This is a genomic window from Cupriavidus sp. 05N39 (assembly GCF_056397325.1).
This window is the reverse complement of the sequence record NZ_JBFTNE010000002.1, coordinates 1-57,671: the sequence shown is the minus strand read 5'-3', so window position 1 is coordinate 57,671 and position 57,671 is coordinate 1. Positions and strand designations below refer to the sequence as shown.

The window sequence follows — 57,671 nt, the reverse complement described above, 5'->3', positions numbered from 1 at the left end:
GTTGACACGAACCAGGACATGGCTACGGCTCCCGTTTGCTGCCAAACACGCGTTTTCAGGCATCGCGCTCGTCTTGGTTAAGCTAGCCCATACCGGCACTTGAACATTGATCCATGACAAGGAGCGGAGCGCGACCTCATCTATTGTGGAGTTGATCCGTCGCCTGTGCGCGTGAGAGACAGTCATACATGCGTGTTCTCGGGCGAAAACAATCTCCCACCGGACAAATCGGCCGATGGGTTAATCACTGCGAGAGGTGAATAATGGCCGCCAATCCGGATAAGGTTACTGCTTACGACGAGTTCAATATCAAGATCCCGGAGGATCACTTTCCTAAGTTGGGAATTTCCGCACGCGCCGCTGCGGCGCTCGTGGTCAGCGAGGAATGGACCGATGCGAACCCGATGCTGAACATGTCGTCCTTCGTGACGACCTGGGCCGAGCCAGAAGCCAGGGAGGTTGCCGCTCGAAACATCTTCAAGAACTATATCGATCACGATATGTATCCGCAGGTCTTCGAGATGGAGCAGCGGATGGTGCGCTGGCTGCACCAACTCTGGAACGGGCCCAAGGGCGTGGAGCCATATGGCACTGCAACAGTGGGCTCATCGGAAGCCTGCATGCTGGCTGGCCTGGCACACAAGTGGAACTGGCGGCAAAGGCGTCAGGCGGAGGGCAAAGATGTTTCGCGCCCTAATATGGTGACGGGTGGCAACGTTCAGATCGTCTGGAAGAAATTCCTGCGCTACTTCGATGTGGAACCGCGTATCGTGCCGCTCAAGCCGGGAAACTATCGGCTGACCGCCGAGGATCTCGACAGCTATGTAGACGAGAACACCATTGCCGTCGTCGCCATCGCCGGACAAACCTTTACCGGGGAAGATGACGACATCCAGGCGATTCACGACTGGCTGGATGACTATGAGAAGCGCACCGGAACTTCCGTCCCGATGCATATTGACGGCGCTTCCGGCGGCTTTGTGAACCCCTTCCTTTATCCCGACTACAAGTGGGACTTCAGCCTGCCACGCGTGTTATCCATCAATGCGTCCGGACATAAATACGGCCTGACGCCTCCCGGTCTGGGTTGGGTGATTTTCCGGGAGCGCAAGATTTTCAACGAGGATCTGGTGTTCTACGTGAATTACCTTGGCGGCGAAATGCCAACAGCCACGCTCAATTTCAGCCGCAACGCCTTTCAGGTTGCGGTGCAGTACTACCTGTTCCTGCATCTTGGCTTCGACGGCTACAAGAGAATCATGACGCACACGCTGGACAATGCGATCGCGCTGCGGAAGGTGCTGGTCGATAGTGGGTACTTCGACATCATGAACGAGACGCAACGTATCCCCGTGGTCGCAGTGACGCTGAACAAGAAGATCAAGAATTTCAACGAATTCGATGTCTCAAACAAGGTCCGCGAGCATGGCTGGGTTCTCTCCGCGTATTCCATGCCACCGAATGCCGAGACCGTGACCAGTCTTCGGGTTGTCATCCGGCCACATATCAATCAGACGGTGGCGATGTTGCTGGCAAACGATATTGTCAAAGCCTGTCAATACCTTGAGACGCACGGTGGTAACGCGACTCCTCCCGAACTCCATGCGAAAGAGAAGACCACTCAGGTCAAATGCTAGTTGTCAGCGCAATGTCCGGGCAAGCGTATTTGATTTGGCATGCCCGGGTATCGCCCCGTCTCATAGAGTAGGCCGGAGGCTCCGGCCGATTACTGGTGGGTGGTCCCCGTTGGATCCCGCCCGTATCCCCAGACGCGGCTTCAGGCCGGTGGATAACACCATCGCATGCCAGAACTCTTGCGTTGCGCGGTGCAATATTCTGGGCGATATGCCATGAGTCGACCGGATATGTCGAAGTTCGCAAACCTCTCGCCCTTTGAACTCAAGGACGAGCTGATCAAGCTGGCGGGCAGCGTTTCGAACCGGCTGATGCTCAACGCCGGGCGTGGCAATCCGAACTTCCTTGCAACGGTTCCACGCCACGGCTTTTGGCAGCTTGGGCTGTTTGCCATGATTGAATCGGAACGGTCATTTTCGTATCTCGCGGAAGGCGTCGGCGGCTTTCCCCGGCGCGCTGGCATTGCGGAGCGCTTCGATCTCTTCGCGCGCTATTACCGCGACGCCCCAGGAGTCAAGTTCCTGACCGGCGCCATCTCCTTCGTGCGCGACCAGCTTGGGCTGGATGGCGGAGATTTCCTCTATGAAATGTGCGAGGGCATCCTGGCTTGCAACTATCCGGTACCGGATCGCATGCTCAGGCTCAGCGAGAAAATCGTCTGCCGTGGCAGCAACTGCAAGGTGGAATCTTGGTGCGCCCGGCTGGGATCGAACCAGCAACCCCTGCCTTCGGAGGGCAGTACTCTATCCATTGAGCTACGGGCGCACAGGGTATGACGGGGTACTTCGCAGGCAGCGCGCGAGTGCCGCTGCCGGAAAGTCGCATAGGATACCGTGTTTGTCCGCGGACGTCCATGTCCGGCTCAATCAGGGTGGCGTGGTGACGTCTCTTCCAAGCCGCTTTTGCCTCATGCCATAGGCCTTTGAGGCTATAATCGCGAGTTATTTGTGTAAAAACGGGGCTGCGCAACGTCCACATCAGGTCGGTGGATGGCGGTGGCATACCCCGCTGGCTGGCCCCTTTGGGGACAGTTGACGCCGGATAACAGTCCGATGCACGCAATTGGCCAGGGGGAATTGGCCACCGAGCAAGCGGCCACATAAGCAGCCGATCGCGAGCGGCCACAGGTTTCCTGCAAATTGAGAGTTGAGTATGAGCGACGTCCACAACGCACACGACGAACACGAGTCTCCCATCAAGACCCCCAAGCAGCTGATCGCTGTGGTGATTGCCGCCTTCCTGGTGCCAATCATCGTGATCATCCTGCTGGTCAATTTTGTCGGACACGGCGCCAAGGAAGGCGCGGGCTCCACCGCTACCGTGGAAGCCGTCAATGACCGCATCAAGCCGGTCGCCTCGCTCGAACTGAAGGATCCGAATGCAGCGCGCGTCTATAAGACGGGCGAACAGGTCTACAAGGAAGTCTGCGCCGCCTGCCACGCCACCGGTGCTGCCGGTGCGCCCAAGTACGGCACCGCCGGCGACTGGGCTCCGCGTATCGGCCAGGGCTTCACCGGCCTGCTGAACTCCGTGCTGCACGGCAAGGGCGCCATGCAAGCCCGCGCCGGCACCACCGCCGACGATTACAGCGACTACGAACTGGGCCGTGCCGTGGTCTACATGGCCGACGCCGGCGGTGCCAAGTTCCCGGAGCCCGCAGCGCCCGCTGCTGCCGCTCCGGCTACCGCCGCTGCCTCGGATGCCGCTGCCGCGCCTGCCGCAGCAGCAGCCCCGGCAGCTCCCGCTGCTGCTGCCGCACCGGCTGCTGCTGCAGCGCCGGCTTCCGCCGAAGTGGGCAAGAAGGTCTACGACCAGGTCTGCGCCGCCTGCCACGCCGCCGGTGTTGCCGGCGCGCCGAAGCTGGGCGACAAGGCTGCCTGGGCGCCGCGCCTGAAGGAAGGCATGGACGCCGTTCACGCCTTCGCCCTGAAGGGCAAGGGCGTGATGCCGCCGAAGGGCGGCTACGCCGGCCCGGACGCCGACGTGATCGCAGCGGTCGACTACATGGCCAACGCGTCGAAGTAACCGGCCGGAAATCATCCCGGGGCCACCACGGCGCAAGCGGTGGAACGGACCCGGAGAACAAAAAGCCCGCGGCTCGCCGCGGGCTTTTTGTTTGCCTGCTGCCGGGCGTCAGTGGCTCAGACCACGCGCGAGTAGCGCAGTGGCGCCGGCAGCGGCGTACCTGCATCGGCGCCCGGGGTTCCCGCTGGTGCCACTGCCGGCACCGCGTCCGCAGCCCGCCGCGCGTCTTCACGCAGGAAGCCGTCGAAGACCATCGCCAGCCGGCGCACCAGCAAGCGGCCCAGCGGGGTCACTTCGATGCGGCCGGGCTCGCATCGCACAAGGCCTTCCCCGGCGAGCCGCCCCAGGTCCGCCATCTCGCCAGCGAAGTGCGCGGCAAAGTCGATGCGATGCCGGGCTTCCACCGCTGCAATATCGAGCACGCCGTTGCACATCAACGCACCGATGACTTCACGCCGCAAGTGATCCTCATCGCGCATGGCGAAGCCGCGCATCACCGGCAGCACGCCGCCGTCGAGCACGCGGTAATAATCGTCCAGCGTGCGCGCGTTCTGTACATAGCGGCCCGCCACCGCACCGATCGACGAGACGCCAAATCCAAGCTGGTCATGGCCGGCGTGGGTGGAATAGCCCTGAAAGTTGCGCTGCAGCCGGCCCTCGCGCTGGGCCACGGCCAGCGCGTCGTCCGGCAGCGCGAAATGATCCATGCCGATATAGACATAGCCCGCGGCGGTGAGCTGTTCGATGGTGCCGACCAGGATGTCGAGTTTTTCAGCGGGCGCCGGCAGCGCGCGCTCGTCGATGCGCCGCTGGGGCTTGAACACGTGCGGCAGGTGCGCATAGCTGTACACGGAGAGCCGGTCCGGGCGCATCGCCAGCACTTGCTCCACGGTGGCGGCGAAGCGCGCCGTGGTCTGGTGCGGCAGGCCGTAGATCAGGTCCATGCTGACCGAGCGGAAGCCGAGCCGGCGCGCGGCGTCGACCACTGCCCGGGTTTCGGCCTGCGATTGCACGCGGTGGATCGCTTGCTGCACCTCGGCGTCGAAATCCTGCACGCCCAGGCTGATGCGGTTGAAGCCGAGTTCGGCCAGCAGCGCCATCTGCGCGTCGCCGATCCGGCGCGGGTCGATCTCAATGGAGTGTTCGCCCTCGGGCAGCAGGTTGAAATGCTGGTGCAAGGCATCCATCACGCGGCGCATCTCCGCCGGGTCGAGGAAGGTCGGCGTACCGCCGCCCCAGTGCGATTGCACCACCTCGCGCCGCGCGCCGAGTTGTTGCGCTACCAGCGCCATCTCGCGCGCCAGGTAATCCACATAGCGGGCGCTGCGGCGATGGTCTTTGGTAATGATCTTGTTGCAGCCGCAGTAGTAGCAGATGTTCTCGCAAAACGGCACATGCACATAGAGCGACAAGGGCGGCTGCCGGCCGGCATCCACGCCAGCGCTGGCCGCGCAATCGGCCAGTGCTTGCCGGTAGTCCTGCTCGCCAAAACCGCCATGGAAGCGGTCCGCCGTGGGGTAGGAGGTGTAGCGCGGGCCGTTGATGTCCATGCGGCCGGCCAGCTCGCGGAAGTCCGACAAGGCATGCCGGTCCGGGGCCGAGGCGGCCCGGCCCAGTTGCTTGCTCTTGCAGGCGGCGCCGCAATTGCCGGAGCAGGTGTTCGGCGGACTGGCAATGGAAACGGGGACGGATGCGGTGGCGCGGGCGAGATCAGCCATGGGGCGGCCTTCGTGGTGGATTGGATGGCTCATCGTAGTGGGGGCCGCTCCTGCGCGCGTTGACCGGCGTCAAGTCGTGGCCCATGGCACCAGGGCCCTTGGCCGGCCACCAGCGGCCAGGCCGTCACCAGCGTGCGCCGCGTCATGCTAGCGTCACCTGGACCGGATAGGCTGCCCCGCGCTTGCCGGCTTTCCATCCACCAGCTCAATCCGTCCCTTCGGCCCCCATGCACGCTTCTCCCCTGATTGCGCAGGCGCATTGCGCGCCACAAATGCCGCGCCGCCGCCTGCTGGCCGCCCTCGGCAGCGCTCTGCTGGCGCCCGCCACGTTACTGGCGCAGTCACCCCCGCGACGCCCGCTGGTGATTGGCCACCTGGTGGATCGCGGCGGCGCGCAGGCCGATCTCGCGCGCGACTACCTGGCCGGCGCCAAGGTCATGTTCGACGCGGCCAACGCCGGCGCGCGCGAGCCGCGCGTGGTGCACGTGGTGCGGGAAGTCGAAACCGATCCGCGTGCGGCCACCGCGCAGGCGCTGTCGCTGGTCGACGGCGAGCGCGCCGAACTCCTGTTCGGTCCCAGCGACGCCTTGTTGCCGGTGCTGGCCGCCTCTCCCGAGCTGGCCCGGCGCGGCGTGCAGATCGTCGCGCCCTTATCGGGGCTGTCGCTCGCGGCCGATCATGTCTGGTACACGCGGGCCGACTACCGCGCCGAACTGGATGCGGCGATTCACCAGTTGCGCAGCTACGGGCTCAAGCAGCTGGTGTTGGCCGTGGCGCCGGATTTCGCTGCAGGAAGCCTGGCCGCAGGCACGCCGTGGCGGCGCCGGCTGGAGCAGGAGCCGGGCCTGCAAGCGCTGACGCTGGAAGCCGGCAAGGGCAGCGACAGCGGCGCGGCGGCGTCGCGCATCGCCGCGGCGCGCCCGGCGGCGGTGATCATGGCCGGCGACACGCTGGCCTACGGCAATCTCGGCCGTGCGCTGGCCGCGCGGGGGTGGTACGGCTTCCTAGTGGGCTTGTCCGCGGTCAACCCGCTGGCGGCGCGCGAGATCCTCGGCGCCGGCTATAACGGCGGCATCGTGCTGACGCAGATTGCGCCGGGTCCGCAGGACCTGACCCTGCGCGTGGTCAAGGAGCACGTGGGCCGGATGAAGCAGTTCCTGGACGAGCCCGCTTCACCCGCCACGCTGGCTGGCTACATCGGCGCGGCCTGGCTGGTGCGGGCTGCGTTGTCCGCGCCGCGCGCCGCCACGCCGGCCGACCTGCGGCGTGCCCTGCAGGCCCGCGTCGATGTGGGCGATTTCGTGCTGGATTTCACGCACGGATCGCGCGGCTCTCAATACGTGCAGCTCGCGGCGATGGGCAGCGGAACGGCCCGCTGAATGGTAGCGGCCGCGCACTAGCTGCCGCTCAGGCTCGCGGCAGCACGATCCGCACGCGCAGCCCGCCCTCCGGCCGGTTGGCCAGGCTCAGTTCGCCACCGTGGCGCGAGACGATATCCGCGGCGATCGACAGGCCCATGCCGACCCCGCCGGTGGCGCGGTTGCGCGAGGATTCGAGCCGGTAGAACGGCTCCAGCACGCGCGCCATTTCTTCCGGCGGAATGCCGGGGCCGTCGTCGCAGACGTCGATGACCACGCGCTCGGCGCTGTCGGCCAGCGCGATGCGCGCGCTGCCGCCGTAGCGGTGCGCGTTTTCCACCAGGTTGACCACGGCCCGGCGCAATTCGGCGGGATAGGCCAGCAAAGGCTCGGCGCCGCCGGACAGGCTGACGTCCTGTCCAATCTCCGTGGCGTCGTCCACCACCGCCTGCAACAGGGCATGCACATCCACCCGCTGGCGCGGCGCGGCGGCGCCGTCGCGCTCGCGCAGGTAATACAGCGTGGCATCGATCAGCCCGTTCATCTCGGCGAGGTCCTGGCGCAGGCGATAGCGCACCTGATTGTCGTCGACCCCTTCGATACGCAGGCTCATGCGTGTCAGCGGCGTGCGCAGGTCGTGGGACACCGCGGCCAGGAAACGCGATTGCTGCGCCAGCTGGGTGCGGATGCGCTGCTGCATATGGTTGAAGGCCTTGGCGGCGTCGCGGGCCTCGGCCGGGCCGCTGTCCTCATCCAGCGGCGGCGCGTGCACGTCCTGGGCCAGCCGGCCGGCGCTGCTGGCAAGGCGCTGGACGGGCCTGGCCAGCAGGCGCGCTCCCACCCACGACGCAGCCACGATGGCCGCAAGCTGGAACAGCAGCCCCAGCCGGGGCGGGCCAAAGCCACGGCTGCCGCGCGGCCGGCGTGGCGGCGGCGGACCGCCTTCGCTGCTGCCCGTGCCCGCTTCGGCGCCGGACGGGGGGACTCCCCCGCGGCCCGGTTCGCCCGGCGGTGGGGGCGGAGGCTCGTCGCCGGGGACGAAAGTGAATCCGCTGTGCCCGGGGTGAGGAAAGATGCTCTCGATGACCGTGACGCCGAGCAGGTGCACGGCCAGCATGATCGCCGCCATCACCAGGAACAGGCGGATGAACATGGAGTCATGGCGGGCCACCCAGGCCGGGCGCTCAGCCTTCGGCGGTGCCGGTAAAGACATAGCCTTCGCCTCGGACGGTACGGATCAGCGCCGGGTCGCGCGGGTCGTCGCGCAGCTTCTGGCGCAGGCGCGAGACCAGCAGGTCGATGCTGCGGTCGAAGACATCAAGATCGCGGCCACGCGCCTGGTTGATCAGCAGTTCGCGGTCGAGCACGCGGTTCGGGTGTTCGATAAAGGCCAGCAGCAGGCGGAACTCGGCATTGGACAAGGGCACCACGGTGTCCTCGCCGTCCACCAGTTGCCGCAGCGTGGTATTGAGGCGCCAGTGGCCGAAACGCAGCTCATGGCCGCCCACCGCCGGGGGGCGTTTCACGCCGCCGCCACGGCTGCGGCGCAGTACGGTGTGGATGCGCGCCACCAGTTCGCGCATCTCGAAGGGCTTGGTGACGTAGTCGTCGGCGCCCACTTCCAGCCCGACCACGCGGTCGGCCAGTTCGGTGCGCGCGGTGAGCATGATTACCGGCAAGTCGCCGCGCTCGCGGATTTCGCGGCAAAGCGCCAGGCCGTTTTCGCCGGGCAGGGAGAGGTCGAGCACCACCAGGTCGTAGTCGCGCACGGCCAGCGCGGCGCGCATGGCGGCACCACCCTCCGCGCCATCGGCTTCGATGCCGAAGGTGGCCAGGTACTCGGCCAGCATGGAGCGGATCTGCGGATCGTCGTCGACGATCAGCAAGTGCAAGGGCGTAGCGGGGGAAAGATCCATCGGGTTTCGCAGGAGGCTATTGCGGCGGTTTGCAGCGGAGTTCGCGGCAGGTTTGCGTCGAATCGGGGGGGAACCGGGCTCGGCCGGGCAGCGGCCGCCGCCAGGGATTCACTCTACCAGCCCGGCGTTGCGCCCTGATAGGCGCGTTGTGGCCGCTTTGTATCAGGCACGATACAAAGCCCGCCGCCCGGCGGCCCGCTTTGTACGGCATTGCTTCGGCGCGCTGACCAAGCGCTCAAGCAAACGGGGGCCTGGCTTTTTAAGATGGCATGTCGCCAACCCGCCGCTTTGCACCCGGCAGACCCGCACCGGCGGCCCGGCGCCCCGCTATGCTTGAGCCATCCGCATGGTATCGGCAGCCCGGACCTCTCCCCGCAAGACTTCCACGGAGATTCCCATGACCCAGCCACAAGCCTCGTTACCCCGCTTGTTACCCTCGATCCGTGCCCTGCTATCGCTTGCCGCGCTGTGCGCGGCGTGCGCGCTGGCCTTGCCTGCCCATGCGCTGCAGACCGGCGCGCCGGCCACGGCCGGGCCTGGCCGGCCAGGCCCGGCCGACTCGCTGCGTGACGCGCTGGCACTCACGCCGGCGCAGACAGCCCTCTGGCAAGCCGCCCGCGCCGCCGCGCGCGAGGCGCATGCGCATGCACTGGAACTGCGGGCGCGCTTTATCCGCGAGGAGGGACAGTCCGATGCCACCGGCACGGCCAATGCGCCGGAGCCGTCGCTGCGCGCCCGGGCGGCGCGCGAAGACCACCTGCACGACGCGCTCGACAAGGACCGCCGCGCCGTGCGCGACCGCTGGATCGCCTTTGACGAAAGCCTGGATGCCGGCCAGCGCAAACGCCTGCGCGCCATGCCGGAAGCGGGCCGCTGGCCGGGGCCGGGCGGGATGCCTGGCCTCTTCGCCGGCGGCGCGATGCCCCCGCATGGGCCCGCGCCCATGCCCTGCGCCTTCGGCGCGGACGGCCCGGGCAACGTACCCGGTGCTGCGGGACCTCACCGACAAGGAGCACACGATGCGCAGTAAGCTTGACTCCCCCGGCAGCCGCCGCCGCTTTCTCGGCGGTGTGCTGGGCGGCTCGCTCGGCGCGGGCCTGATCGGGCTGGCGGGCGATACCGCCGCGCAGTCCGCGCCGGCCGCCTGCCTGCTTACGCCGACACTGACCGAGGGCCCTTTCTATATTGACCAGGCGCTGATGCGCAGCGATATCCGCGATGGCCGGCCCGGCCAGTTGCTTCGACTGCGGCTGGTCGTGGTGGATACCGACCGCGGCTGCGCGCCGGTGGCCGGCGCGCTGGCCAGCATCTGGCACTGCGATGCCGGCGGCAGCTATAGCGGCTATGACCAGGCCGGCATGCACGCCGCGCCCACCAGTGCCGCTCGCTTCCTGCGGGGCGTGCAACCCACCGGAGCCGATGGCAGCGCGCAGTTCCTGACGATCTACCCCGGCTGGTACGCGTCGCGCGCGGTGCATATCCATCTGAAGATTCATGTCGGCAAGGAGGAAGTGCTGACCTCCCAGATGTTCTTTGACGAGGCGCTGAACCGCGAAGTGCTTCTCGGCCACCCCGCTTATCGCGCTCGCGGCGCCTCGCCGTACCGGAACAGCCAGGACCCGATTGCCGGCGCGCATCCCGGCCTGGTGCGGGTGCGCCGCTTGCAGGATGCGGCCGGCACGCTGGAGGGCGAGTTCACGATCGGTATCGCGCGAACCTGAGGCAGCCCCCGCTCCTGCCCATCAAAAAAACGCCCCCGGACACTAGAGTACGGAGGCGCGTAACAGGGAAGAAGTCGGGCATCACGGCCCGGCCACCCCGCTCCGAAGGGACGAAGCAGTGCGGCGCCCGGACCAGAACGACAGCCCAGGCACGATCCATGGTAATGAGGCATCAGGCCGGGGTCTTGTCCCGCTTGTAGGGCAATGTATCGGCAGTGTAGGTTCGGGCTTTGTACGTCCGGCGTCGGCTACGCCGCGGTCTTGCCGGGCGTGCCCAGCAAGGCCTTGAGTCCGGCCAGGCGGTCTTTCGGACTCATGGCCGGGGTCTCGTCCTTGATCTCCGGCGCTTCCTCTAGCTTCATCTCGCCGATAAACCGCGAGGGCTGGCATGAGTAGGTGTCGCGCGCGCGCTTGCGCTTCTTGCACCAGCTGATATGCAGGCTGCGCTGGGCGCGGGTGATGCCCACATACATCAGGCGGCGCTCTTCCTCGATTTTCTCGTCGGTCATGTCCTCGTCTTCGCGGCAGTGCGGCAGGATGCCCTCTTCCACGCCGACCAGGAACACGTGCGGATACTCCAGTCCCTTGGAGGCGTGCAGCGTGGACAGGCGCACGGCGTCGGGATCTTCCTCGCGGCCTTCAAGCATGCTCATCAGCGCCACCGTCTGCGTCAGCTCCAGCAAGTTCTTGCCTTCGTCGCCAAAGCCGTCGGCGGTGTCGAAGCCAGTGGCTTCGCCTTCACCCGTGGCCTCGGGCTTGGTGCCCTTGCGCTTGAGCCAGTCGAGGAATTCCAGCGTGTTGGTCCAGCGCGACTGCGCCTGGCGTTCGTCGAACATGTCGTAGAGGTAGGCTTCGTAGTGGATGCCTTCCATCAGGTCGTCCAGCACTTCGGTGGCGGGGTCGCTGGCCGCGCGCCCGGCCAGCCGCACCATCGCCTCGCAGAACACGCGCAGCGGCTCCATCTGGCGCGGCTGCAGCTTGCCCTCGATGCCGCCCATCATGGCCGCCTCGAACAGCGAGACCTTGGCCTGCCCGGCGAAGGTGCCCAGCACTTCCAGCGTGGTGTTGCCCACGCCACGTTTGGGCGTGGTGATGGCGCGGATGAAGGCGGGATCGTCGTCCGGGTTGGCGATCAGGCGCAGGTAGGCGCAAATGTCCTTGATCTCGGCCTTGTCGAAGAAGCTCTGCCCGCCCGACAGCACATAGGGAATGCGCTCGCGGCGCAAGATCTGCTCGAACAGGCGTGCCTGGTGGTTGCCGCGGTACAGGATGGCGTAGTCGCGGAACTGCGCGCGCCGCTCGAACTTGTGCGCCGACAGGCGGAACACCACGGATTCCGCCTCGTGCTCCTCATCGTTCATCGGGTTGATGGCGATGGGGTCGCCCATGCCGTGCTCGCTCCACAACTTCTTGTCGAACAGCTTGGGATTGTTGGAGATGACCGCGTTGGCCGCTTCCAGGATGCGCACGGTGGAGCGGTAGTTCTGCTCCAGCTTGACCACCTTGAGGTCGGGAAAATCGGTCTGCAGCAACTTCAGGTTGTCCAGCGTGGCGCCGCGCCAGCCATAGATGGCCTGGTCGTCGTCGCCCACCGCCGTAAAGGCCGGGGCGCGCAGGTGCGAGCCGCCGGCGAGTTGCTTGAGCAACTGGTACTGGCAGGCGTTGGTGTCCTGGTATTCGTCCACCAGGAAGTAGCGCAGCCGGTTCTGCCAGCGCAGGCGCACCTCTTCGTTGCGCGCGAACAGCTCGGCCGGCAGGCGGATCAGGTCGTCGAAATCCACTGCCTGGTAGGCATGCAGCGTGGCCACATAGTTGCGGTAGATCAGCGCCGCCTGGTGATCGTCGGGGTTTTCGGCCTGGGCGATGGCCGTCTCGGGATCGACCATGCCGTTCTTCCACAGCGAGATGGTGCTCTGCACGCTGCGGATCAGCTTCTTGTCGGTGCTGGCAAGCTGCTCCTGCACCRTGCCGAAGCAATCGTCCGAATCCATGATGGAGAACCGCGGCTTCAGGCCTACGTGCTCCGCCTCGGCGCGCAGGATCTGCACGCCCAGCGAGTGGAAGGTGCTGACGGTGATCTGCTTGATCGGAATCCGCTTGCCCTCGCGCGTGGTCTTGCCTTCCATCAGCTTGGCGATACGCTCCTGCATCTCCTTGGCGGCCTTGTTGGTAAAGGTCACCGCGGCGATGTGCTTGGGCTGGAAGCCCTTGTCCTCGATCAGGTGGGCGATCTTCTGCGTGATCACCCGGGTCTTGCCCGAACCGGCGCCGGCCAGGACCAGGCAGGGGCCATCGAGGTAGCGAACGGCTTCGGATTGGGCAGGATTAAGTCCGTGGGTCATGCGAGGGCTGGTGGTGAGGCTGGGTGGCGGGATGTCCGGCAAGGGCGGGCGCGAGGCTCCGCGCGGCACATGGGCAGCACATGCGCGGCCACGGGTGAAGCCTGCGGCACAGGAAAAGCCATCGGAGCCGCAGATGTTAACATGCCCGCGGGCCGCCCCGTCCTCCCGGCCAGCCCGGCAATCGCCCGCGTTGACAAGCCCCCGAGGCTGGCTGTAGAGTCGCGCCATCCGACCGGGAGAGCGCGCAGATCTTGCGCCGCCGAAGGGGTATCACCCGAAAACTCTCAGGCACCATGGACTGGTCGGATCGGCTTGCAACATGCACACGATGCACGCCGTACTCTGGAGAGCGGCACCCGCCATTGCTGAATCAATGGTGAGCGTGCCCACCGAAGGGGCGCGCAAGGCCTGGGTCCTGGTTTAGCCGGGGCCGCCTTGTAATCTCTCAGGTATCGAGGACAGAGGGGTCATCCGCCGCAGCGGATTTGGCAGCGCTATTGCGCGCCGAATCCTGCGGCGGATGGCCCTTTTTTCGTTTTCGAACCGAGATTAGCCTTCCCCCGAGGATTCCATGACGCTCCAGGCCACGCCCCTCAACGCTATCCACCGCGCCCTCGGCGCCCGCATGGTCGACTTCGGCGGCTGGGACATGCCGGTCAACTACGGCTCCCAGATCGAGGAACACCACGCCGTGCGCACGGACGCCGGCATGTTCGACGTCTCCCACATGTGCGTGGTCGATCTCAATGGCGAGCATGTGCGTGCCTTCCTGCGCGGCCTGCTGGCCAACAATGTGGACAAGCTGCAAACGCCGGGCAAGGCGCTGTACTCCTGCATGCTCGACGAAAAGGGCGGCGTCATCGACGACCTGATCGTCTACTACTTCGCCGAGGATCACTTCCGCCTGGTGGTGAACGCCGGCACCGCCAACGCAGATATCAAATGGATCGCCGCACGCAACGCGGCCACCAATAGCGGCGTGAGCATCACGCCGCGCCGCCACGACAACGCGCCCGGCGGCGTGGACCCGCTGGCCATCGTCGCGGTGCAGGGCCCGAACGCCCGCGCCAAGGTGTGGAGCGCCTTTCCCTCGACGCAACCCAGCGAATCCCTGAAGCCGTTCAACGCCGTGGTGGTGCAGGATCCGGCGCTCGGCGAAGTCATGGTGGCGCGCACCGGCTATACCGGCGAAGACGGTTTCGAACTGGTGGTACCGGCCGAGAACGTGGCCGGCCTGTGGGAAAAGCTGATCGCCGCCGGCGTGCGCCCGGCCGGCCTGGGCGCGCGCGACACGCTGCGCCTGGAAGCCGGCATGAACCTGTACGGCCAGGACATGGATATCCACACCTCGCCGCTCAATGCGGGCCTGGCCTGGACCGTGGACCTGCAAAGCGAACGCGACTTCACCGGCAAGGCGGCACTGGTCGCCGGTGGCCAGACCCAGCAGTTCGTCGGGCTGATCCTGCGCGAAAAAGGCGGCGTGCTGCGCGCCCACCAGAAGGTGATCACCCCCGCCGGCGACGGCGAGATCACCAGCGGCACCTTCAGCCCCTCGCTGTCCCAATCCATCGCTTTTGCCCGCCTGCCTCGCGACGTTGCCATCGGCGCCGAGGTGCAGGTCGAGATCCGCGACCGCAAACTCGCCGCGACTGTGGTTAAACTGCCGTTTGTGCGTAATGGCAAGGCACTCGTGAGCTGAACGCTCGCACCCGGTCACAGCGCGCCCGCCGGCGGGTACCCATCGATCATCGTGTATCGGAACCTCCGCCCGGCTGGCGCTGAATAACAAATTGAATCTGGAGCAATCCCATGAATTTCCCCGCCGACCTGAAATACACCGAGTCCCATGAATGGGTGCGCGTCGAAGCCGACGGCACGCTGACCATCGGCATCACCGACCACGCGCAGGACGCGCTGGGCGACATCGTCTTCCTGGAACTGCCGGAAGTGGGCAAGTCGGTCGGTGCCGGCGACGCGCTGGCCGTGGTGGAATCGGTCAAGGCCGCGTCCGACATCTACGCCCCGGTGGCCGGCGAAGTGATCGCCGTCAACGATGCCGCCGCCGCCGCGCCCGAGAGCGTCAATGCCGACGCCTTCGACGCCTGGCTGTTCAAGCTCAAGCCGGCCAACAGCGACGACGTGAACGGCCTGATGTCGGCCGACGCCTACAAGGCCAACGTCGGCGCCTGATGCCAGATCGTCATTCCCGCGCCACGGGAATGACGGACAAAGACTGCCGCGACGCGGACCGGGCCGACCACCCGCCGCACCGCTCCCACGAGATTCTTGCCATGAACGCCCCCCTGCCCATGACTGCCGCCCAAGTTGCCCGGCCCACGCTGGCCGAACTGGAGGCGCGCGACGCCTTCGCCTCCCGCCATATCGGCCCCGATGCCGCCGAGCAACAGCACATGCTCAAGGTGCTCGGCTATGACAACCGCGCCGCGCTGATCGACGCCGTCATCCCCGCCGCCATCCGCCGCCGCGACGGCATGCCGCTGGGCGAGTTCACCGAGCCGCTGACCGAGGAAGCAGCGCTTGCCAGGCTGCGCGGGCTGGCGAACAAGAACAAAGTACTCAAGAGCTTTATCGGCCAGGGTTACTACAACACCCTGACGCCGGGCGTGATCCTGCGCAATATCTTCGAGAACCCGGCCTGGTACACCGCCTACACGCCCTACCAGCCCGAGATCTCGCAAGGCCGCCTGGAAGCCATGCTGAACTTCCAGCAGATGGTGACCGACCTGACCGGGCTGGACATCGCCAACGCGTCCATGCTGGACGAAGGCACCGCGGCCGCCGAGGCCATGACCCTGCTGCAGCGCGTCAACAAGCACGCTTCCAATACCTTCTACGTGGCCGACGACGTGCTGCCGCAAACGCTGGAAGTGGTACGTACCCGCGCCCTGCCGCTGGGCATCGAGGTCAAGGTCGGCCCCGCTTCGGAAGCCGCCGGCGCCCATGCCTTCGGGGTACTGCTGCAGTACCCCGGCGTCAATGGCGATGTCGCCGACTACCGCGCCATCGCCGATGCCGTGCACGCCGCCGGCGGCCTGGTGGTGGCTGCCGCCGACCTGCTGGCGCTGACCCTGATCGCCGCGCCCGGCGAATGGGGCGCCGACGTGGCGGTGGGCAACTCGCAGCGCTTTGGCGTGCCGCTCGGTTTCGGCGGCCCGCACGCCGGCTACATGGCGGTCAAGGATGCCTTCAAGCGCTCCATGCCCGGCCGCCTGGTGGGCGTGACCATCGACGCGCAAGGCAACAAGGCCTATCGCCTGGCCCTGCAGACGCGCGAGCAGCATATCCGCCGCGAGAAGGCCACCTCGAACATCTGCACGGCGCAGGTCCTGCTGGCCGTGATGGCCTCGATGTACGCCGTGTACCACGGCCCGCAAGGCCTCAAGCGCATCGCGCAGCGCGTGCACCGCCTGACCGCCACGCTGGCCGGCGGCCTGCAGCAGCTCGGCTATGCGCGCACCAACGCCGACTATTTCGACACGCTGACCCTGGAAACCGGTTTCAACACCGAAGCCCTGCACGCATCGGCAACCGCCCGCGGCATCAACCTGCGCCACGCCGGCGCCACCCGCATCGGTATCTCGCTGGACGAAACCACCTCGCGTGAAGACGTCGTCACCCTGCTGGAAATCTTCGCCCACGGCAAGCCGGTGCCCGATTTCGACGCGCTGGAAGCCGCCGCGCAGGACGCCTACCCGGCCGGCCTGGCGCGCCAGAGCGCCTACCTGACCCATCCGGTGTTCAACACGCATCACGCCGAGCACGAGATGCTGCGCTACCTGCGCATGCTGGCCGGCAAGGACCTGGCGCTGGACCGCACCATGATCCCGCTGGGCTCGTGCACCATGAAGCTCAACGCCACCAGCGAGATGATCCCGGTGACGTGGCCCGAGTTCAGCAAGGTGCACCCGTTCGCGCCGCTGGACCAGACGGTCGGCTACCGCGAGATGATCGACCAGCTCGAAGCCATGCTGTGCGCCGCGACCGGCTACGCCGCGGTGAGCCTGCAGCCCAACGCCGGCTCGCAAGGGGAATACGCCGGCCTGCTGATCATTCACGCCTATCACGCCAGCCGTGGCGAAAGCCATCGCGACATCTGCCTGATCCCCTCCTCCGCCCACGGCACCAACCCGGCCTCGGCGCAGATGGCCGGCATGAAGGTGGTGGTGGTGGCCTGTGACGAGAACGGCAACGTCGACCTGGAAGACCTGGCGAAGAAGGCGGAACAGCACAGCAAGAACCTCGCCGCCATCATGATCACCTACCCGTCCACGCATGGCGTGTTCGAGCAGGGCGTGCAGCAGATCTGCGATATCGTGCACAAGCACGGCGGCCAGGTCTACGTGGACGGCGCCAATATGAACGCCATGGTCGGCACCGCCGCGCCGGGCCAGTTCGGCGGCGACGTGTCCCACCTGAACCTGCACAAGACCTTTTGCATCCCCCACGGCGGCGGCGGCCCGGGCGTTGGCCCGGTGGCGGTCGGCGCGCACCTGGCGGACTTCCTGCCCAACCAGGACAGCGTGGGCTATCGCCGCGACGACCAGGGCATCGGCGGTGTTTCCGCCGCGCCGTTCGGCTCGGCCAGCATCCTGCCAATCTCGTGGATGTACATCGCCATGATGGGCTCGGCCGGCCTGACCGCCGCCACGGAGAACGCCATCCTGGCCGCCAACTACGTGGCCCGCCGCCTGTCCCCGCACTTCCCCGTGCTCTATACCGGCCAGCACGGCCTGGTGGCGCACGAGTGCATCCTGGATCTGCGCCCGCTGCAGAAGAGCACCGGCATCTCCAACGAGGACGTGGCCAAGCGCCTGATGGACTACGGGTTCCACGCCCCGACCATGAGCTTCCCCGTACCGGGCACGCTGATGATCGAGCCGACCGAAAGCGAAGCCCTGCACGAGCTGGACCGCTTTATCGACGCCATGATCGCCATCCGCGCCGAGATCGGCCGTGTGGAGGACGGCAGCTTCGACCGCGAGGACAACCCGCTGAAGAACGCGCCGCACACCGCCGCCGTGATCACCGCCGATGCGTGGGAGCACAAGTACACGCGCCAGGAAGCCGCCTACCCGGTGGCCGCGCTGCGCACGCAGAAGTACTGGCCGCCGGTCGGCCGTGCCGACAACGTGTACGGCGACCGCAACCTGTTCTGCGCGTGTGTGCCGATGAGCGAGTACGCTGAGGAGTAAGCTGGTGGATGCCGGGGTTGCGGCCGTCGCGGCAACCCCGGCACTTCGCCAGCGCGCTATGCTCGGTGTGGATGCGCGGCCACCCGGCCGTGCCCGGCAAACGGAGCACGCATGTGGAATCTCAGCGCCCCATGGTGGGAATTCGTCCTGCGCGGACTGATCGTCTACGGCAGCCTGCTGGTGTTGCTGCGGCTTTCCGGCAAGCGCCAGATCGGCCAGCTCACGCCGTTTGACCTGGTGCTGCTGCTGGTCCTGTCCAACGCGGTGCAGAACGCCATGAACGCGGGAGACAACTCGGTCACCGCCGGCCTGATCCTGGCCGTGACGCTGATCGCGGCCAATCTCGGGCTGGCCTGGCTAAGCTGGCGCAGCCGGCGCTTCGAGGATGTGGTCGAAGGGCGCCCCGAGATACTGATCCACGAAGGCAAGGTGTTTCCCGACGTGATGAAACGCGCCTTCATTACGCGAGACGACCTGCACAAGGCGCTGCGCCATGCCGGCTGCGAGCGCGTGAGCGATGTGCATTTCGCCATCCTCGAAAACGACGGCACCATCAGCGTGATGGCGAAGAAAGACGCCCCACCCACCCCCCAGGACGCTGCCACCTCGCTGTGGCGCGCCCCCGATAACGACATCGGCAACTCGTCGGTCTGAGACCGGCGCGTAGCCAACCAGGAGCCTTGCCGTGGCTGTCAGCGTTTTCGACCTGTTCAAGGTGGGCATCGGCCCCTCCAGTTCCCACACCGTGGGCCCGATGCGCGCGGCCCTGATGTTTGCCCAGGGCCTGGCGCGCGACGGCCTGCTGCCGCAAGTGGCCAGCGTACGCATCGAGCTGTACGGCTCGCTCGGCGCTACCGGGCGCGGCCACGGCACCGACAAGGGTGTGATCCTCGGCCTGCAGGGCGAGGCGCCGGACACCATCGATCCCGACACCATCGAGCTGCGCCTGGCCGCGCTGCGCGCCAGCCGCACGCTATCGCTGCTGGGCACGCACCCCGTGCCCTTTGTCGAGAAGGAACACATCGTCTTCTACCGCCGCGAGGCCATGGCCGAGCATCCCAACGGCATGAAATTCCATGCCTTCAATGCCGGCGGCGAGCCCATCCGCGAGGGGCGCTACCTGTCGGTGGGCGGCGGCTTCGTCATCACCGCCGGCGCGGCCAACACGCAGATCCTGGAAGCTGACCAGCAACTGCCGTACCCCTTCCGCAGCGGGCGCGCCATGCTGGAAATGGCGGCCGCCAGCAAGAAGAGCATCGCGCGGATGATGATGGAGAACGAGTGCGTGTGGCGCAGCGAGGCCGAGGTCAACGCCGGCCTGCTGCAGATCTGGGCCGTGATGCAGGCCTGTGTGGCACGCGGCTGCCGTACCGACGGCGAGCTGCCGGGACCGTTCAAGGTCAAGCGCCGCGCCCCCGAACTGTTCCGCAACCTCACCGAGCACGCCGAGCGCGCGCTGGCCGATCCGCTCTCGGTCATGGACTGGGTCAACCTGTACGCGATCGCCGTCAATGAGGAAAATGCAGCCGGCGGCCGGGTGGTCACCGCGCCAACCAACGGCGCGGCCGGCATCATCCCGGCCGTGCTGCATTACTATGACCGCTTCGTGCCTGGCGCCAACCCGCAGGGCGTGATCGACTTCCTGCTTACCGCCGGCGCCATCGGCATGCTCTACAAGCTCAATGCCTCGATCTCGGGTGCCGAGGTGGGCTGCCAGGGCGAAGTCGGCGTGGCCTGCTCGATGGCCGCCGGCGCGCTCGCCGCGGTGATGGGTGGCACGCCCGAGCAGGTCGAGAACGCAGCCGAGATCGGCATGGAACACAACCTTGGCCTGACCTGCGACCCGGTTGGCGGGCTGGTGCAGATTCCCTGCATCGAACGCAATGCCATGGCGTCGGTGAAAGCCGTCAACGCCGCGCGCATGGCGTTGCGCGGCGACGGCATGCATTACGTGTCGCTGGATTCGGTCATCAAGACCATGCGCGAGACCGGCGCCGACATGAAGACCAAGTACAAGGAAACGGYGCGCGGCGGGCTGGCGGTGAATATCGTGGAGTGCTGAGCCCGCTTCCCGTTCCTTCTTCCACTGCCACGCTTTCTGCTACGCTTGCCGGGCATCCACCCACTTCACCCACTTGGAGTCCGGCATGGTCAGAATCAGTTTTCTCTACCCGCACAGCAAGGGCGGCAAGTTCGACATGGACTACTACCTGCAGCGGCACATGCCGCGCGCCATCGAACTGTTCAGCGCGCAACCCGGCTACCGGGGCGTGGCGGTGGAGCGCGGGCTGGGCGGCGGTGCGCCGGGCTCGGATCCGGCCTACACGGTGATGTGCCATTTCCTGTTCGAATCGGTGCAGGACTTCGTTGCCGCCGCAAAGGCCGCCGGCACCGAGCTGCAGCTCGACATCCCCAACTACACCGATGCGGTGCCGGTGGTGCAGATCAGCGAAGTGGTGTCCGTCGCTTGACGCGATTGCCGCCCCAGCCGCAGCAGCCCACCCAACTTATCCACAACCGTTTCGTCCACCCCAGGCCCGGCCTGCCCGGCAGATGGCTGGCCCGGCTGGTGTCCTCGCCGCGCTTGCTGGCGGCTTCGCTGGCTGCTTCGACTCCTGGGAATCCGTGGTCGCCTTCCTGTGCCTGCAGGACAGTGCGATCTCGCACGTAGAGGATGCCGGCCGCATCGCCCACGCCGGTATCGACCTGCCGATCGATCTCGCCGCCGTGCAGCCGCTGGAAGCGGTCATTGGCGAGTGCGATCTGCCGATGCTGCGCGAGCTCGGCGTGCCGCCCGGCGAGTGCGCGCAGCCGTTCTGCTTCCTGGTGCCGGCGGTGCCCTTCCGCGTGCTGTGGGAGCGGCTGCTGTGAGGCCATGAAGCCACGCGCGGATAGCCATGAATCCGTGCGGTAGCGCTATCATGTCCGTTCCCACTCAGGCGGTGCAGCCATGCAGACCTTCCATCAGCTGTTCGACGAAACCTCCTCCACCTTCACCTACCTGCTGATCGACGCCGCCACACGGGAGGCGCTACTGATCGATCCGGTGGATCACCAGCTAGACCGCGACCTGGCGCTGCTGCAGGCCAGCGGCGCCACGCTGGCGTGGGTGGTCGAGACCCATGCCCACGCCGACCACATCACCTCCGCGGGCCATGTTGCGCTGCAAACCGGCGCGCACACCGCCGCGCCCTCGGGCTGCGATATCCAGCCCGCGCAGAAGCAGCTGATCGACGGCGACACGCTGCGGTTCGGCACGCAGACGCTGCGCGCCATCCACACGCCCGGGCACACCGCCGGCAGCATGAGTTACCTGTGGGAAGAGCCCACCCCCGCCGGCGTGGTGCGCCGCATCTTCACCGGCGACGCGCTGCTGATCGACGGCTGCGGCCGCACCGATTTCCAGTCCGGCGATGCCGGCACGCTATACGACAGCCTCACGCAGAAACTCTTCGCGCTGCCCGACGACACCGTGGTCTATCCCGCCCACGACTACAAGGGCCGCACCGAATCCACCATCGGCCAGGAGCGCGCGCACAACAGCCGCGTGGCCGGCCGCACGCGTACCCAGTTCATCGAGATGATGGCGCAGCTGAACCTGCCGAAGCCCAAGCTGATCGACGTGGCCGTGCCCGCGAACCAGCGGCTTGGCTTGCGCGATGGGGAGCAGGTCCCGCACGGGGCATAGGCGGGCGCCGCCGAAAGCGCATTGGCCACGGCAAGATAATGCAGACAGGAGAGACAGGACATGGCCCAGTACACCGCAGAAATCCTATGGCTACGTGGAGAACAGGATTTCCTCGGCAACCGCTACAGCCGGAAACACACGCTGCGATTCGATGGCGGCATCGAGGTGCCGGGTTCGTCGTCGCCGCATGTCGTGCCGCTGCCCATGTCGGAGGCCGCGGCGATCGATCCTGAAGAGGCCTTCGTCTCCGCACTGTCCAGTTGCCACATGCTGTGGTTCCTGTCCATCGCCGCCAAGCACAAGTTCTGCGTGGACCGCTACTTTGATGCGGCAGTCGGGACCATGGCGAAGAACGCGGAAGGCAGGATGGCCATCACGGTGGTCACGCTAAGACCCGAAGTCACCTTCTCCGGGGAGCGGCGACCGAGCCGCGATGAAATCGCCCACCTGCATCACACGGCGCACGATGCGTGCTTCATTGCGAACTCGGTCAAGTCGGAGGTGCGCTGCGAGCCGGTGTACGTGGGCGCGCAGGCCTGATATCGCGGCGCCAGCGCAGGAACGGCGCGCGACAGGGGCAATGGGATGCGACTGCCACGCCAGGTGGCAGCGGTTGAGGATCGGCGTCGGCTTCCGGCCTCGCGGTGCGGACCGGGCTAGTCCCAGATGCAGCGGACCGCCGCCGCGGCGATCACCGGCACGGAAAGGACCAGCGGAATCGCGAAGTAAGGCACCTCGAAATTCACGACATGTTCATAGATGAGCCAGCCGATGCCGATGGCTAGCGTGACCAGTCCGACAATCGCAGCGAGAGCGTTCACGGCCCGGTCCGAAGGACGTCCGCGCGTCCGTTCTGCTTTGGTGGAAAGCGCTTTCATCGTAGCTCCGAAGGTTGTCGTCACGGGCATCTGATGCGTTAATTCTAGTCCTGCTCCGCCGGTTTGCGCGGGTTGCCTGCACGTGGTAACCGTAGCGCGCTCAGGTCGCCCAGCTATCGCAAGTCTGCCGCACCGTTTCGCGCAGACTCCGCGTGCTGGCGTCGATCTGGCGCACGCGCTCGGCATCGCCGTTGCGGCTTTGCGCCAGCGCGCGGATATTGGCCAGCGCATCGAGCGATCCCAGCGCTTCGGCATGGGGGACCAGCGCATCGCAGATCGAGATGATGTGATCCGCGATCGGCATGCGCGTGAGCTCGTTGGGATGCACATACTCGCCTTCCAGCCCGAAGCGGCAAGCCTGGAAGCGGTTGAAAGTGTAGACGAGGTAGTCGTCTTCCTGCGGCATGAAGGGGCGCGAGAGGAGCAGGTAGCGCGCAAGCGCCTGGATGTAGGCGGCGATATCGCAAGCACGGCCCACCGTGAGCGGCGTGTCCATCACGCGGACCTCGATGGTGCCGAACTCGGGCTTGGGACGGATATCCCAGTAGAAGTCCTTCATGCTCTCGATCACGCCGGTCTTGCGCATCTTCTCGAAGTAGGCGGTGAACGCATCCCAGGTGAGCAGGTGCGGCGCGCGCCCGCTCATGGGGAAGGCCGCGACCGAGTTCAGCCGCGCCGAGGCGAACCCGGTGTCCACGCCCTGCACATAAGGCGACGAGGCGGCCAGCGCGATGAAGTGCGGCACGTAGCGGCCGATGGCATGGAGCAGGAACAGCGAGTCGTCGGCGCTCGGGCAGCCGATATGCACGTGCTGGCCGAACACCGTGAACTGCTTGGCCAGGTAGCCATAGAGTTCGGAGATGTACTGGTAGCGCGGCGAATCGGAGATGGTGCGGTCGGCCCACTGCTGGAAGGGATGGGTGCCGCCGCCGCAGATGCCTAGGTTGAGCGAACGCGAGGCATCCACCATCAGGTCGCGCATGGTGCCGAGTTCGTCCAGCGCCTGTGCATAACTCGTGCAGATGCCGGTGCTGATCTCGATCATCGAGGGGCTGATCTCAGGCTTGATGTCGCCGGCATGCTGCGCGCCTTTCAGCGCACGCAGCAGGTCCGGCGCGAACGGCGCCAGGTCATAGTCGTGACGATTGACGAGTTGCAGCTCCAGTTCCACGCCGAAAGTCAGCGCTTCGGAGTGCTTGAACGGTTCGAGTGACATCAGCGCCCTCCTCCATTGCTTCTGACCTCGCCCGCAAAGCGAAGTGCCCAGGCCGCCATCGTGGGCCCCATCAATTGTTCGATCGCCAGCGTGCACAGGATAATGGCCGCCAGCGGCTCGCCGGTGTTCGGATACAGCAGCGCGACATCGCTCATCAACAGGTACGCCAGACCCGACATGGGCGCCAGCGCGAGACCGAGCGCCACGCACTGCTTCAGGCTCAGGCCCGAGAAGGAGCCCAGCGAGACCACGCCCACCAGCTTGGCGAAGTGGCGCAGCAGTACCAGCACACAGGCGGCGCCGCCGCCGATGGCCCAGTCGTGCGCGGTCAGCGGCAGGCCGAGCGACACCACCATCACGATGATCAACAGGCTGCCCGCGCTGCCGAAATGCGCCGGCCACACGCGCGGCTGGCTGTCCTGGTGCTTGAAGACGACGCCGGCCAGCATCAGCGTGAGCGGCATGGAAAGCTTGAGTACGCGCGTGAGCGCCAGCGTGAGCAGCACCAGTCCCACCAGCACCAGGAAGCTGTAGTGATCGTCCGAGGCCATGCGTGCGTAGATGCCGTGCCCGAGCTTGCCGACGATCCAGGCCAGCAGGCAGGATCCCACCAGCAGGTAGAGCGGATGCAGCAGCGCGGCGCCGAGATTGCCGTATTCGGAATGCAGCCAGCCCGTGGCCAACTGGACGATGGTGGCGGCGTAGATGCTGTTCAGGGCCGCCATGGCGAGCAGCCGTTCAGTCACCTGCCCTTCCGCGCGCAGTTCATTCTTGAGTTGCAGCACGATGGTCGGCGAAGTGCTGACGGCGATACCGCCGGCCAGGATGGCCACGGCCGGGCTCACGCCGATCCATTGCAGCACGGTGGCCACCAGGCCCCAGGTCAGCAGGCTTTCAAAGGCACTGGTGAAGAGCAGCCAGCGGTTAGCCCGCAGCCAGGTGAGCGAGAGCCGGTGCCCCAGTTCGAACAGCGCCAGCGCCAGCGCCATATCGATCAGGACGCGGCTCTGCGCGATCATGTCTTCGTCCACGATGCCGCGGCCAAGCATGCCGGCCAGCAGGCCCGCGGCGGCATAGCCGACGATCCGGGGCAGCCGCAGGTACGTGCGGCATATCTCTCCCGCCAGGCCGGCGCCCACCAGCGCCAGCCCGACCCAGAAAAGCCCGCCCGGTACCAGGGGCAGGCTTGGAAACAATTGGCTTAGTCCATTCATGGGCTACATGGTAACGGAGGCGCACGAAAATCCCTGTCGGATTTTGTCCGACAGAGAATGGAATTTGCAGGCAACGTGATGCGTTCAGGCGTAAAAAAACGCCATCTTACCGGGATGGCGTTTTTTTTTGCATCAGGGTCGGAGCGCTTCCGTACAGACGCTACACGCCCCAGAACTTCCATGCCGGCCGGGTCGCGCGCAAGCTGGCTTCCACGCGAGCGTACAGTGTGCGCGATTTGCCCTGCGCGGCGCCACCCGCGCGGGCCTTCTCGAAATAGCCCAGCGCGGTCTCGCGTTGCTCCAGCCCGAGCGCGGCCTCGACGGCACCGAGATAAGCATCGCCTTCCCAGCCGTCGCGCGCGGCAAAGGCCGCCTGGAAATCCGTCAGCGCCTCGGCGTACTGCTTCTCGCCGGTGCGGATCAGGGCACGCTGCAAACGCGGGAAAGCCTGGTCACGGGGGTCGTCGGCAGTCAGCCCGATGGCTTGCTCGAACAGCGGCAGTGCACGGTCGGGGGCGCCAAGGTCACGCCAGATCATGCCGAACTCGTTGCACAGCCACGCGTCCTCGATCAGCAGCGCGCGGCGTTGCAAAGCCTCGATCTCGGCCAGCGCATCGGTACGGTCATGCTGGTCCATGCCGCCCGTGGCATTGCGCAGCAGCCCGGCGAAGTGGGCGCGGGCGTGCGCCAGCGCGTGCGCGGCCTGGCTGCGCTCTTCCACTGGCAGGGCATCGGCGCGGGCATCCATATGCGCCAGCGCATCGCGGGCTGCCGAAGTCACTTCCGCACCGCCGATCGCCTTCCAGGTGCTCATCAGCCGGCTGAAGATCCAGCCCACATTGGCGGGATCGCGCTCCAGCGGGTAGCGATTGAGGACATCGCCCGCCACTTCCACGGCTTTCTGGTGCTGGCCGGCGGCCTCCAGGCATTCGAGCAGGTCGATCCAGTGCTCGATGAATTCGCTGACCGCGATGCCCTTCTCGTGCAGGGCGATGCGCTCGGCGAGGTTGGCGGCACCTTCCAGCCGGGTGGCCAGGTTGTGGCACAGCATCGAATAGATATGCGGGTCGGCGTCGTCGTAGCCGCCCTCGCCGCTGGCAAAGTACGACTCGAAGCGCGCCACGCCCAGGCGATACGCCTTGATCAGGTGCGGCGTCAGCGCGGCCTCGGCGGCCGGCACGGCATCCATGAACTCGGCCAGCGCCACGCCGGCGTTGTAGTAGCCGGTCGCGTCGGTGGCGTTCTCCACGAAAGCGAAGCGCAGCCACGGCTCGGCTTCACCGGACTGGTGGCGCCATTCCAGTTCGCGCACCTGCGCCTTCGGGTCCGGCGCCTGGCGCTGGTAGGTGGCGAAGTCGTCCCAGGCGCCGTCCAGCTCGCCGGCCCGGTAGCGCAGCGGGGCACGGATGCGGCGGGCTTGCGGATGGTCCGGCTGGCTGGCCAGCACGATCCCCGCCTGTTCGGCGGCCAGGGCGTCGCCCGCGGCTTCGTCGAGTTCGAGCAGTTCGGGGTTGTCCAGGCCGATCCGTGCCAGGCACAGGCGCAGCATCGGCTCGGCCTGCTCGCCGGCGGCGTTCACGTGGGCCACTGCCTGGCCCAGAATGTCAGCGGCGCCCAGGTCGGGGGCGCGGTACAGCAAGTCGTACCAATAAGCGCCAGCCCGGGCGAAATCCCCCAACCGGTAGTGCACCAGGCCCGCATGCAGGCGCGCGCTCCACTCCCCCGAGGACAAGCCGTTGCGCAGCGCCGCTTCTTCCAGCCAGGGCAGCGCCTCCTGAGGGCGGTCCATCCCCAGCAGCAGCATGCCGTAGCGATGCGCGATCACGCCGCGCGAGGACCAGCGGTGCGCCGGATGCAGCGGCAGACCGGGCAGCTTCGCCAGCGCGGCGTCGAGCACGGCGAAAGCCTGCTGCGCGTCGCCGCGGTCATAGTGCAGGCGTGCCCGCAGGCAATCGAAATCCACCACTTGCGGCTGCGCCTGCGAGAGCTGGTCGAGGATGACCAGCGCTTCATCGTAGCGCTCGGCGTTGGCTAACTCGATGGCGTGGTCGTAGCTGACTTCCTGCACGGACACGGACTGCTCCTTCTGGGTGGATGTGCGAGTGCGGGATTATGCGCCATCGCGGCCCCCTCCCGCACGTGAGAAAAAGGGGGGAGATTCCCGTCGCAAGCACGATACTGGTCAGCGGCGTCGCCCCGATGTACGCAGAAACGGCAACGCCACCCAAAGGTGGCGTTGCCGTTTCGCCACTGGGCGCGAGCCCAGGCCGGGTGGCTTACTTGCCGCCAACCGTCTCCAGCACGGTCCACTTGCCGCCAACCACCTTGTAGACGGTGATACCGCCGTCCTTCAGGTCGCCACGCGCGTCGTAGGCCAGTGTCTTGGTGGTCACGCCTTGCATGTTGGTGGCCGCCAGCACCGGCAGGTAGCGCGCCGGATCGGCCGAACCGGCCTTGATCATGGCGGTCATCATGGCCGTGGCGCCGTCATAGGCGTACGGCGAGTAGGTCTGCACCTTGCCGCCGAAGCGCTTCTCGTACTTCTTCTCGTAGGTGGCGCCACCGGGCATCTGCTCCAGCGGCAGGCCGGCCAGCGATACTACCGTGCCCTCGGCGGCAGGGCCGGCCAGCTTCAGGAAGTTGTCGGTCTTCGACATTTCGCCCGATACCACCGGCGACTTCATGCCGAGCTCCTTGACCTGCTTGGCCATCGGCGCGGATTGCGTTTCCGCGCCGCCGAAGAAGATCACGTCCGGGTTGCTGCGCTTGATATTGGTCAGCACGGCCTTGAAGTCCACCGCCTTGTCGTTGGTGAACTCGCGGCGCACGATCTTGCCGCCTGCAGCCTTGGCCGCCTTCTCGAACTCGTCGGCAAGGCCCTGGCCGTAGGCGGTGCGGTCGTCGACGATGGCGATGTTCTTGGCGCCCAGCTTCTTCACCACGAAAGCACCGATCACCGAACCCTGCTGGGTGTCGGAGGTCATCATGCGGAAGGTGGTCTTGAAGCCCTGGCGGGTGTACTCGGGCGCGGTGGCCATGGCGATCTGGGGAATGCCGGCGCGGTTGTAGACCATCGAAGCCGGGATGCTGGTGCCCGAGTTGAAGTGGCCCAGCATGCCCTGGACACCGTTGTCCACCAGCTTTTGCGCCACGACCGAGCCGGTCTTGGGGTCGGCCGCGTCGTCTTCGGAGAGCAGTACGAACTTGACGTCCTTGCCGCCGATCTTGGGCTTGGTGGCGTTCATTTCCTCAATGGCGAGGACGATGCCGTTTTGCATGTCCTTGCCGTATTGCGCCTGGCCGCCGGTCATCGGCGCGGCAAAACCCAGCTTGATTTCCTGCGCCTGGGCGAAGGCGGCCGAGGTGGCGCACAGGCCTGCAACGGTCAGGGCAACGGTCAGGGCCGTCTTGTGGAAAGTCGAGTTCATCAGTTCTCCTTGGTGGCTTTTGGATAGCCTTGCTGCGCTTTTGGACGCGTCCGGGTGTGGCGCGAAACGCTCCCCGATTTTTCAAATACGCGAGGTCTGCGGGATCGCCGCTGCCTCGCGTCGCTTCGATCGACGGCCGGCCGGTCAGCCGATCGTCATCAAACTGGCATTGCCGCCCGCCGCCGCCGTGTTGACGGACAGCGAACGCTCGATCAACAAACGCTCGATGGCCACATTCGGTTCACCGTGAGCCAGGCCTTGCACCGAAATGATCGGACCCTGACGCGTGGCCAGTTTCTCGCACACGGTGCGCAACTGGTCGGAATCGCCGTGGTGCAACACCGCATCGAAATTCGTGTCGCCGGCAGCCCAGTCGGGCACCAGGCGGACGCGCGATTGTACTGCCTTGGGCAGCCGTGCAAACAGCGCCCGCGCCATGGGGCTTTCGGGCCATACTGCCTGGCTGCCGGCGGCCAGCACCGCTGCCAGCTGGGTGGCCAGGTCGGCCTCCTGCTGGGCCAGGCACAGCACGGCCGCGCGCGGCAGCAGCGTATAGGTGTTGCGTTCGCCGGTCGGGCCGGGCAACGTGACCGACAGGCCGGCTGCCGAGGCGGCCGCAAAGCGTTCGCACACCGTCGCCAGTTCGGGGAGTGCCGCGCTCTCGTGCTGGGCCCATTCCTTGAGCGTAGCCAGTGCATCGGCCAGCGCGCGGCGCACCGGGCTGGTTGCATCGGCGCCGCCGAGCGTATCGGAGGCGCGCACCACGCGGGCCACGGCGTCCTGCGGGCAGACCGATAGCAGGCGGTGCAGGTAGWGCGGGCCGCCGGCCTTGGGRCCGGTGCCGGACAGGCCTTCGCCGCCAAAGGGCTGCACGCCGACCACCGCGCCGACGATATTGCGGTTGACGTAGAGATTGCCCACCTCCGCCCGCTCCACGATGTGTTCAATGGTCTCGTCGATACGGGTATGGATGCCCATGGTCAGGCCGTAGCCGGTGCCGTTGATCTGATCAAGCAAGGTGTCGAGCCCGGTGCGCGGATAGCGCACCACGTGCAGCACGGGGCCGAAGACTTCGCGCTGCAACTCCTCGATGCTGTCGAGTTCGATCAGCGTCGGCGACACAAAGGTGCCGTTGCGGCAGGCGGCGCTGGCCGCGCCGTTCGGATCGGCCTGGTGGACGCGGCGGCCCTTGGCGCGCATGGCGTCGATATGGCGCACGATATTGTTGCGCGCTTCCTCGTCGATGACCGGTCCGACGTCGGTCGACAGCCGGTCCGGGTTGCCCATGGTGAGTTCGTCCATGGCGCCCTTGAGCATCTCCAGCACGCGGTCGGCCACTTCTTCCTGCAGGCACAGCACGCGCAGCGCGGAGCAGCGCTGGCCGGCGGAGTCAAAAGCGGAATTCACCACATCGCCCACCACCTGTTCCGCCAGCGCGGAAGAATCGACGATCATCGCGTTCTGGCCACCGGTCTCGGCGATCAGCGGCACCGGGCGGCCGGCGGCGTCCAGCCGGCCGGCCACGCTGCGTTGCAGCAGGCGCGCCACTTCGGTGGAGCCGGTGAACATCACGCCCTTGACGCGGGCGTCGCCCACCAGCGCGGCGCCCACGGTCTCGCCACGGCCCGGCAGCAACTGCACCGCGCCGGCCGGCACGCCGGCTTCGCGCAGCAGGCGCACGGCCTGGGCAGCGATCAGCGGGGTCTGCTCGGCGGGCTTGGCCAGCACCGTATTGCCGGCGGCCAGCGCGGCAGCGACCTGGCCGGTAAAGATGGCGAGCGGGAAATTCCACGGGCTGATACAGACCACCGGCCCCAGCGGGCGGTGGGTATCGCTGGAGAAGGTCTCGCGTACCTGCGCGGCGTAGTAGCGCAGGAAGTCCACGGCCTCGCGCACTTCGGCGATGGCGTTGGAGAAGGTCTTGCCGGCCTCGCGCATGATGATGCCCATCAGGGACTGCATCTGCGCTTCCATCAGTTCCGCCGCGCGTTCGAGCGCGACCGCACGGACGTCCGCCGGGGTCGCCTGCCAGATCGGCGCGGCATTGACGGCGGCCTGCAGCGCGGCTTCCACCTCGGCCATGCTGGCTTCGGTGACATGGCCGACCACGTCACGCAGGTCGGACGGATTGCGCACAGGAGCGGGCTGGCCGGCGTCCGCGCCGGCAGCGGCTTCCACGCCCAGCAGCGGCACGGCACTGACGGCCTCGCTGGTACCGGCCAGCAGCGCCGAGGACAGCGAGGCAAGGCGATGTTCGTTGGAAAGGTCGATACCGGCGGAGTTGGGCCGCGATTCGCCATAAAGGCTGCGCGGCTGCGGGATACGCGGATGCGGCAGACCAAGCGCGCCTTCGTCGGCGTGCATGCGCTCGACCACGGTGACCGGATCGGCCACCAGTTCGTCCAGCGAGATGGTGTCGTCGGCGATGCGGTTCACGAAGGACGTGTTGGCGCCGTTTTCCAGCAGGCGGCGCACCAGGTAGGCAAGCAGCGTCTCGTGCGTGCCTACCGGCGCGTAGATGCGGCATGGACGGTTGAACTTGCCGTCGGCCAGCGGGCCGACCACCTGGTCGTACAGCGGCTCGCCCATGCCGTGCAGGCACTGGAACTCGTACTGRCCGGGATAGTAATTGTGGCCGGCGATCTGGTAGATGGCCGCCAGCGTGTGGGCGTTATGGGTGGCGAACTGCGGGTAGATGGCGTCCGGCACCGACAGCAGCTTGCGCGCGCAGGCCACGTAGGACACGTCGGTATAGACCTTGCGGGTATAGACCGGATAACCCTCCAGCCCGTCCACCTGGGCGCGCTTGATCTCGCTGTCCCAGTACGCGCCCTTGACCAGACGGATCATCAGGCGGTGGCGGCTGCGGCGTGCCAGGTCGATCAGGTAGTCGATCACGAAGGGGCAGCGCTTCTGGTAGCCCTGCACCACGAAGCCGATGCCGTTCCAGCCAGCCAGCTCGGGCTCGAAGCACAGACGCTCCAGCAGGTCGAGCGAGATTTCCAGGCGGTCGGCTTCCTCGGCGTCGATATTGATGCCGATGTCGTACTGCCGGGCCAGCAGGGTCAGGGACTTGAGGCGGCCATACAGTTCGCTGACCACGCGCTCGTGCTGCGCGCGGCTGTAGCGTGGATGCAAGGCCGAAAGCTTGATCGAGATGCCGGGGCCTTCATAGATGCCGCGCCCGCGCGAGGCCTGGCCGATGGCGTTGATGGCCTGCTCGTAGGAGGCCAGGTAGCGCTGCGCGTCGGCCTCGGTCATGGCCGCCTCGCCCAGCATGTCGTAGGAGTAGCGGAAGCCCTCGGCCTCGTACTTGCGTGCGTTGGCGAGCGCCTCGGAAATGGTCTCACCGGTGACGAACTGCTCGCCCATCAGGCGCATCGCCATGTCCACGCCCTTGCGGATCAGCGGCTCGCCGCCCTTTCCGATGATGCGGGTGAGCGCCTTGGACAGACCGGCCTCGGTATGGGTGGCCACCAGCTTGCCGGTGAACAGCAGGCCCCAGGTCGCGGCGTTGACGAATACGGACGGGCTCTGGCCCAGGTGCGACTGCCAGTTGGCGCCGCTGATCTTGTCGCGGATCAGCGCGTCGCGGGTGGCCTTGTCGGGAATACGCAGCAGCGCTTCGGCCAGGCACATCAGCGCCACGCCTTCCTGGGAAGACAGCGAGAACTCCTGGATCAGACCCTGTACCAGCCCTTCCCGGCCCGTGCCGACCTTGCGTTCGCGCAGCCGCGTGGCCAGGGTCCGGGCCATGGCCAGGGCGGCTTCGGCCTGTTGGTGCGGCAGGCGGGCCTGTTCCAGCAGCACCGGCACGCACTCGGGTTCCGGGCGGCGGTAAGCAGCGGTGATGGCGGCACGCAGCACCGACTGCGGCTGCACGCTCTGGGCAAACTCCAGGAAGGGTTGCACCGCGCCTTCGCCGGTCCCCGCGTCGAAGCCGTCGGCGCCATCCGCCGCACCCTCGCCCCCCATGCCCGCGGCACTGGTCTCATGCGGGACGTTGCCTCGCTCGACCTGCTCCAGATACGTAAATATTGCCTGCTTGATCAGCCAGTGCGGCGTGCGGTCGATTGACTGGGCAACGCGCTTGAGGCGCTCGCGGGAGGCGTCGTCGAGTTTGACGCCAAGGGTGGTGGTGGCCATGCGCTTGATTCTCCGTAAGACGCGAACGCTGGTTCCCGATACCGCGAGGAAACCTGCAGATGGCGCGATCATACTCTGGGGCAAACCAAAGGTGCAACTAGGTACAACCACCCATGCCAATCCAAAAATGTGGGTTGCACCGTACCTGGCGCTGCGCTGGCCTCAGCGCGTTCCGGAACGGATTCAAATTCGCAGCGGATCGATCTCCAGTTGCCAGCGCACGCCCTTGGCATCGGCCATTGCATCACCAAAAGTTTGCACCCACTCGCTGATAAACCGCTGCAGCGCAAGGCGTGATGTGCTCTCTACCAGCATCTGCGCACGCTCCCGGTTGAATACGCGCACCATCGACATCGGCACCGGGTCATGGAGTTGCACCTCCGGCGCCATGGGGCATGCATCTGCGCGGTTGCGCGCGCTTTGCAGGAAAGCCAGCGCGCGTTCCAGCTGGGCATGCTCGGCCGTGACCAGCACCTGGTAAGCAAACGGGGGCAACCCGGCCTGCCGGCGCTCGCGCAACTGCGTGGCCGCGAATCCATCATAGTCATGGCGTACCAATGCCTGCAATGCCGATGCGTCGGGATAGCGTGTCTGGATCAGTACTTCGCCAGCCAGCCCTGCCCGTCCGGCGCGGCCGGCCACCTGCATCAGCGAGGCGAACAAGTGCTCGGCGGCGCGGAAATCATGGCTGAACATGGCGGCGTCGGGATGGACGATGCCGACCAGCGTCACACGCTGGAAATCGTGTCCCTTGGCCACCATCTGGGTGCCGACCAGGATGTCGACCTCGCCCGCGTGCACTTCGTCGAACATGGCCTGGGCGCTGCCCTTGCGGCGCGTGGAATCGGCGTCGATGCGGGCAATGCGCGCTTGCGGGAAACGCGCGGCCAGGGCCTCCTCGATGCGCTGGGTGCCCCGCCCAAGCGGCGCGACGTCCACGTTGCCGCAGTCCGGGCAGTGATGCGGCACCGGTGATTCCAGCCCGCAGTGATGGCAGCGCAGGCGGCGCTCCGGCCGGTGCAGCACCAGGTAGGCCGAGCAGCGCGGGCAGCCGGAAAGCCAGCCACAGCTGTCGCAGGCCAGCACCGGCGCATAGCCGCGCCGGTTGAGAAAAAGCAGGCTCTGCTCGCCACGCTTCAGGCGAGCCTCGATGGCGTTGAGCAAAGGCACCGACAGGCCTTCGTAGAGCGCGCGCTGGCGCTGGCGCTCCTGGTTGATATCGATCAGGCGCACTGTCGGCAGCGTGGCGTCGGTCTGGGCGCGCTCGCGCAGCACCAGCTTGCGGTAGGTGCCCTGCTCGGCGCGCCACCAGGACTCCATCGACGGTGTGGCCGAGCCCAGTACCACCGCGGCGCCAAGCTGCTTGGCGCGCCATACCGCGAGGTCGCGGGCCGAGTAGCGCAGGCCTTCCTGCTGCTTGTAGGAGGTATCGTGCTCCTCGTCGACCACGATCAGCGCCAGGTGCGGCAACGAAGCCATGACCGCCAGGCGCGTGCCCAGCACGATGCGGGCCTCGCCGCGGTGCGCGGCCAGCCATTGCAGGGTGCGCTCCTGGTCGGCCAGGCCGCTGTGCAGCACCGCCAGCGGCAGATGCGGGAAACGCGCGGCAATGCGGCCCTGCAACTGCGGGGTGAGGTTGATTTCGGGCACCAGCATCAGTACCTGCGCCTGCGCATCCCGCGCCAGCACTTCGGCCATGGCGTGCAGGTACACCTCGGTCTTGCCGCTGCCGGTCACGCCGTGGAGCAGGAAAGGTGAGAATCCCGTGGCCTGCACGATCGCTTCCACAGCCACGCGCTGCTCGTCGTGCAGCGGCGGCGCGGCGGACGGCTCGCTTGCCGCAGGCGTGCCCAGCAAAGGCCGGTCGGCACGCTCGGAGGTCACCCAGCCGGCCCCGGCCCACTCCGCCAGGCGCGACGGGGCGGCGCTGCACAGCGCACGCGCCTCGGCAGCGGATACCGCCGGCCCGTCCTCCGCGGCGGCTACCAGCGCCTGTGCCAGCGCCAGCACGGTACGCGCACGCGCCGGCACCGCCGCCAGCAGGGCCGCGCCTTGCCCCGGGACTACGCGGTAATGCTCGCTGCGGGCACGCAGGGCCAGCCGCGCCCAGCCGTCGGCTTCGCGCAGCGCCGGAGGCAGCGCAGGCAACATGACTTCGCCCAGGCAGCGGTGATAGTAGCGGGCGGCAAACGCCGCCAGGGCGACCCAGTGCGCGCCGAGCGGCGGCAGCCAGTCCAGGTGCTGGGCGACGGGACGCAGGCGCTCGGCAGGTACGTCCGAGTGCGCCGAACGCGATACCGCCACGCCCACCAGCATGCGGCGGCCAAACGGCACGGCCACCAGATCGCCTGGCTGTACTTCGGGACCGGCAAGGTAGTCGAAAACGTCGTCGGCCGGTGTATCGAGCGCCACCTGCACCACGGCGAGCGGGGCACCATCCCTGCCCGCAACGCTTGCCGGTGCCGCTGCCGACCCGGCTTCCCCGGGGATCGCCGGGGACATCACACTGCGCCTCCCGACCCGGACACGGAGCGCAGCAGCAGGTACGTTCCACAATGGGGCAAAGAGGCCCGAAGCGTGTGCAGACCGGCGCCAGGCCGGATTTCGGCCAAATTAAGTGTGCGGCGCAACATCAACTTAAAGTAACGCTTCAAATGTGCCCCTAAGTCGATGATAGATGGCTGGTTTTCCCGGCCTCGGGCACCGCCTGTGGATAACTTTGTTGAAAACTCGCCCGGAGTTCCCGCAAACGCCCGTAAAACAAGGCTCCCATGGGCATTCCAACCCGACCTTGCCTGGATGCAATCCCTTGTAAATCAAGGACTTGCAGACCTCCCTCAGATGAGTTAAGGACTAACCCGCTCTTGCACTGCGGAAAACCCATTGATGTGCATAAGTCAAGCCTTGACAAGCGCGAACCAGCACCGAAAGGACGAAATATTGCAAAATAGTTTACTTGACAGCGCTTCTTGCAAGCCTCACCCGGCACGCGGGCATCCCTGCGCGGCGCGCGAGGCCTGCTCGCTGCGCCGCACAGATGGCAGCCCTGGGCGGGCGGTAAGACGTGCACCCCCTGTCACGTCGCGGCGACGCGCAGTTGCCGGCTGTAGCGATGTACCTCGTCCACCAGCACCGTCACATTCTCGGGCGGCGTGAACTGGGAAATCCCGTGACCCAGGTTGAAAACGTGACCGTCGCTGCCGCCGCCGGCGGCATAGCTGTCGAGCACGCCGCGCACCTGCTCGCGAATCGCGGCCTCCGGCGCAAACAGCACATTGGGGTCGATGTTGCCCTGCAGGGCCACCTTGCCACCAGTCCGGCGGCGCGCCTGGGTCAGGTTGACCGTCCAGTCCAGTCCCAGCGCGTCGGCGCCGATGCCGGTGAGTTCTTCCAGCCACAGGCCGCCGCCCTTGGTGAACACGATGGCCGGCACCTGCTGGCCGTCGTGCTCGCGCTTCAGCCCAGCCAGCACCTGGCGCATATAGGCCAGCGAGAAGGCCTGGTACATGCCATCGGCCAGCGTACCGCCCCAGGTATCGAACAGCATCACCGCCTGCGCGCCAGCCTCGATCTGCGCATTCAGGTAGGCCGCGACTGCCGCGGCGTTGATCTCCAGGATGCGGTGCATCAGGTCCGGGCGGCTGTACATCATGGCCTTGACCGTGCGGAAATCCGAGGAGCCGGCGCCTTCCACCATGTAGCAAGCCAGTGTCCAGGGGCTACCCGAGAAACCGATCAGCGGCACGCGCTGGCGGCCGTCCTGCACCAGGGCGCGGCGGATCTCGCTGACCGCGTCGAACACATAGGAGAGCGAGGCCATGTCCGGCACCGCCAGCTTCTTGACATCGCCCTCGGTACGCAGGGGATGCGCGAAGCGCGGTCCTTCGCCTTGCGCGAACGACAGGCCCAGGCCCATGGCGTCGGGCACGGTAAGGATGTCGGAGAAGAGGATGGCCGCATCGAGCGGATAGCGCTCGAGCGGCTGCAGGGTGACTTCGGTCGCGTAGGCCGGGTTCTTGGCCAGGCCGAGGAAGCTGCCGGCGCGAGCGCGCGTGGCGTTGTATTCAGGCAGGTAGCGCCCCGCCTGACGCATCAGCCACAGCGGGGTGTACTCGGTGGGTTGCCGGCGCAGCGCGCGCAGGAAGGTATCGTTCTGCAATGCGGTCATGGTCATCCTCGTAAGACCGCCCATTCCGCGGGGGCCGCCCGCTCAGATATCCGCCGCCAGTTCCTTGAAGGCCTGCGCGGCGCGGCGCATCCATTCGCGCGCGCGCGGGACATCGGGCTGCAGGCGGGCAAAGCCGTGCGTCATGCCGCTCGCTTCCAGCGTGATCACCGGTGCGCCGTAGCGCACCAGGTAATCGGCATAAGCCAGGCCGTCGTCACGCAGCACATCGTGAGCGGCGACCATCACTACGCTGGCCGGCGGCAGGTGCTTCGGCGCGGCGCCCATCAGGTGGATGCGCGTGTCTTCGATGGCAGCGCCTTCGGCGAGGCGCCCGGCACCGATGAATTCGGTCCAGAACCAGGCCATTTCGTCGCGTGTGAGGCCAGGACCATCCGCGAAGGCGCGATAGCTTTCGGTCGCCAGCACCGGGGCCGTCACGGGGTAGACCAGCAACTGGGCGTTGACCAGGCCCGGACGCGCATGCGCATTGGCCCAGCGCGCCGCCTGCGCCGCCAGGTGGCCGCCCGCGCTGTCGCCGGCCACGGCCAGGAAGCCCGCGTCCAGGCGCAAGCGCACGCGCTGCTCGGCGAACCACAGGACGGCTTCCAGCGCGTCGTCGCAAGGCGCCGGAAATGGAAATTCCGGCGCCAGCCGGTAATCCACGCTCGCCACCGCGCAGCCCGTGTCGGCAGCCAGCAGCGCTGCCACGCTGTGGTGCGTGTCATGCGAGCCGACCACCCAGCCGCCACCATGGAAGTAGACGATCAGGCGCGGCTCGGCCACGGCCTCGGGCCGGAACAGGCGCGCGGCCAGGGTGCGGCCCGGCAGCGGGATCTCCAGATCGGCGGCAACGACGCCTTCCGGATCCGGCATGATCGAGGTGGCTGCGATCTCGGCGAAGCGTGCGCGGCGGCCGGCCGCATCGGCCGGTGTGGGTTGGCCGGCGTAGCGCTCGGCGAGACGGCGATAGTAGTCGAGGAGCTGGGGATCGATGGCCATGGCTGCTTGCGAGTGGAATTTGTCTGGTCTGTGCTCGACCGGCTAGTGTAGCGGGATCAGGACGCGAGGCGCATCAGCTCGATCTTGCTGCAGCGGTCCTGCACCGCCAGCAGGCCGGCGGCGCTGGCCCGGCCGAAGGCGACGTCATTGACGATGCCGAGCTGAAACCAGACCCCGCGGGCGCCGATCGCGATGGCGTCCTCGACCACCGGAGGCACGTCGGCGGCGCGACGGAAGATATCGACCCATTCGATACGCTGCCCCGACTCAGCCAGCACCGCGGCGGCATCGGCCAGGCTGGCGTGGCAGGTTTCCCCCAGGATGCGCTCGCCGGCATGGCGCGGGTTGACCGGCACGATACGGTAGCCGTGGCGCTGCAGGAAGGTAGCCACTTCGTGACTGGCGCGGTCGGGGTGGTCGGAGAGGCCAACCACAGCCACGGTCTTCATCGCCAGCATGCTGTGTATGGCCTGATGCATCTCGCTCACGTCTGTTCCTTCTCGTTGGGTTCCGGGGATTTGTCGCGGCCGGTGGCAGGCGGGCGGGCACAACTGCCCAGCCGCGCGAAAGGCACCGCCACCTGGTATGCGCCCTGTGCAAACGGCCCTACCGCGTAAGGCGCATAGTGCATTACCAGGCCACCGCGGTACAGGATAAATGGAGTGCGCGTATCACGCAGGGCTTGCACATCAAGCGCGCCGCGTTCGGGCTCGGCCGCGCCCTGCCGCTTCAGCTCGACCTGCAGTTCGTCGTTGAGTTTTTGCAGGCAAGCCTCGCCCGGCTGCAGCAGGTCTGCAAGCCGGACAGGCGTATAGACAGACCGGGCCGGCGCCGCGGATGCCGCTGATGCGGATTCGGCAGTATCGCTCCGCCAGGTGCCGCCGACAAAGTCGAGACTGCCGTGGGCACCGCCGCTATAGCGCCAGGTGGTACGCAGCAGGCTGACAACGCCGCCGTCGAGGCGCATCAGCTCGATCCCGCTGCGGCATTCCTGCTCGCCCTCACCGCATCCGCTGTCACGCAGCGATGCAATTAGCGCATCGAGTCGGGGGCGGCCAGTCTCCGGAAAGCGTTCGGTAAGTTGCGCGCCTGCCACTTTCACGGTGCGCTCACGGTAAATCGCCTTGCGGGTCAGCGTTAGTGTCTGCCGGCGGGTACCATCGATACTCATCCACTGCCCGGTGGCACTCAGCCCATCGGCGGAGACGGTGCCTTCGAAACGTGCACCAGCGCGGGGCTCGGGATACTCAGCCGGCGCCTGGACGTCGTCGCGCTCGCGCACGCTCAGGCGCCCCTGCGCTGTCAATTGGCCATCGAGTTGACGTGGTGCGGCGGCAAGCATTGAATCGTAACGGGCCGTTCCTTCGACCCGCTCGGTCCCGGCGCGCGAGAAAATCGTCAGCGCTACCTGCACGCCGCCGTCAAGCTCGCCCTGCCACAGCACGCCATTGGGCGCTTGCAACTCGGCGGCGCAAGCAAGACCGCCAGCAAACAGGGAAGCGGTTGACAGCGCCGCAATGCCAAGCTGGACAAGGCCTCTTGTGGTATGTGCGGAAGCAGGAGCGACGGGGGAAAAAGCGGAGTGAGGCGGCATGGCAATCGATGGCCGGACCGCAAAGCGGATGGCGAGTTCAGCGAAATCTATCGGACCCGCGCCACGTGGTGATGTTCCCGCCGCCTGGCGGCGGAGCAGATGCAATGCGCGCTAAAACGCCTATTTAGACGCTTTTTTAGTTACCGCGCTTTCAACTTCTTGCAAACCGATACATTTTGTTACTGCCATCCCCAAAAGTTTCCCCCACAATGCTTTAACACAATCAGTTTTTTGTGAAAGGCGTTCCCTCCCCCAAACAGAAAGGGAGGGCGCATTGAAGAAAGCCTAAGGAAGCATTCCCACCTAGATTGACCGGATCGCAGACGATGCTGCGGTCGGTGTACCAGGTTGAGATGATGTTGGCGCGTGCCGGTTCTGGTTGGTGAGATCGTCTGAATGCGATCAATACTGTCCGACCGGATGTTGGACCACCAAGAAAGTGGTTTGCGCCTGTTGGTTGACCTGGACCTTACCCGTTCCTTCGAATTGACCCCTCGAAGGGATTTTCCCGTCCGCGCGGAGCCTCCCCGGCCCGCGCGCTTTTTTTTGTCCTGAGCCGACAGAATAGTCGTTGGGATTCAAAAAAGGCAGCCGCGAGGCTGCCTTTTTTTTGCCGCTGCCAAAAAAACAACAGCTGCGGCGGTACTGCTTCTTCTTACCGTTTCCGACGCAGGCGCGCGATGGCAGCCAGTTGCGCAGTAGCAACAGCCAGCTCGCCTTGCGCACGTGCCAGGTCGAGATCGCTGCTCTGATTCTGCATCAGCTCCTCGGCGGCGCGCTTGGCTTCCTGCGCCTTGGCTTCGTCGAGGTCGCCGCCGCGGATCGCGGTGTCCGCCAGCACGGTGACGTGCTTGGGCTGGACTTCGAGAATCCCGCCGGCCACGAACACGAACTCTTCGCTGCCGTCTTCCTTCTCGATGCGCACCGCGCCCGGCTGAATACGCGTAATCAGCGGCGTATGGCCCGGCAGGATACCCAGCTCGCCCGACTCGCCCGGCAGCGCCACGAACTTCGCCTGACCGGAGAAGATCGACGATTCGGCGCTGACGACGTCTACAAGAATGGTTGCCATGTGAATTCCTTTAGTCCCTGAAAGCTTCGGCTTCCCGTTGCCAGGAAGCAAGTATTCCGCGCTCAGGCTGAGCGCGGCCGCCGCCGACATTGCTGTCCGCGGCAACCGCCACTACGGCGCTGAAAGCGAAAGACGCCGCTTACTGGAGCTTCTTGGCCTTCTCGAAGGCTTCGTCGATCGAACCGACCATGTAGAACGCTTGCTCGGGCAGGTGATCGCACTCGCCGTCCACCAGCATCTTGAAGCCACGGATGGTTTCCTTCAGCGGCACGTACTTGCCCGGCGAACCCGTGAACACTTCCGCGACGTGGAAGGGCTGCGACAGGAAACGCTGGATCTTACGAGCACGCGACACAGCCTGCTTGTCTTCCGGCGACAGTTCGTCCATGCCCAGAATCGCGATAATGTCGCGCAGTTCCTTGTAGCGCTGCAGCGTTTGCTGAACGCGACGGGCCACGTCGTAGTGCTCCTGACCCACGACTTGCGGGTCGAGCTGACGCGAGGTCGAGTCGAGCGGATCGACGGCGGGGTAGATACCCAGCGCGGCGATGTCACGCGACAGCACGACGGTCGAGTCCAGATGCAGGAAGGTGGTAGCAGGCGACGGGTCGGTCAAGTCATCCGCAGGCACGTACACGGCCTGGATCGACGTGATCGAGCCGGTCTTGGTCGAGGTAATGCGCTCTTGCAGCTTGCCCATTTCCTCGGCCAGCGTCGGCTGGTAACCCACTGCGGAAGGCATACGGCCCAGCAGTGCGGACACTTCCGTACCGGCCAGCGTGTAGCGGTAGATGTTGTCGACGAAGAACAGGATGTCGCGGCCTTCGTCGCGGAACTTCTCGGCCATGGTCAGGCCGGACAGTGCCACGCGCAGACGGTTGCCCGGCGGCTCGTTCATCTGGCCGAACACCATGGCCACCTTGTCGAGAACGTTCGAGTCCTTCATTTCGTGGTAGAAGTCGTTCCCTTCACGGGTACGCTCGCCCACGCCGGCGAACACCGACAAACCGCTGTGCTGCTTGGCGATATTGTTGATGAGCTCCATCATGTTCACGGTCTTGCCAACGCCGGCGCCACCGAACAGGCCAACCTTACCGCCCTTTGCGAACGGGCAGACCAGGTCGATCACCTTGATGCCGGTTTCCAGCAGGTCAACCGAAGGCGACAGTTCGTCGAACTTCGGAGCCTTCTGGTGGATACCGCGCCGCTCGTCCGATGCGATCGGGCCGGCATCGTCGATGGGACGACCCAGCACGTCCATGATGCGGCCCAGGGTGCCTTGACCAACCGGCACCGAAATCGGGGCGCCGGTGCTCTTCACCGCCATGCCGCGGCGCAGGCCGTCCGACGAACCCAGGGCAATGGTACGCACCACGCCGTCACCCAGCTGTTGCTGCACTTCGAAGGTCAGGCCCTTCTCGGCGAACGAGGCTTCGTTGCTCTCTTCCAGCACGAGCGCGTCGTACACCTTCGGCAGCGCGTCGCGGGGGAACTCGATGTCCACCACGGCGCCAATACACTGCACAATATTTCCGATACTCATTTCGTATCTCCGATAGCTTGAATACTTGACGCCTTAGACGGCTGCGGCACCGCTGACGATTTCCGACAGTTCCTTGGTGATCGCTGCCTGACGGGTCTTGTTGTAGACCAGTTGCAGTTCGCCGATCACGTTCTTGGCGTTGTCGGATGCAGCCTTCATGGCCACCATGCGCGCCGACTGCTCGGACGCCATGTTTTCGGCCACGGCCTGGTACACCAGCGCTTCGACGTAGCGGACCAACAGTTCTTCCACCACGGTCTGGGCGTCGGGCTCGTAGATGTAATCCCACGAGTAGGCGCGCTTTTCATCTTCGGTCTGGGCAAACTTGTCGGCGGGGAGCGGCAGCAGCTGCTCCACCATCGGCTCCTGCTTCATCGTATTGATGAACTTGGTGTAAGCCAGGTACACAGCGTCCACCTCACCATTGGTGTAGGCGTCGAGCTGGACCTTGATCGCACCGATCAGTTTTTCCAGATGCGGGGTGTCACCGAGCTGCACCACGTGCGAAACCACCTTGGCGCCGATGCGGCCCAGGAACTGCATGCCCTTGGAACCAATGGCGGTGCTTTGCACCTGCACGCCGCGGCCTTGCAGCTCACGCAGCTCATTGGTCACCGCGCGCAGCACGTTCGTGTTCATGCCGCCGCACAGCCCCTTGTCGGTCGTCACCACGATCATGCCGACGCGCTTGATGTCGCGCGCCACCATGAAGGGGTGCTTGAACTCGGGGTTGGCTTCAGCCAGGTGCGCCGCGATATTGCGCACTTTCTCAGCGTAAGGACGGGCGTTACGCATCCGTTCCTGCGCCTTGCGCATCTTGGACGCGGCGACCATCTCCATCGCCTTGGTGATCTTGCGCGTGTTTTGCACGCTCTTGATCTTGGTTCGAATTTCTTTCGTTCCGGCCATATCTTCCTCTCCATTCGTGCTGCGGCGGCACCGTCATGGCAACGGCGCCGGCGCAGTTTCGTGGAATTGCGCGGTTAGAACGCGGCGGACTTCTTGAAATCCTCGATCGCGGCACGCAGCGTGGCTTCATCTTCCTTCGACAGATCCTTGGTATCTTCGATGCGGTTGATGAGGTCGGCGTACTTGGTCTTCAGATGGTCGTGCAGGCCCTTCTCGAACGCGAGAATGTCCTTCACTTCCACGTTGTCGAGGAAGCCGTTGTTGGCTGCGTACAGCGACGCGGCCAGCTGCCACACCTGCAGCGGCAGGTATTGAGCCTGCTTGAGCAGTTCGGTCACGCGGCGGCCGCGCTCGAGCTGCTTGCGGGTGGCATCGTCCAGGTCGGAAGCGAACTGCGCGAACGCAGCCAGTTCACGATACTGGGCCAGGTCGGTACGGATRCCGCCGGACAGCTTCTTGATGAYCTTGGTCTGGGCSGCACCACCRACGCGCGACACCGAGATACCGGCGTTSAYKGCSGGGCGGATRCCYGMGTTGAACAGGTCGGTTTCCAGGAAGATCTGGCCGTCGGTGATCGAGATCACGTTGGTCGGCACGAAGGCGGACACGTCGCCAGCCTGCGTTTCGATCACGGGCAGCGCGGTCAGCGAGCCGGTCTTGCCGGTCACGGCACCCTTGGTGAACTTCTCGACGTAGTCGGCGTTCACGCGGGCTGCGCGCTCGAGCAGACGCGAGTGCAGGTAGAACACGTCGCCGGGGTAGGCTTCGCGGCCCGGCGGGCGGCGCAGCAGCAGCGACACCTGGCGGTAGGCCCAGGCTTGCTTGGTCAGGTCGTCATAGACGATCAGCGCGTCTTCGCCGCGGTCGCGGAAGTACTCACCCATCGTGCAGCCGGCGTAGGCAGCCAGGTACTGCATGGCGGCGGAGTCCGAAGCCGTTGCCGCGATCACGATGGTGTACTCCATCGCGCCGAGCTCTTCGAGCTTGCGCACCACGTTGTTCACGGTCGAAGCCTTCTGACCGATTGCCACGTAGACGCAGAAAACGCCCTTGCCCTTCTGGTTGATGATGGCGTCGACAGCGACGGCGGTCTTGCCGGTCTGGCGGTCGCCAATGATCAGCTCGCGCTGGCCACGGCCGATCGGCACCATCGCGTCGATCGACTTCAGGCCGGTCTGCACCGGCTGGCTAACCGACTGGCGTGCGATCACGCCAGGGGCAACCTTCTCGATCACGTCAAATTCCTTGGCGTTGATCGGGCCCTTGCCGTCGATCGGCTGGCCCAGCGTGTTGACCACGCGGCCCAGCAGTTCCTTGCCAACCGGCACTTCCAGAATGCGGCCGGTGCACTTGACCGGGTCGCCTTCGGAAATGTGTTCGTAGTCGCCCAGCACCACGGCGCCGACAGAGTCGCGCTCGAGGTTCAGCGCGAGGCCGAAGGTGTTGCCGGGGAATTCCAGCATCTCGCCCTGCATCACGCCGGACAGGCCGTGCACGCGGCAGATACCATCGGTCACGGAAATCACCGTGCCGGTGTTGCGCACTTCAGCGTCAGCGCCAAGACCCGAGATGCGGGACTTGATCAGCTCGCTGATTTCTGAGGGGTTCAGTTGCATCACAATGCTCCTAATTCTTCAATCCGTCGGCCGGTATGCGCGCTTACGCGCATCATGCGGTCAGCGCCACTTGCATTGCTGCCAGGCGCGCACGCACGGAGGTGTCGAGCACTTCGTCGCCGACCTTGACGCGCACGCCGCCAATCAGCGACGGGTCCACCGCAACCGAAGGCTGCAGCTTGCGGCCGAACTTGCGTTCGAGTGAGGCGACGAGGTCGGTCAGGGTTGCGCCCTCGATAGGGAAGGCACTCGTGATCTCGACATCTGCCGACCCTTCACGGTCGTTCTTGAGCGCATGGAACTGCTCGGCGATTTCCGGCAATACCGACAGGCGGTGGTTAGCCACCAGCAGGCTGACAAAGCGCCTGGCTTCGTCGTTGACCGGAGACTTCAGGGCCGACAGGAACAGTGCGGTCAGCTTGTCGCCTTGCACGTTCGGATCGCCAGCCACCGCCTTCAAGTCGGGATTGGCGGCAACTTGCCCCATTTCCGACACCAGCTCGGACCATGCATCCAGATTGCCGCTCGACTCGGTCGCGACGCGGAACAGCGCCTCTGCGTAGGGACGGGCAATGGTTGCGGTTTCAGCCATGATTAGAGCTCAGCCTTGAGTTGATTGAGCAGATCCGCGTGGACCTGCGCGTTCACTTCGCGCTTGAGGATCTGCTCGGCACCCTTGACGGCCAGCACGGCGACCTGGTCGCGCAATTGCTCGCGCGCGCGGGTAACTTGCTGATCGGCTTCGGCCTTGGCCTGGGCAATGATGCGTGCGGCTTCTGCCTGGGCGTTCTGCTTGATCTCGTCAGCCGTCAGCTGGGCGCGCTTCTCGGCGTCGGCGACGCGTTGGGCACCTTCGGTGCGGGCTTCGGCCAGGGCCTGGTCCACACGCTTGTTGGCGAGTTCGAGCTCAGCCTTGCCTTTTTCGGCGGCGGCGAGGCCATCGGCGATCTTCTTTGCGCGTTCGTCGAGCGCCTTCACCAGCGGCGGCCAAATGAATTTGGCAACTACCCACCACAGGATGAAGAACACGACCATCTGCGCAAGAAACGTTGCGTTCAGATTCATGGTGTGTTCCTTTCGGTAATCAAACTACAGATAAATGCGCAAGGGCGGCCAGGCTAAGTGGCCCGCGCCGCCCGTCAGCATCATGCAGACCGAAAAGAATTACTTGATGACAGCCAGCAGCGGGTTGGCGAATGCGAACAGCATTGCAACACCAACACCGATCAGGAATGCCGCGTCGATCAGGCCAGCCAGCAGGAACATCTTGGTTTGCAGCGGGTTCATCAGCTCGGGCTGACGTGCGCACGCTTCGATGTACTTGCCGCCCATCAGGGCGATACCCAGGCAGGCGCCGATTGCGCCCAGACCGATGATGATGCCGATACCGATGGCGGTCAGACCCTGGATGTTGGCGAGATATGCTTGCATGACGACTCCTTTAATTGAGAAGAGACTTAGAACCAAAAAACCGAAAAACCGAAAACTTGAAAATCAGTGGTGATCGTGAGCCTGGCCGATGTACACCAGCGTCAGCATCATGAAAATAAAGGCCTGGAGCAAAACGATCAGAATGTGGAAGATCGCCCAGACAGCACCGGCCAGTACGTGACCGACGAAGCCCAGCGCGGACAGGTCTGCGCTGAACGTCCAGATGGAACCCAGCAGCGCGATCAGCAGGAACACCAGTTCGCCGGCGTACATGTTGCCGAACAACCGCATGCCCAGCGAAACCGCCTTGGCCAGGAATTCGATCAGGTTCAGGACCAGGTTGAACGGGGCCAGGTACCACTTGGCGCCGAACGGGGCCGACAGCAGCTCATGTGCGAAACCGCCCACGCCCTTGATCTTGAAGCTGTAGTAAATCATCAGCACCAGCACGGCGCATGACATGCCCAGCGTGCCGTTCAGGTCGGCCGTGGCAACGGCGCGATGGTGCGGCAGGTGGATGTGGAAGATGCCCAGCAGGCCGTTCAGGCCGGTGACCCAGTCGACCGGGATCAAGTCGACGGCGTTCATCACGGTGATCCAGCAGAACACCATCAGCGCCAGCGGAGCGATGAAGGAACGGTCGCCSTGGATGATGCCCTTGGCCTGGTCGTCGACCATCTCGACGATCATTTCGACGAATGCCTGGAAACGGCCCGGCACGCCGGCGGTGGCGCGGCGCGCTGCGGCGTACAGGAACAGGCAGGCGATGGCGCCGCACAGTACCGACCAGAACACGGTGTCGTAGTTGATGATGCTGAAGTCAACCACGGAGGCTTGCTTGCCGCCGACCGAGTTGAAATTCTGCAAGTGTTCGGCGATATAGCCGGAGGGGGTGAGGGCCTGTTCGGCGCCTTGAGCAGCTGACATGTCGAAACGAACCGTAATATTGCGAAACCAGTTGCCGGCATTTTGCCGGTACGCTTCTTGCACCGCCTTCAGCATGATTTGCTGGTCACCGCGGGCAAGCTCGTTTGAACCTTATCTGCGCCGCGCTTCACTGTTGTGACGCGCCACGCCAAAAAACTCTTGATATTCTGTTTTCGTGCCCCACTTCGACAGGAAGCACACTTATTCGATCTACTGCGCCTGGCCACTTTGCCCTGAGGCACACCCTCAGCGAATCGCCAGCGCCACCCAGTAGGTCTTGAGCGCAAGCAGGAACGTGACCAGCATCGGAACCCAGCGCAACTCGCTGTACAGCACCACCACCAGCACAAACAGTGCGGCGGTGGCAAACACCTTGATCGCCTCGCCGACCACAAGCCCGCTGATCGAGGGACGCTCGCGCGACATCCAGAGGCGCAAGGCGAAGAAGCCGCTGGGCACGAAACATACCGTGCCACCAAATAGTGCGGACCAACCCGCCGCCCCGGCGTTACCGCCGGCAAACAGTCGCCAGGCAATGGCCGACAAAACAGTAACCGCCATCTGCGCCAGCACGACCCTGCCGGGCGTCATGCGCGAAGGGCGCAGCGCGCGCTCGCCGAACAGCGTTTCCGCCTCGACGCGCGACAGCGGATCGACCGCCTCTTCCTCGCGCTCCGCCTCGTCGTCTTCCCAGGTTTCCCAGGCTGCATTACGTGCGACTTTAGGTGCGTTACGCGGCTGCCGGTCTTTATCCTGACCAGCATCATGACGATCTGAAACCACCTGCGTATTGCCTCTGCTTGTTGTTTAATCCGACCCGGAACTTTTCTGGACCGGCCGGAATTCAAACCGCACGATTTTACGAGGAATGCACCATGCGAGTCAATCTGCTTACAGACTCCTTGCAACAGTCCGCATTCCGCTTGCAATCTCCACGCGCCCATAGTGCGCGCGCGACCGACTGCCTCCAATAACGCGCCAAGTAATTGAAGCGCCTTGGGACAGCGGCGCACCATGGTCGTTTAACGCCCTTGCGTGGCGCTTACGAAGGGATCATCGCGGCCGGTCCGTGGCACTAAAACCACGCAGCCCGGCCGTTAATCGCGCACTATTTTCGGGAAGCCCACTCAGGCGGGAGACTGGCTCTCGCCGGGCTCGCGCAGGCGTGTCAGCACACCGTCGAGCGCATCGTTGCTGGTGAAGTGAATGGTGAGCTGGCCTTTGCCGCGGGTGCCCAGCTTGATCTGCACTGGCAAGCCAAGCACGTCGGATAGTTCTTCCTCAAGGCGCGTCACGTCGCGCGCCGGTGCGCCGTTGTTTGGTTTCTGCAACCTGAGGTCCAGGGGCTTGAGGGTGGAGGCTACCAGCTTTTCGGTCTCGCGCACCGACAATCGCTTATTAATGATTTGATTGGCGAGCGTGATCTGGTTGGCGCCGTCGACGGGTAGCAACGCGCGCGCGTGCCCCATGTCGAGATCGCCCGCCATCAGCATGGTCTGTACCGGCTGGGCGAGGTTCAGCAGACGCAGCAGGTTGGATACCGCGCTGCGCGAGCGCCCTACCGATTCCGCCGCCTGCTCGTGCGTGAAATTGAACTCGCGCACCAGGCGCATGATGCCTTGCGCTTCTTCCAGCGGATTGAGGTCTTCGCGCTGGATATTCTCGATGAGCGCCATCGCGGCGGCGGCTTCGTCTGCCACGTCCTTGACCAGCACCGGCACCTCGTCGAGCCCGGCGATCTTGGAGGCGCGGAAGCGCCGCTCCCCGGCAATGATCTCGTAGCGATCCGGCTCGGCCACGCGGCGCACCAGGATGGGCTGCATCAGACCCTGGGAGCGGATGCTCGCGGCCAACTCYTGCAACGCACCCTCATCCATGCGCGTGCGCGGCTGGTACTTGCCGGGCTGGAGCTGGTCCAGACGCAGCACCGAAGGCGCGCCCTCCTGCTTGACGGCATCGACAATTTCGGCCGGCCCACCCAGCAGGGCTTCCAGTCCGCGGCCCAGGCCCTTCTTCTTCACGGTGCTCATCTCGGTATCCTGTATACGTGAATCTCAGGCCCGGCGCTTAGCCGAGTTGCTTGACGCGCGCGATCATTTCCGCGCCGAAGTCGAGGTAAGCCTTGGCGCCCTTGGAGGACGGATCGAAGGCCACGCCGGGTACGCCGTAGGACGGTGCTTCCGCCAGCCGCACATTGCGCGGAATGACGGTCTTGAACACCTTGTCGCCGAAATGCGACTCAAGCTGGGCTGACACCTGCTGCTGCAATGTCACACGTGGATCAAACATCACACGAAGCAAGCCGATCACCTTCAGGTCGCGATTGAGGTTGGCGTGCACCTGCTTGATGGTGTTGACGAGATCGGACAGCCCTTCCAGCGCGAAGTACTCGCATTGCATCGGCACGATTACGCCGTTGGCGGCGCAGAGGCCGTTGAGGGTCAGCAGGGAGAGCGAGGGTGGGCAATCGATCAGCACGAAATCGTACTCGTCATCGACTTCGGCAAGGGCGTTCTTGAGCCGGCGCTCGCGCTGATCCAGCTCGACCAGCTCTACTTCCGCACCGGCCAGTTCACGGTTGGCAGGCAACACATCGTACTTGCCGGACTCGGAGTGCTGGCGCGCCTGTTTCACCGTAGATAGCCCGACCAGCACCTGATAGACGCTGTGTTCGAGCGACTGCTTGTCGATGCCGGATCCCATCGAGGCGTTGCCCTGGGGATCGAGGTCGACGAGCAGCACGCGCTGGTCCTGTGCCGCCAGCCCGGCGGCAAGGTTCACCGTGGTGGTGGTCTTGCCGACGCCGCCCTTCTGGTTTGCGATCACGAATACCTTGGCCATAAGCTCCTGCTGCTCCTGCTTGATTTCAACCTGCCGGGGGTGGGCGCCGGCGACAACCACCGGCCGGGTCAGCGGCGCGACAGCACCACCAGGTGACGCTCTGCGTCCAGCTCCGGCACGGTCAGGCGCGGGATTGCCTCGACCTGCCACTGTGCCATCAGCCCGGCCGCTTCCATGCGATCGATCTCGGGCTGGGGATAAACGCCCTTCATTGCTATCAGCTTGCCGCCCGGCGCCAGCAGGTGGCCGGCGAGCGAGACGAAATCGCTCAACTCTGCAAATGCGCGCGAGGTGATCACCGCATAGCCCTTGTTGTCCTCCAGCTTCTCGACCGGCCCCCAATGGGCAGCGGAATTGGACAATCCGAGCTGTGCCCGACACTGCGTGAGGAAGGCTGTCTTCTTTTGCACGATGTCGACCATCAGTACCGATACATCGGGACAGGCGATGGCAAGCGGCAGGCCGGGCATGCCGCCGCCCGAACCCACGTCGAGCACCCGGCGGCGCGCGCCCTCCTCCACCACGGCGGCGCGCGCCGCCTCCGCCAACGCCGGCACAGCGGCCAGCGAATCCAGCATGTGGTGGGTGAGCATCTCGTCAGGATGACGGATGGCGGTCAGGTTATAGACGCCGTTCCATTTGCGCAGCAGCGCGAGGTAGGCAAACAACTGGTCTATCTGTGGCGCGGAGAGAGCCAGCCCGATGGCGGACAGGCCGGCTTCCAGCCGACGGCGCTGGTCGGCATCGTCCACGGCGGTGTAACGTTGGTTCCTCACTCAGGCGGCCTCTTGGCTGGAGCCGGACTTGGTACGCCCCATGCCCTTTTTCTTCAGATGGACCAGCAACAGTGAAATCGCCGCCGGCGTCACGCCGGAAATACGCGATGCCTGGCCGAGTGTCTCCGGGCGGTGCTGGTTCAGTTTCTGGCCGACCTCAATGCCCAGGCCGCGCACTTCGGTGTAATCGAAGTCTTCTGGCAAGCGGGTGGATTCGTTGGCTTCCAGCTTATCCACCTCCGCAGCCTGGCGTGCGATGTAGCCGTGATACTTGATGCCGATCTCGATCTGCTCGCAAATCTGCTCGACCAGCAGGGGATCGGTATCCAGCGGCTGGGCCGGCGCGAACTTGCCATCCTGCAGTGCCATCAGTGCGTCGTACGTAACGGCCGGACGGCGCAGCAGGTCGGCGAGGTTGTACTCGCGCTCGATCGCCTTGCCGAGCAGCGGCACCGCATCCGCCTCGGGCAGCAGGCTCGGATTGACCCAGGTCCCCTTCAATCGCTCTGTTTCACGTGAAACAGCATCGCGTTTCCGGTTAAATGCATCCCAGCGCACATCGTCGACAACGCCAAGCGCCCGACCAGCCTCGGTCAATCGCATATCGGCATTATCTTCGCGCAGGCTCAAACGGAACTCCGCGCGGCTGGTGAACATTCGGTACGGTTCCGAGACCCCGCGGGTGATCAGATCGTCGACCAGAACCCCAAGATAGGCCTGGTCCCGCCGGGGAGTCCAGGCTTCGCGCTCCTTCACGAAGCACCCGGCATTGATACCGGCCAGCAGGCCTTGGGCCGCCGCCTCCTCGTAGCCGGTGGTGCCGTTGATCTGCCCCGCGAAGAACAGGCCGCGGATCGCCTTGGACTCCAGGGAGGCCTTCAGGGCACGCGGATCGAAGTAGTCGTACTCGATGGCGTAGCCAGGGCGCAGGATATGCGCGTTCTCCATGCCACGGATCGAATGCACCAAGGCGAGTTGCACGTCGAACGGCAGGCTGGTTGAGATCCCGTTGGGATAGAACTCGTTGGTCGTCAGCCCTTCCGGCTCCAGGAAAATCTGGTGGCTGTCCTTGCTGGCGAAGCGGTGGATCTTGTCTTCAATGCTGGGGCAGTAGCGCGGCCCTACCCCCTCGATCACGCCGGTGTACATCGGCGAACGATCGAGGCCGCCACGGATAATATCGTGGGTACGGCTATTGGTATGCGTGATCCAGCACGGCAATTGCTGCGGGTGCTGTTCGGCACGGCCCAGGAAGGAGAACACAGGCACCGGGTCGAGATCGCCGGGCTGCTCCTCCATCACGGAGAAGTCGATGGTGCGGCCATCAATGCGCGGCGGCGTACCGGTCTTCAAGCGGCCCTGAGGCAGCTTGAGTTCCTTCAGCCGCGCGGACAGCGATACCGACGCAGGATCGCCTGCACGTCCGCCGGTGTAGTTATCCAGCCCCACGTGAATCTTGCCGTCGAGGAAGGTGCCGGCGGTCAGCACAACCGCGCGCGCGCGGAACGTAATGCCAACCTGAGTGACGGCACCGACCACGCGGTCTCCCTCCACCACGAGGTCATCCACGGCCTGCTGGAACAGCATGAGGTTCGGCTGGTTTTCCAGCCGGGTACGGATCGCCTTGCGATACAGCACGCGGTCGGCCTGAGCACGGGTGGCGCGAACGGCCGGGCCCTTGCTGGAATTCAGGATGCGGAACTGAATGCCCGACTCGTCCGTGGCAGCCGCCATGGCACCACCCATTGCGTCCACTTCCTTGACGAGATGGCCCTTGCCAATGCCGCCGATCGACGGATTGCAACTCATCTGGCCAAGGGTCTCGATGTTATGGCTCAGCAGCAGCGTCTGGCAGCCCATACGAGCCGCGGCGAGCGCGGCTTCCGTGCCGGCGTGGCCGCCGCCGACAACAATGACATCGAATTCTTTTGGGTAAAGCATGGAGGCGCCTCCTCCGGGAGGCTGGCGGGAAATGAATCGGGATGCCGAATTATAGCGGCATTCGCTGTGGCGTCCCTGCGCCGCGGCATGTTTCACGTGAAACATGCCGCATGAATAACTCGGGTGTGTTCCACGTGAAACAAAAAAAGCCGGGCGCGATGGCCCGGCTTGGATACTGACTGGATTAACGTCTACGCATCATGCCCCGCCCTGCTCTCGCAAGTAGCTGGCAATGCGTTCGACCAGTCGGCCGAGATCCGCCTGAACCTGGCCGAACCCGGTGCTGCGCTCGCGCGTTGCCTCATCCATATACAGCGGTCGGCGAATCTCGATCTGCAAGCTGTTGCGCCGCTCGGCGGGGCGCCCAATTTGCGCTATCAGTTGCACGCCCTTGTACGGATCGTTACGCGCCACCGTATAGCCGAGCGCCCGCAATTCGGATTCCACTAGTGCGACGAAATCCGGCTCGCAGGTCGTGCCGTCGCGATCGCCCAGCACGAAGTCCGCCAGTGGACGCGGACTCTGGATCTTGAGCCGCTCATAGGCGTTGTTCGGCATCGAGTGCAGGTTCAGATGCCAGACCGCACCGAAGCGCTGGTAGGCCTCCTCCACCGCCGCCGATAGTGCCTGATGGTAAGGGCGGTAGTATCGATCAATCCGGCCGCGTACCTCTTGCAGCGAGAGCTTGCGGTCGTAGATCCGTGTGGCCGCATCCACATTGCGCCAGATCAGTCCATAGCCCAGGCGCGTCTTTTCACCTGGCGCCAGCGGCTCAGGCCAGGCGCCATCCAGCAGTTCAGGATCCAGATCGTCTAACATACGATTGGGATCGATATAGACGCGGGGGAAATTCGCAGCAATCAGCGTGCCGCCGATCCGCGGCACGGCTTCCCACAGCGATTCCACGTGGGTGTCCTCGCCGCTCCGAAGGCGCTGCCGCGGGATGGCCGCACCGAAGTCCTGCGGGTAGCACGTGCCGCTGTGCGGCGAATCGCAAACCAGCGGCAAGGCCTGAGCCTGCGGCGCGGACTGGACAAAGGGTTCGAAGCTATCATTCATGCAATCAATCCAGTTTGATATTGGCGGCCTTGGCGACGCGCGCATAGCGCGTCATGGCCTGCTGGATCTGCACCTTGAAGCCATCCGGCGTGGTCGGCACGAGCGTGCCGCCGGACTCTTCCACCTTGCGCTTGAACTCCGGGTTCTGCATGGCCTTGTGGATGGCGCTGTTGAGCTTCTCGACAATAGCCGGCGGCGTGCCCGCGGGTGCCACGATGCCGAACCAGCCGCCATCCCCCATCTCCTTGTAGCCCAGTTCCGCGTAGGTCGGCACGTTGAGCAACTGCGGTGAACGAACTGCGCCCAGCACAGCGAGCGCGCGCAGCCGGCCGGATTTCACGTGGGGCAGCGTGGACGACAGGTTGTCGGTGATCGCATTGACCTGCCCCGCCACCGCATCGTTGAGTGCCAGGCCGGCGCCCTTGTAAGGTACGTGCAGCAGGTCGATCTTGGCCAGCATCATGAAGTTCTCGATATTCACATGGCCCAGCGAACCCGCGCCCGGTGAAGCGAAACTGTACTTGCCGGGGTTGGCACGGACCAGGGCAACGAACTCCTGCATGGTCTTGGCCGGCACGCTCGGATGCACGGCGAACACACTGGGGATCGCCACCACATTGGTGACTGGCGCGAAATCCTTGATCGGGTCGTAATTCAGCTTGGGGTACACGGCCGGGTTGGAACCGTGCGTGCTGACGGTAGCCATGCCGATGGTATATCCATCCGGAGCCGCGCGCGCGACCTGCTCCATGCCAAGCGAGCCGCCGGCACCGCCCTTGTTCTCCACCACGATCGACTGGCCCAGTTCACGGCCGCCGAACTCCGCCACCAGGCGCGCCGACAGGTCAGTCGAACCGCCCGCGGCAAAAGGTACGACCAGGCGGATCGGGCGGTTCGGATAGTTGGCCTGCGCGAACGCGCCGCCAGCGGCAGAGAGGCTGGCGCATGCCGCCAGGCAGGACAGGACAAAATGCCGGCGCGGCAAACTGGCTCGGATCATGGGGTTTTCTCCTTGGAGTTATATGGGAAGGTGGCCAAGTGTCGGCAGTTTACCGGGTCCGCACAAACGACTATATTGCACGGTTGCATTACCAAAGCTCATTCTCGGCTCCGCCCTCCCCCAATGCGGCTACGCTCGCCCTCGATGTCCGAACTGCATGCCTTTGCCGCCGCCGCGCGGCTGGGCAGCTTTACGCGTGCGGCCGAGGATCTGTGTGTCACCCAGGGGGCGATCAGCCGCGCCATTGCCCGTCTCGAATCGCACTTTGGCCAGCCCCTTCTCCAGCGCAATGCGCATCGCCTGACCCTGACGGATGCCGGCCGGCAACTGCTCGACTCGGTGGCCGGCCCGCTGGCAGCCATTGAGCACGCCAGCGCCGCCCTGCTCTCTCGCGACCGTCAGCATCACCTCACGCTGTCCGCGGTGCCCACGCTGGCCAGCGTATGGCTGATACCAAGGCTGCCGGATTTCCACCGTCGCTACCCCGAGATCCGCCTGGACTTTGTGCCGTACCGGCGCAACGAGGATTTCACAGGCCCGGCGCCGGATGCTGCAATCCTGGCCGGCACCCCGGACCGCTGGCCAAGCCTGCAATGCGACTACGTGATCGGCAGCGAGATGGTACCCATCTGTCATCCCGACCGGGCCCGCGCCCGCCATGAGGCTGGACGATGGTCCGAGCCGGCAGAACTGCTGCAAGAACCCTTGCTCTACCACACCACCGCCCCTGCCAACTGRCAACACTGGCTGTATGCGGCAGGCGTACCCAGTGCTGCGCCGGCGCTTGCCACGGGCTTCGACCAGGTCTCGATTCTGGTCCAGGCGGTCAAGGCGGACATGGGGGTGGCCGTACTGCAGCGCTGTCTGGTACGGGATGAGATTGCCGCGGGGCTCGTGGTGGCGCCGTTCGATTTGCCGATCAGGCTGACGCGGGGGTACTTTCTGTGTGCGCCGAGGGAGAGGCGGGACCATCCCGCATTTGCCAAGTTTCGTGCGTGGCTACTTGGCATGGCGGCGCATGATCCCGACGTGCTGCAGGCCAATCAGGAAAATTCACCAGACAAATAACAGAAGGAAAAATTCTGTAAATTATTTTTGTTCGCCGAATAGTCACTCGCCTCTTGGTACGCGGATATCTACACAACGAATTGATCGCCAATTCGTATATGCATTTACATTCTTTCCATAGATATATAGCGTACCTATCGCTGCGCTAACCATGGATCAAGAACGCATCTGTGGGGTCCGGCTTCTTGCCATCCAATCCACAAATAGTAATGACTGGAAATGCCAGTTATTATTCGTCGTATAAATTCCGACAATCAATAAGGCCTAGGCCGCCTTCTTCGCCAGCCCCAGATACGTCTCGATCACCTTCGGATTCGCCGCCAGCTCCGCCGCCGGCCCCTCCATCGCCATGTCCCCCGTCTCGATCACATACCCATAGTCCGCCACCTGCAGCGCCGCGCGTGCGTTCTGCTCGATCAGCAGTGTCGCCACACCGGTCTTGCGCAGGTCGTTGATGATGTGGAAGATTTCCTTCACGATCAGCGGCGCCAGCCCGAGGCTTGGYTCRTCCARCATCAGCAGTTGCGGCTTGGCCATCAGCGCGCGSCCCACCGCCAGCATCTGGCGCTCGCCGCCGGACAGCGTGCCGGCATCCTGCYTSGCCCGCTCCTTCAGGCGCGGGAACAAGCCGTAGACCACTTCCATCTGGTCGAGAAAGTTCTTCTCCCCGGCGCGCTTGCGACGATACGCCCCCAGCACCAGGTTGTCCGCCACGCTCATCGAGCCGAACAGCTCGCGCTTCTCCGGCACCAGGCACATGCCGCATCACGCTTGGGCCGCGTATTTGCTAGCTGCTTGTCATCCTTTTTGACGTCCGCGATCTTGAACGCATCCTTGAGAGAATCCTCAATCAGCGTGTCGTAATTCGTGGTCCAGTAGACCGGAATAGGCAAGCGCGTCAGGATTTTGTGCGTCTCCGACAGTTCGCCCTGATGAGAAAACTCCTCCAGTATTTTTTGTAATCCCGGATCGGTTGCCGCGATGACTCACGTGATACTGGGCCAGCGATATCAGATCGTGCTCTTTATCCACGCTCAGGCCGAGCTCAGCCGCGATATCACTAAGGAGCGATGGCCAGTCCACATAACCCACGCTCTTCGACATGCCAGCGCCCGCAAAAATCGCGACGTTCTTGTTGGCCAGGTCCGAGACAAATTCCTTGATGAAGGCCTCGATGGCGCGATCAAATTTCATATTCTTCTCGATTGACGTTCTTTACATCTCGCTAAAGATGGCCCGGTCCCGCAGGTAGCCACCGCCCTCCCGCCGCGTGTTGGTCTGGCTCACGATCACCCAGTCGCGCAGGTCTCCGACATCCGCATCGGTCTGCACCGGGAAGACGGCGCCCATCTCTGCCTTGCAATTCGGCCCCTGGCCAACCTCCGGCGGTGTCATCCGGCGGTCGATCCAGGCCTGGTTTTCCTTGTAGATCTTCACCTCGAACCCGCTGAGCGGCCGGTTGGCCGCATGCTTGCGGCACACATTCTCGATGGCCGTGTTGCGATCGAGCTCGGTCACGGCGCCTGCCATGTAGAAGCCCGCCAGCGAGTCATGCATGTGGTCCTCGAACAGCGCATGGCAGCCATCCGGCGGCGGCACAGGATCTTCAAAGTGGGACATCGCAGCGGTCTCAAACGGCGTCAGCGCTTTGGCCATATTGGCGGCGAGTACCTGCATCAGGTTGGCCCCGGCACGCTCCTGGGGCGACAGCATGAGCGGGTTGCGATCCCCATAAGGGGAACGATCGGGCGCGGCCCGGTATCGCACCAGTACCAGGTCGCCCTTGAGGCGGTCATTCGATTCCTGCAGGTCGGTCTGGTCCTGGGGATTGGACGCGAGGTAGAAAGGGCGCTGTTCCAAACGCCGCAGCAGCCACGCACGCCACTGGAAAAAGCGCGCGTAGTGCTGGCTGAKCTGCTCGTTRTASGGCCCGCCTTCGCAACGGCTCCACCGCATGTACTGGTTCCAGACCTGCACCAGGCTGGGGTCGATCTCGACATCCATTCTTGCATCGCCATCGAGATATGGATACGTGGTAAGCGGCACGCCAGCCAGCAGGGCCGCCTTGTACATATGCAGCAGCGGGATCTGCGACATCAGCGCGGGCAGGCCATCCCGGGCCTTGCCCTGGTCGCCCGCCCCATAGCCGCCGCCCACGTCCGAGTGCATGCCGGGGTACAGCACCTCGCCGCCGCCCACGTCCGAGTGCATGCCGGGGTACAGCACCTC

Annotated in this window: 47 protein-coding genes, 1 tRNA gene, 3 pseudogenes and 2 riboswitches (1 of these 53 running past the window's edge); of the genes and pseudogenes, 16 read left to right on the top strand and 35 right to left on the bottom strand. The window is 65.3% G+C overall.

Annotated elements, in window-relative coordinates:
* Window positions 1-20, bottom strand: the beginning of a protein-coding gene (gene aspT / locus AC1DN0_RS01200) for an aspartate-alanine antiporter (protein WP_441634514.1). The gene continues 1,669 nt to the left of window position 1, outside the view; 20 of the gene's 1,689 nt are visible here — the first part of the coding sequence; the start codon lies at window positions 18-20; its stop codon lies beyond the left edge, outside the window.
* Between the two features lie 243 nt (window positions 21-263).
* Here aspT and gad point away from each other — a divergent pair, with 243 nt between their 5' ends.
* Window positions 264-1,637 (top strand): glutamate decarboxylase, encoded by a 1,374-nt coding sequence (gene gad / locus AC1DN0_RS01195; RefSeq protein WP_441634516.1) that lies wholly within the window; start codon window positions 264-266, stop codon window positions 1,635-1,637.
* 213 nt (window positions 1,638-1,850) lie between these two features.
* A pseudogene (locus AC1DN0_RS01190) lies at window positions 1,851-2,294 on the top strand (bifunctional aspartate transaminase/aspartate 4-decarboxylase); the annotation flags it as partial.
* Between the two features lie 30 nt (window positions 2,295-2,324).
* On the opposite strand, the gene AC1DN0_RS01185 reads toward AC1DN0_RS01190, so the two are convergent.
* Window positions 2,325-2,400 (bottom strand) — tRNA-Arg (locus AC1DN0_RS01185).
* 387 nt (window positions 2,401-2,787) lie between these two features.
* Here AC1DN0_RS01185 and AC1DN0_RS01180 point away from each other — a divergent pair.
* On the top strand, window positions 2,788-3,660 hold the full coding sequence (locus AC1DN0_RS01180) for a c-type cytochrome (protein ID WP_441634518.1): 873 nt from the start codon (window positions 2,788-2,790) through the stop codon (window positions 3,658-3,660).
* 116 nt (window positions 3,661-3,776) lie between these two features.
* Here the strand turns inward: AC1DN0_RS01180 and hemN are convergent, their stop codons facing one another.
* A complete protein-coding gene (gene hemN, locus AC1DN0_RS01175) occupies window positions 3,777-5,210 on the bottom strand; it encodes an oxygen-independent coproporphyrinogen III oxidase (protein ID WP_441634528.1) in 1,434 nt (477 codons plus the stop codon).
* Between the two features lie 395 nt (window positions 5,211-5,605).
* Here hemN and AC1DN0_RS01170 point away from each other — a divergent pair, with 395 nt between their 5' ends.
* Complete coding sequence (locus AC1DN0_RS01170) at window positions 5,606-6,757, top strand: ABC transporter substrate-binding protein (RefSeq protein ID WP_441634520.1); 1,152 nt, start codon at window positions 5,606-5,608, stop codon at window positions 6,755-6,757.
* A gap of 28 nt (window positions 6,758-6,785) precedes the next feature.
* Here the strand turns inward: AC1DN0_RS01170 and AC1DN0_RS01165 are convergent, their stop codons facing one another.
* Together AC1DN0_RS01165 and AC1DN0_RS01160 are read right to left on the bottom strand one after the other, a co-directional pair.
* Window positions 6,786-7,949, bottom strand: coding sequence for an ATP-binding protein (locus tag AC1DN0_RS01165; RefSeq protein WP_477102464.1), 1,164 nt, complete (start codon window positions 7,947-7,949; stop codon window positions 6,786-6,788).
* The gene (locus AC1DN0_RS01160) at window positions 7,921-8,652 is read right to left on the bottom strand and encodes a response regulator (protein ID WP_441634524.1); all 732 of its coding nucleotides are present in this window, start codon (window positions 8,650-8,652) and stop codon (window positions 7,921-7,923) included. The genes AC1DN0_RS01165 and AC1DN0_RS01160 overlap by 29 nt, the downstream gene beginning before the upstream one ends.
* A gap of 397 nt (window positions 8,653-9,049) precedes the next feature.
* Here AC1DN0_RS01160 and AC1DN0_RS01155 point away from each other — a divergent pair, with 397 nt between their 5' ends.
* Together AC1DN0_RS01155 and AC1DN0_RS01150 are read left to right on the top strand one after the other, a co-directional pair.
* Window positions 9,050-9,682 carry a hypothetical protein gene (locus AC1DN0_RS01155; protein ID WP_477102463.1) on the top strand — a complete coding sequence of 211 codons (633 nt, stop codon included), beginning with the start codon at window positions 9,050-9,052 and terminating at the stop codon, window positions 9,680-9,682.
* The gene (locus tag AC1DN0_RS01150) at window positions 9,672-10,373 is read left to right on the top strand and encodes an intradiol ring-cleavage dioxygenase (RefSeq protein WP_441632271.1); all 702 of its coding nucleotides are present in this window, start codon (window positions 9,672-9,674) and stop codon (window positions 10,371-10,373) included. Before AC1DN0_RS01155 ends, AC1DN0_RS01150 begins: the two co-directional genes overlap by 11 nt.
* 248 nt (window positions 10,374-10,621) lie before the next feature.
* On the opposite strand, the gene AC1DN0_RS01145 is transcribed toward AC1DN0_RS01150, so the two are convergent.
* Entirely contained in the window at window positions 10,622-12,715 is a 2,094-nt protein-coding gene (locus AC1DN0_RS01145; RefSeq protein ID WP_477145482.1) for a UvrD-helicase domain-containing protein, read from the bottom strand.
* 223 nt (window positions 12,716-12,938) lie between these two features.
* Window positions 12,939-13,026: riboswitch (glycine riboswitch) on the top strand.
* Window positions 13,027-13,047: 21 nt separating this feature from the next.
* Window positions 13,048-13,187, top strand: a riboswitch (glycine riboswitch).
* A 99-nt stretch (window positions 13,188-13,286) separates the two neighbouring features.
* On the opposite strand from AC1DN0_RS01145, the gene gcvT reads away from it, so the two are divergent.
* From gcvT to AC1DN0_RS01100, 9 genes are all read left to right on the top strand, one after another.
* Complete coding sequence (gene gcvT, locus AC1DN0_RS01140) at window positions 13,287-14,414, top strand: glycine cleavage system aminomethyltransferase GcvT (protein WP_441632267.1); 1,128 nt, start codon at window positions 13,287-13,289, stop codon at window positions 14,412-14,414.
* Between the two features lie 110 nt (window positions 14,415-14,524).
* A complete protein-coding gene (gcvH, locus tag AC1DN0_RS01135; RefSeq protein WP_035873078.1) occupies window positions 14,525-14,905 on the top strand; it encodes a glycine cleavage system protein GcvH in 381 nt (126 codons plus the stop codon).
* 101 nt (window positions 14,906-15,006) lie between these two features.
* Entirely contained in the window at window positions 15,007-17,928 is a 2,922-nt protein-coding gene (gcvP, locus tag AC1DN0_RS01130) for an aminomethyl-transferring glycine dehydrogenase (protein WP_477145481.1), read from the top strand.
* 111 nt (window positions 17,929-18,039) lie between these two features.
* On the top strand, window positions 18,040-18,582 hold the full coding sequence (locus AC1DN0_RS01125; protein ID WP_441632263.1) for a DUF421 domain-containing protein: 543 nt from the start codon (window positions 18,040-18,042) through the stop codon (window positions 18,580-18,582).
* Between the two features lie 31 nt (window positions 18,583-18,613).
* Window positions 18,614-19,990 carry an L-serine ammonia-lyase gene (locus AC1DN0_RS01120; RefSeq protein WP_477145480.1) on the top strand — a complete coding sequence of 459 codons (1,377 nt, stop codon included), beginning with the start codon at window positions 18,614-18,616 and terminating at the stop codon, window positions 19,988-19,990.
* 85 nt (window positions 19,991-20,075) lie between these two features.
* Complete coding sequence (locus AC1DN0_RS01115; protein ID WP_441632260.1) at window positions 20,076-20,399, top strand: EthD family reductase; 324 nt, start codon at window positions 20,076-20,078, stop codon at window positions 20,397-20,399.
* Between the two features lie 82 nt (window positions 20,400-20,481).
* Entirely contained in the window at window positions 20,482-20,799 is a 318-nt protein-coding gene (locus tag AC1DN0_RS01110) for a hypothetical protein (protein WP_441632258.1), read from the top strand.
* Between the two features lie 79 nt (window positions 20,800-20,878).
* Window positions 20,879-21,616, top strand: coding sequence for an MBL fold metallo-hydrolase (locus tag AC1DN0_RS01105; RefSeq protein ID WP_441632256.1), 738 nt, complete (start codon window positions 20,879-20,881; stop codon window positions 21,614-21,616).
* Window positions 21,617-21,676: 60 nt separating this feature from the next.
* The gene (locus AC1DN0_RS01100) at window positions 21,677-22,156 is read left to right on the top strand and encodes an OsmC family protein (protein WP_441632254.1); all 480 of its coding nucleotides are present in this window, start codon (window positions 21,677-21,679) and stop codon (window positions 22,154-22,156) included.
* A gap of 116 nt (window positions 22,157-22,272) precedes the next feature.
* Here the strand turns inward: AC1DN0_RS01100 and AC1DN0_RS01095 are convergent, their stop codons facing one another.
* The 26 genes from AC1DN0_RS01095 to AC1DN0_RS00970 form a co-directional block, all read right to left on the bottom strand.
* The gene (locus tag AC1DN0_RS01095) at window positions 22,273-22,494 is read right to left on the bottom strand and encodes a hypothetical protein (protein ID WP_441632252.1); all 222 of its coding nucleotides are present in this window, start codon (window positions 22,492-22,494) and stop codon (window positions 22,273-22,275) included.
* A gap of 100 nt (window positions 22,495-22,594) precedes the next feature.
* A complete protein-coding gene (locus AC1DN0_RS01090; protein WP_441632251.1) occupies window positions 22,595-23,710 on the bottom strand; it encodes a YbdK family carboxylate-amine ligase in 1,116 nt (371 codons plus the stop codon).
* A complete protein-coding gene (locus AC1DN0_RS01085) occupies window positions 23,710-24,924 on the bottom strand; it encodes a cation:proton antiporter (protein ID WP_441632249.1) in 1,215 nt (404 codons plus the stop codon). Before AC1DN0_RS01085 ends, AC1DN0_RS01090 begins: the two co-directional genes overlap by 1 nt.
* Before the next feature lie 160 nt (window positions 24,925-25,084).
* A complete protein-coding gene (locus AC1DN0_RS01080; RefSeq protein WP_441632248.1) occupies window positions 25,085-26,998 on the bottom strand; it encodes a tetratricopeptide repeat protein in 1,914 nt (637 codons plus the stop codon).
* Window positions 26,999-27,200: 202 nt separating this feature from the next.
* Window positions 27,201-28,352 carry a branched-chain amino acid ABC transporter substrate-binding protein gene (locus tag AC1DN0_RS01075; protein WP_045242258.1) on the bottom strand — a complete coding sequence of 384 codons (1,152 nt, stop codon included), beginning with the start codon at window positions 28,350-28,352 and terminating at the stop codon, window positions 27,201-27,203.
* 144 nt (window positions 28,353-28,496) lie between these two features.
* The gene (gene putA / locus AC1DN0_RS01070; protein ID WP_477145479.1) at window positions 28,497-32,498 is read right to left on the bottom strand and encodes a trifunctional transcriptional regulator/proline dehydrogenase/L-glutamate gamma-semialdehyde dehydrogenase; all 4,002 of its coding nucleotides are present in this window, start codon (window positions 32,496-32,498) and stop codon (window positions 28,497-28,499) included.
* Window positions 32,499-32,681: 183 nt separating this feature from the next.
* Window positions 32,682-35,000, bottom strand: a complete 2,319-nt coding sequence (locus AC1DN0_RS01065; protein ID WP_441632243.1) for a primosomal protein N' — start codon at window positions 34,998-35,000, stop codon at window positions 32,682-32,684.
* Window positions 35,001-35,574: 574 nt separating this feature from the next.
* Window positions 35,575-36,672 (bottom strand): uroporphyrinogen decarboxylase, encoded by a 1,098-nt coding sequence (hemE, locus tag AC1DN0_RS01060; protein WP_477102462.1) that lies wholly within the window; start codon window positions 36,670-36,672, stop codon window positions 35,575-35,577.
* 36 nt (window positions 36,673-36,708) lie between these two features.
* The gene (locus AC1DN0_RS01055) at window positions 36,709-37,665 is read right to left on the bottom strand and encodes an alpha/beta hydrolase (RefSeq protein WP_441632239.1); all 957 of its coding nucleotides are present in this window, start codon (window positions 37,663-37,665) and stop codon (window positions 36,709-36,711) included.
* A gap of 56 nt (window positions 37,666-37,721) precedes the next feature.
* Entirely contained in the window at window positions 37,722-38,144 is a 423-nt protein-coding gene (locus AC1DN0_RS01050) for a CoA-binding protein (RefSeq protein WP_035873322.1), read from the bottom strand.
* A gap of 5 nt (window positions 38,145-38,149) precedes the next feature.
* A complete protein-coding gene (locus AC1DN0_RS01045; protein ID WP_441632237.1) occupies window positions 38,150-39,127 on the bottom strand; it encodes an RsiV family protein in 978 nt (325 codons plus the stop codon).
* Between the two features lie 787 nt (window positions 39,128-39,914).
* Entirely contained in the window at window positions 39,915-40,331 is a 417-nt protein-coding gene (locus AC1DN0_RS01040; RefSeq protein ID WP_035873030.1) for a F0F1 ATP synthase subunit epsilon, read from the bottom strand.
* Window positions 40,332-40,470: 139 nt separating this feature from the next.
* Window positions 40,471-41,874: a F0F1 ATP synthase subunit beta gene (gene atpD / locus AC1DN0_RS01035; protein ID WP_441632234.1), complete on the bottom strand. Its 1,404-nt coding sequence runs from the start codon at window positions 41,872-41,874 to the stop codon at window positions 40,471-40,473.
* A gap of 33 nt (window positions 41,875-41,907) precedes the next feature.
* Window positions 41,908-42,783: a F0F1 ATP synthase subunit gamma gene (gene atpG / locus AC1DN0_RS01030; protein ID WP_441632232.1), complete on the bottom strand. Its 876-nt coding sequence runs from the start codon at window positions 42,781-42,783 to the stop codon at window positions 41,908-41,910.
* A 74-nt stretch (window positions 42,784-42,857) separates the two neighbouring features.
* On the bottom strand, window positions 42,858-44,399 hold the full coding sequence (gene atpA, locus AC1DN0_RS01025) for a F0F1 ATP synthase subunit alpha (protein ID WP_477145478.1): 1,542 nt from the start codon (window positions 44,397-44,399) through the stop codon (window positions 42,858-42,860).
* A 52-nt stretch (window positions 44,400-44,451) separates the two neighbouring features.
* Complete coding sequence (locus AC1DN0_RS01020) at window positions 44,452-44,991, bottom strand: F0F1 ATP synthase subunit delta (protein WP_441632230.1); 540 nt, start codon at window positions 44,989-44,991, stop codon at window positions 44,452-44,454.
* Window positions 44,992-44,993: 2 nt separating this feature from the next.
* Window positions 44,994-45,464, bottom strand: a complete 471-nt coding sequence (locus AC1DN0_RS01015; protein ID WP_441632228.1) for a F0F1 ATP synthase subunit B — start codon at window positions 45,462-45,464, stop codon at window positions 44,994-44,996.
* A gap of 99 nt (window positions 45,465-45,563) precedes the next feature.
* Entirely contained in the window at window positions 45,564-45,830 is a 267-nt protein-coding gene (atpE, locus tag AC1DN0_RS01010; RefSeq protein ID WP_006157246.1) for a F0F1 ATP synthase subunit C, read from the bottom strand.
* 63 nt (window positions 45,831-45,893) lie between these two features.
* On the bottom strand, window positions 45,894-46,757 hold the full coding sequence (gene atpB / locus AC1DN0_RS01005) for a F0F1 ATP synthase subunit A (protein WP_477145477.1): 864 nt from the start codon (window positions 46,755-46,757) through the stop codon (window positions 45,894-45,896).
* 246 nt (window positions 46,758-47,003) lie between these two features.
* Window positions 47,004-47,540, bottom strand: coding sequence for an ATP synthase subunit I (locus AC1DN0_RS01000; protein ID WP_441632225.1), 537 nt, complete (start codon window positions 47,538-47,540; stop codon window positions 47,004-47,006).
* Between the two features lie 344 nt (window positions 47,541-47,884).
* The gene (locus tag AC1DN0_RS00995; protein WP_441632223.1) at window positions 47,885-48,787 is read right to left on the bottom strand and encodes a ParB/RepB/Spo0J family partition protein; all 903 of its coding nucleotides are present in this window, start codon (window positions 48,785-48,787) and stop codon (window positions 47,885-47,887) included.
* Window positions 48,788-48,824: 37 nt separating this feature from the next.
* A complete protein-coding gene (locus AC1DN0_RS00990; protein ID WP_035873008.1) occupies window positions 48,825-49,598 on the bottom strand; it encodes a ParA family protein in 774 nt (257 codons plus the stop codon).
* A gap of 68 nt (window positions 49,599-49,666) precedes the next feature.
* Entirely contained in the window at window positions 49,667-50,374 is a 708-nt protein-coding gene (gene rsmG, locus AC1DN0_RS00985) for a 16S rRNA (guanine(527)-N(7))-methyltransferase RsmG (RefSeq protein ID WP_441632221.1), read from the bottom strand.
* Window positions 50,375-52,315: a tRNA uridine-5-carboxymethylaminomethyl(34) synthesis enzyme MnmG gene (gene mnmG / locus AC1DN0_RS00980; RefSeq protein WP_441632219.1), complete on the bottom strand. Its 1,941-nt coding sequence runs from the start codon at window positions 52,313-52,315 to the stop codon at window positions 50,375-50,377.
* A 198-nt stretch (window positions 52,316-52,513) separates the two neighbouring features.
* On the bottom strand, window positions 52,514-53,374 hold the full coding sequence (locus AC1DN0_RS00975; RefSeq protein WP_441632217.1) for an N-formylglutamate amidohydrolase: 861 nt from the start codon (window positions 53,372-53,374) through the stop codon (window positions 52,514-52,516).
* 4 nt (window positions 53,375-53,378) lie between these two features.
* Window positions 53,379-54,374, bottom strand: coding sequence for a tripartite tricarboxylate transporter substrate binding protein BugE (locus AC1DN0_RS00970; protein ID WP_441632215.1), 996 nt, complete (start codon window positions 54,372-54,374; stop codon window positions 53,379-53,381).
* A gap of 123 nt (window positions 54,375-54,497) precedes the next feature.
* Between AC1DN0_RS00970 and AC1DN0_RS00965 the strand changes: the two genes are divergently transcribed.
* Window positions 54,498-55,442 (top strand): LysR substrate-binding domain-containing protein, encoded by a 945-nt coding sequence (locus AC1DN0_RS00965; protein ID WP_477145476.1) that lies wholly within the window; start codon window positions 54,498-54,500, stop codon window positions 55,440-55,442.
* 264 nt (window positions 55,443-55,706) lie between these two features.
* On the opposite strand, the pseudogene AC1DN0_RS00960 reads toward AC1DN0_RS00965, so the two are convergent.
* The 3 genes and pseudogenes from AC1DN0_RS00960 to AC1DN0_RS00950 all read right to left on the bottom strand — a co-directional run.
* Window positions 55,707-56,204, bottom strand: a pseudogene (locus AC1DN0_RS00960) (ABC transporter ATP-binding protein); the annotation flags it as partial.
* Between the two features lie 84 nt (window positions 56,205-56,288).
* Entirely contained in the window at window positions 56,289-56,636 is a 348-nt protein-coding gene (locus AC1DN0_RS00955) for a hypothetical protein (RefSeq protein ID WP_441637716.1), read from the bottom strand.
* 21 nt (window positions 56,637-56,657) lie between these two features.
* Window positions 56,658-57,671, bottom strand: a pseudogene (locus AC1DN0_RS00950) (hypothetical protein); the annotation flags it as partial.

Excerpts from the sequence above, each read along its gene's own strand:
- gad (WP_441634516.1), top strand. The coding sequence starts at position 264 with ATGGCCGCCAATCCGGATAAGGTTACTGCTTACGACGAGTTCAATATC.
- AC1DN0_RS01180 (WP_441634518.1), top strand. The coding sequence starts at position 2,788 with ATGAGCGACGTCCACAACGCACACGACGAACACGAGTCTCCCATCAAG.
- hemN (WP_441634528.1), bottom strand. The coding sequence starts at position 5,210 with ATGGACATCAACGGCCCGCGCTACACCTCCTACCCCACGGCGGACCGC.
- AC1DN0_RS01170 (WP_441634520.1), top strand. The coding sequence starts at position 5,606 with ATGCACGCTTCTCCCCTGATTGCGCAGGCGCATTGCGCGCCACAAATG.
- AC1DN0_RS01165 (WP_477102464.1), bottom strand. The coding sequence starts at position 7,949 with ATGTCTTTACCGGCACCGCCGAAGGCTGAGCGCCCGGCCTGGGTGGCC.
- AC1DN0_RS01160 (WP_441634524.1), bottom strand. The coding sequence starts at position 8,652 with ATGGATCTTTCCCCCGCTACGCCCTTGCACTTGCTGATCGTCGACGAC.
- AC1DN0_RS01155 (WP_477102463.1), top strand. The coding sequence starts at position 9,050 with ATGACCCAGCCACAAGCCTCGTTACCCCGCTTGTTACCCTCGATCCGT.
- AC1DN0_RS01150 (WP_441632271.1), top strand. The coding sequence starts at position 9,672 with ATGCGCAGTAAGCTTGACTCCCCCGGCAGCCGCCGCCGCTTTCTCGGC.
- gcvT (WP_441632267.1), top strand. The coding sequence starts at position 13,287 with ATGACGCTCCAGGCCACGCCCCTCAACGCTATCCACCGCGCCCTCGGC.
- gcvH (WP_035873078.1), top strand. The coding sequence starts at position 14,525 with ATGAATTTCCCCGCCGACCTGAAATACACCGAGTCCCATGAATGGGTG.
- gcvP (WP_477145481.1), top strand. The coding sequence starts at position 15,007 with ATGAACGCCCCCCTGCCCATGACTGCCGCCCAAGTTGCCCGGCCCACG.
- AC1DN0_RS01125 (WP_441632263.1), top strand. The coding sequence starts at position 18,040 with ATGTGGAATCTCAGCGCCCCATGGTGGGAATTCGTCCTGCGCGGACTG.
- AC1DN0_RS01115 (WP_441632260.1), top strand. The coding sequence starts at position 20,076 with ATGGTCAGAATCAGTTTTCTCTACCCGCACAGCAAGGGCGGCAAGTTC.
- AC1DN0_RS01110 (WP_441632258.1), top strand. The coding sequence starts at position 20,482 with ATGGCTGGCCCGGCTGGTGTCCTCGCCGCGCTTGCTGGCGGCTTCGCT.
- AC1DN0_RS01105 (WP_441632256.1), top strand. The coding sequence starts at position 20,879 with ATGCAGACCTTCCATCAGCTGTTCGACGAAACCTCCTCCACCTTCACC.
- AC1DN0_RS01100 (WP_441632254.1), top strand. The coding sequence starts at position 21,677 with ATGGCCCAGTACACCGCAGAAATCCTATGGCTACGTGGAGAACAGGAT.
- AC1DN0_RS01095 (WP_441632252.1), bottom strand. The coding sequence starts at position 22,494 with ATGAAAGCGCTTTCCACCAAAGCAGAACGGACGCGCGGACGTCCTTCG.
- AC1DN0_RS01090 (WP_441632251.1), bottom strand. The coding sequence starts at position 23,710 with ATGTCACTCGAACCGTTCAAGCACTCCGAAGCGCTGACTTTCGGCGTG.
- AC1DN0_RS01085 (WP_441632249.1), bottom strand. The coding sequence starts at position 24,924 with ATGAATGGACTAAGCCAATTGTTTCCAAGCCTGCCCCTGGTACCGGGC.
- AC1DN0_RS01075 (WP_045242258.1), bottom strand. The coding sequence starts at position 28,352 with ATGAACTCGACTTTCCACAAGACGGCCCTGACCGTTGCCCTGACCGTT.
- AC1DN0_RS01065 (WP_441632243.1), bottom strand. The coding sequence starts at position 35,000 with ATGTCCCCGGCGATCCCCGGGGAAGCCGGGTCGGCAGCGGCACCGGCA.
- hemE (WP_477102462.1), bottom strand. The coding sequence starts at position 36,672 with ATGACCATGACCGCATTGCAGAACGATACCTTCCTGCGCGCGCTGCGC.
- AC1DN0_RS01055 (WP_441632239.1), bottom strand. The coding sequence starts at position 37,665 with ATGGCCATCGATCCCCAGCTCCTCGACTACTATCGCCGTCTCGCCGAG.
- AC1DN0_RS01050 (WP_035873322.1), bottom strand. The coding sequence starts at position 38,144 with ATGCATCAGGCCATACACAGCATGCTGGCGATGAAGACCGTGGCTGTG.
- AC1DN0_RS01040 (WP_035873030.1), bottom strand. The coding sequence starts at position 40,331 with ATGGCAACCATTCTTGTAGACGTCGTCAGCGCCGAATCGTCGATCTTC.
- atpD (WP_441632234.1), bottom strand. The coding sequence starts at position 41,874 with ATGAGTATCGGAAATATTGTGCAGTGTATTGGCGCCGTGGTGGACATC.
- atpG (WP_441632232.1), bottom strand. The coding sequence starts at position 42,783 with ATGGCCGGAACGAAAGAAATTCGAACCAAGATCAAGAGCGTGCAAAAC.
- AC1DN0_RS01020 (WP_441632230.1), bottom strand. The coding sequence starts at position 44,991 with ATGGCTGAAACCGCAACCATTGCCCGTCCCTACGCAGAGGCGCTGTTC.
- AC1DN0_RS01015 (WP_441632228.1), bottom strand. The coding sequence starts at position 45,464 with ATGAATCTGAACGCAACGTTTCTTGCGCAGATGGTCGTGTTCTTCATC.
- atpE (WP_006157246.1), bottom strand. The coding sequence starts at position 45,830 with ATGCAAGCATATCTCGCCAACATCCAGGGTCTGACCGCCATCGGTATC.
- AC1DN0_RS00990 (WP_035873008.1), bottom strand. The coding sequence starts at position 49,598 with ATGGCCAAGGTATTCGTGATCGCAAACCAGAAGGGCGGCGTCGGCAAG.
- mnmG (WP_441632219.1), bottom strand. The coding sequence starts at position 52,315 with ATGCTTTACCCAAAAGAATTCGATGTCATTGTTGTCGGCGGCGGCCAC.
- AC1DN0_RS00975 (WP_441632217.1), bottom strand. The coding sequence starts at position 53,374 with ATGAATGATAGCTTCGAACCCTTTGTCCAGTCCGCGCCGCAGGCTCAG.
- AC1DN0_RS00970 (WP_441632215.1), bottom strand. The coding sequence starts at position 54,374 with ATGATCCGAGCCAGTTTGCCGCGCCGGCATTTTGTCCTGTCCTGCCTG.
- AC1DN0_RS00955 (WP_441637716.1), bottom strand. The coding sequence starts at position 56,636 with ATGAAATTTGATCGCGCCATCGAGGCCTTCATCAAGGAATTTGTCTCG.